Raw genomic sequence first — 57,671 nt, forward strand, 5'->3', positions numbered from 1 at the left:
TGACTTACACTTGGACAGTAGATATGGAAGCACCAGTAATCACAACAGATAATGAGAGTGGCGACTTGGGCTGTAACCCAGAAGTTATGGCACCGATGTTCGGAGCTACAGACAACTGTGGTGTAGGCGAGCCAATCGTAACTACCGAAGGTCCAACAAATGATGGTTGTGCTTATAGCCAGACTTGGACAGCGAATGTAACTGACAACTGTGGCAATCAAGCTGAAGCAGTGAGTATTACATACACATGGACAGTAGATATGGAAGCACCAATAATCACGTCTAATAGTGAGAGTGATGATTTAGGCTGTAATCCGGATGTAATTATACCGCCATTATTTAAGGCAGATGATAACTGTGCAGGCGAAGTAGAATTAGAAGCTTCAACTGAAGGTCCAACGAATGATGGTTGTACATACAGCCAGACATGGACAGCCAACTACACTGACCCATGTGGTAATCAAGCAGAGCCAGTATCTGTTACCTATACATGGACAGTTGATACAGAGGCACCAGTAATCACAACCAATGGTCAAAGCGGTTATTTAGGATGTAATCCTGAAATTGTTGTGCCAGAGTTTAAAGTAGATGATAACTGTCAAGATGGAGAAATGGAAATAGAACCAGTTACTAGTGGACCATCAAATGATGGGTGTTCTTATCGTCAAACTTGGACAGCAAATTATACTGACCCTTGTGGTAACGTAGCAGCTGAATTGAGTGTAACTTACACTTGGACTGTTGACACTGAAGCACCTGTTATTACAACTAATGGACAAAGTGGCGACTTGGGCTGTAACCCAGAAATTGTGCCACCATTGTTTAAAGCTGAAGATAATTGCGCAGGAATTGTAGATTTAGATCCAGAAACTGCTGGACCTTCAAATGACGGTTGTGCATATAGCCAAACATGGACAGCAACATATACTGATCCGTGTGGTAATCAAGCAGAGCCTGTAAGTGTAACTTATACATGGACAGTAGATTCTGAAGCACCAGTAATTGAAATTCCTGAAATAGACCCAATTTGTAATGGTATATTCCCTAAAAATGTTACAGTTAACTGGACAGATAATTGTTCAGATGGAGGGGAATTACATGCTGGCCCTACAAATATTGTAGTATCTGAATGCCAAGAGACTGCAGATTATGTGTTTACGGTTACTGATGATTGTGGAAACACAGCTACTGAGACATTAACATTGACTCGTGAATTTAATACTTCAGGAGGTAATTGTGAAACGGCATTTGGTAGATCGGTTGATAATAGTATATGCTTTATACCTGACTTTAGTCGTTGGGGATGGACTAATTATTTTGAGACTGAAGGCGTTTACACATTAGAAATGTATGCTGGAGCAGCTCATTGTGATATCACCAGAGGTGCTTATGCAGGAGATGTGATTGTAACCTATGAAAATGGTCAAGTAACTCTAGAGTTTAATTTAGATGAAGGTTACATAATGAATGAAGCACATGTTTACGTAGGATGCAATATGTACCCAACTGGAAACAATGGTAGTCCAACTGTAGCACCTGGACAGTATAACTTTAACCCGACTAATATGGGTAATATGGTATCCAATTATACGGTAGGTCCAATTGATGCAAGTGGTCCAATATATGTTATTGCTCATGCAGTTGTTTGTGAGGTGGCTTGTAGATGTTCTGAATCAGATAACGACGGAGGTCAATATATGCCATCTAATTACGATCCTGTCAACTGTGGAGCTGATTTAACAAATAATGAAGTTCCGGAAGAGATTACTTTTAAAGCACATCCAGTACCATTCGACAACGAGGTATTCATAAATTATGTTTATGATTTTGAAACTGATGTTGTAGTAGAGGTATTTGATGCTCGAGGTGTAGTTGTGAGAAAAGTTGCTAATAACAATTATGTTAGAGGAACTGAAGGATCAACAAGAATAGATTTATCAGATACCAATAATCAATTCTACTTTGTAAGATTAACAACAAGTAAAGGAACAGTTACCAAAAAGATTGTTTCTTCTAGTCCACAAAGAAGAGATTAAAGTTTAATCCATAAAATGAAAAAGGGAGCATGTAAATGCTCCCTTTTTTTTTCAAAAATAGAAAGGCTTATGATTCACATAAATCATTAGCCCATTTAATTGCTTCATCAAGATTATTATAAGTTTTAAAGGGCTTTGAAAGAAACACACTTTCCAGATCAGTATTGTCAATAACAATTTTCTTCCCAGAAACAACTGCAAAACCAACGAGATTTTCAATTTTTGAAGTTCTAAAGTATATATTGGGATCGACTGCATAGGAATTTAATCTATGGGTGATATAAACAAAATTCTTACCTGAAAAATAGTCATTGGAAATGTTCTCAAGTACATCATTCAATTCAGGTAAAATAGTCACCCCTTCATTCATAACAGCTATCAAATAATTGTCGTAAATGGTGATTTTTCCAAAGGGATATGTTAAGACTTTGCCCATATTATAAAGGTAATAATTTAAAATTTAAACAAAAAAAAACTCCGCGATTAGCGGAGCTTTAAAGCAAATAGACTTTAAATTTAAGATTCAGTTTTCTTTTTAGGAGACTCGATTTTTATTTTAAGTTCATTGGTTTTAGTGTCCAAATCCATTGAAATTTTATCGCCTTCAGAAATTTGAGAATTGATAATTTCTTCTGCCAAGGCATCCTCTATATACTTTTGAATAGCTCGTTTAAGAGGTCTTGCTCCATATTGTTTATCGAAACCTTTATCAGCAATAAAATCCTTGGCGGCTTTACTTAATTTTAATGTATACCCTAGATCTTTAATGCGCACAACCAATTTTTCAAGTTCAATATCAATAATTTTATTAATATCTTCTTTTTCGAGCGCATTAAACACAACTACATCATCAATTCTATTTAAAAATTCTGGTGCAAATGCTTTTTTTAGGGCATTTTCAATAACACTTCTGGCATTGGCATCTTCTTGAGCTTTTTGAGAGGCCGTACCAAAACCAACACCAGTTCCAAAATCTTTAAGTTTTCTTGACCCGATGTTTGAGGTCATAATGATGATCGTATTGCGAAAATCAATTTTTCGTCCTAAACTATCAGTTAAATATCCATCATCCAAAACTTGCAATAACATGTTGAAGACATCAGGATGTGCTTTTTCAATTTCATCTAAAAGAACTACGGCATAAGGTTTACGTCTAACTTTTTCGGTTAGTTGTCCACCTTCTTCATAACCCACATAGCCTGGAGGTGCGCCAATCAGACGAGATATTGCAAATTTTTCCATGTATTCACTCATGTCAATTCTAACAAGTGAATCCTCACTATCAAATAGTTCTTTTGATAGAACTTTAGCTAATTGTGTTTTACCAACTCCTGTTTGACCTAAAAATATAAAAGATCCAATCGGTTTGTTAGGGTCCTTTAGTCCAGCTCTATTTCTCTGAATAGCTTTAACGACTTTGGCAACGGCATCGTCTTGACCGATAACTTTTCCTTTAATTAATTCAGGTAATTTCGCTAATTTATTGCTTTCGGTTTGAGCCACTCTATTGACGGGAATACCGGTCATCATGGAGACTACATCAGCTACATTGTCTTCAGTAACTATTTCACGATGTTGTTTAGTTTCTTCTTCCCATTTTTCTTGAGCTATAGCCAATTCTTTTTCAATGCGTTTTTCGTCATCACGTAATTTTGCTGCCTCCTCGTATTTCTGTTTTTTTACCACAGAAGATTTGGTTTCCTTAACAGCTTCAAGTTGTTTTTCCAAATCAATTATTTGATCAGGAACATTAATATTGGTGATATGAACACGAGAACCAGCTTCATCTAAAGCATCAATAGCTTTGTCAGGAAGGAATCTATCCGTCATGTATCTATTCGTTAATTTCACACAAGCTTCGATAGCTTCTGGTGTATAATCTACATTATGGTGATTTTCGTATTTCTCCTTAATATTATTCAAAATCTCAATGGTTTCCTCTACAGAAGTCGGTTCAATGATAACCTTTTGAAAACGACGTTCTAAAGCACCATCTTTTTCTATATACTGTCTGTATTCATCTAGAGTTGTTGCGCCAACACATTGAATTTCACCCCTAGCCAAAGCTGGTTTAAACATATTGGACGCATCTAAACTTCCTGTTGCACCACCAGCACCTACTATGGTATGAATTTCGTCTATGAACAAGATGATATCGTCATTTTTTTCAAGCTCATTCATAACAGCTTTCATGCGTTCTTCAAACTGCCCACGATATTTGGTTCCAGCAACCAAACTGGCCAAATCTAAAGTTACCACGCGTTTATTGAATAGAATTCTAGACACTTTTCGCTTTACAATTCGGTTGGCTAACCCTTCGGCAATAGCCGATTTACCAACACCTGGCTCCCCGATAAGAAGCGGGTTGTTTTTCTTTCTACGACTTAAAATTTGTGAGACGCGCTCAATTTCTTTTTCTCTGCCCACAACAGGGTCAAGCTTCCCTTCTTCAGCTAAAGCCGTTAAATCGCGTCCAAAATTGTCTAAAACAGGTGTTTTAGACTTTTTATTAGTCTTCCCAGAAGGAGAATTGAATAAATTGTCTTTTGAAGTATCCTCATCAGCTGAATCATCATCTTGAAAAGATTCTGCTTTGGGTTCTATATAATTTTCATCGTTTGTAATCATAAATTTAAACTGCTCTTTTACATTGTCATAATCAACTTTTAATTTATTCAAAAGTTTTGTGGTTGGGTCATTCTCATTCCTTAAAATACATAGCAATAAATGTGCTGTGTTAATTGACGTGCTTTGGAAAAGTTTAGCTTCCAAAAACGTGGTCTTAAGGGCACGTTCTGCTTGTCTTGTAAGGTGTAAGTTCTTCTTTTCATTTGATGCAACCGCTACATTTGGATTTGCAGGACTTAAAATTTCTACTTTTCGTCTCAAATGATTTAAATCAATTTCTAAAGCATTCAAGATATTGATAGCCTTTCCGTTCCCATCTCTTAATAGTCCAAGCATTAAATGTTCGGTACCAATAAAATCATGACCCAAACGTAAAGCTTCCTCTTTACTGTAAGCTATAACATCTTTAACTCTTGGTGAAAAATTATCGTCCATAAATAAAATCCTTTCTGCATTAAATGTACTAAACATATTCTTAAGGTCAAAAACTGTACCTAAATTATGCTCTTTGCTAATAGACAAAAAAAAGTTTATAAAATCAAAATAATTAACAGCATACTTATTAACTATAATAACGGGTAAAATTGTTAATAAAAAATCCGAAAAAACAAACAGGCAAGTCTTGCTGTCACTACTGAAATGGTTATATTAGCACGTTTACAAAACCTACACAAAATCTAATAAATTTATATATGGCAGAAGGAGAAAAATTGATTCCAATTAACATTGAAGATGAAATGAAATCAGCCTACATTGATTATTCAATGTCGGTCATAGTGTCACGTGCTTTACCTGATGTTAGAGATGGTTTAAAGCCCGTTCACAGACGTGTGTTATATGGAATGCATGAACTTGGTGTTAGATCTAATTCGGCACATAAAAAATCAGCAAGAATTGTTGGTGAGGTATTGGGTAAGTATCACCCTCATGGTGATACTTCAGTATACGATACCATGGTGCGTATGGCGCAAGAATGGAGTTTACGCTACATGCTTGTTGATGGTCAAGGAAACTTTGGTTCAATTGATGGCGATAGTCCAGCAGCAATGCGTTATACCGAAGCACGTATGCGCAAGATATCTGAAGACATGTTGGCAGATATTGAAAAAGAAACCGTTGACCACAAACTTAATTTTGATGATACCTTACAAGAGCCAACTGTTTTACCAACACGTATTCCAGGTCTATTAGTTAATGGAGCCTCTGGTATTGCTGTTGGTATGGCTACCAATATGCCACCACATAATTTAAGTGAAGTAGTTGATGGTACAGTTGCCTATATAGAAAACAATGATATTGACGTAGATGAATTAATCTCACACGTTAAAGCTCCTGATTTTCCAACTGGAGGAACTATCTACGGCTATGATGGTGTTCGCGAAGCATTCAAAACTGGACGCGGACGAATTGTGATGCGTGGAAAGGCGAACATTGAAGAAGTTCAAGGTCGTGAATGTATCATTGTAACAGAGATTCCTTATCAAGTGAACAAGGCGGACATGATTAAAAAAACGGCCGATCTTGTTAATGAAAAAAAATTAGAAGGTATTTCTACTATTCGTGATGAATCAGATAGAAATGGTATGCGTATCGTTTATGTCTTAAAGCGCGATGCTATTCCAAATATTGTATTAAACAAACTTTTTAAATACACGGCTTTACAATCCTCATTTAGTGTGAATAATATTGCACTGGTAAATGGAAGACCGCAATTATTGAATCTGAAAGATTTAATTTATCATTTTGTGGAACACCGTCACGATGTTGTAGTTAGACGTACAACTTATGAATTACGGAAAGCAGAAGAGCGTGCTCATATTCTGGAAGGTTTAATCATTGCTTCAGATAATATTGATGAAGTGATTGCCTTGATTAGAGCTTCGTCAAATGCTGAAGAAGCCAGAGAAAAATTAATTGAACGATTTGAGCTTTCTGAAATTCAGGCGAAAGCAATCGTGGAAATGCGATTACGTCAACTAACCGGTCTAGAGCAGGATAAACTGCGTTCAGAGTATGAAGAATTGATGAAAACCATTGAGGATTTAAAAGATATTCTCGCAAAAAAGGAACGACGTATGGATATCATCAAAACAGAGCTTCTTGAGGTTAAGGAAAAGTATGGTGATGAAAGACGTTCTCAAATAGAATATGCTGGAGGTGATTTAAGTATAGAAGACATGATTCCTGATGAGCAAGTAGTGATTACTATTTCTCATGCAGGATATATTAAACGAACATCTTTAACCGAATATAAAACCCAAAATAGAGGAGGTGTTGGACAAAAAGCATCTACAACTCGAAATGAGGATTTCTTAGAGCACTTGTTTGTTGGAACGAATCATCAGTATATGTTGTTCTTTACTCAAAAAGGTAAGTGTTTCTGGATGCGTGTTTATGAAATTCCTGAAGGCAGTAAAACTTCAAAAGGACGTGCCATTCAGAATTTGATCAATATTGAGCAAGATGATAAAGTCATGGCTTTCATCTGTACCCAAGATTTGAAGGATGAAGATTATATCAATAGTCATTACGTTATTATGGCTACCAAAAATGGTCAGGTTAAAAAAACATCTTTGGAGCAATATTCAAGACCGAGAACAAATGGTATTAATGCTATAACCATCAAAGAAGATGATGAGTTGTTAGAAGCAAAACTAACAACTGGTAACAGCCAAGTAATGTTAGCATTGAAATCTGGTAAGGCTATCAGATTTGAGGAAGCCAAAACGAGACCAATGGGACGTAATGCGTCTGGTGTAAGAGGTATAACATTGGCCAATTCTCAAGATGAAGTCATCGGAATGATTGCTATTGAAAACCCACAAGAAGAGTCTGTTTTAGTTGTTTCAGAAAAAGGCTATGGTAAGCGAACATACATTGATGATCCTGAAGATGGCGAAGCTGTTTACAGAATTACAAACCGTGGTGGAAAAGGTGTCAAAACTATTTCTATAACCGAGAAGACAGGTCATTTAGTTGCTATCAAATCGGTTACAGATGATGATGATTTAATGATTATCAATAAATCGGGAATTGCCATTAGAATGCAGGTTAATGATTTGCGTGTTATGGGAAGGGCTACCCAAGGCGTTAAGTTGATTAATCTTAAAGGAGGTGACTCTATTGCCGCTGTTGCGAAAGTAATGAAAGATGAAAATGAAGAAGATATAGCAGATAGCTTATCAGACTTGAATAATGAGAATGGCACAGCTATTGATAATGATGGCGTAAATGAAACTAATAACGATAATTAAAAATTAAAAATTATGAACAAACCAATATTATTTGTTTTAGCAATTTTGGTTAGTACTTTATCATTTGCTCAAAAAAAGGAATTACGTGCAGCAGATAAAGCTATTAAAAGCAATAACTATGCAGAAGCGAAGGCAGCATTAGATCAAGCAAAATCAATGATGTCTCAAATGGATGATAAACAAATTTCACAATATCATCTTTTGATGGCCGAGTCTCTTTATGCAAAAGGGACAGCTAATAATGATGATTTAAATGCGTCTATTGGACATTTGAATGAGGTAGGAAGTGATTATAATTCTGAATCTGAAACTTTGCGTCAAACTATGGAAAATGATTTGTTGTCTAAAGCAAACTCATCTTATACAGGTGGTAATTATTCTGATGCAGCAAATAAATTTGAGCAATTGTATCAAGTTAAACCAAGTGACACAACTTATCTGTATTATTCAGCGGTAAGTTCAGTGAGTGCTCAAGACTATGAAAAAGCTTTAAACAACTATATAAAATTAGATGATTTAGGTTACACAGGTCAAGTGAAAGAGTATTTCGCAACCAATAAAGAAACTGGAGAAGAGGAAGTTATGGATAAGCAAACTCGCGATTTATACATGAAATCTGGTGATTATATCAAACCAGGTGAACGTATGTCTGAATCTAAATCAGGTGAGATAACCAAAAATATTGCACTCTTGTATGTACAATTAGATAAAAAAGATGAAGCTATTGCGGCAATAAAAAAAGCAAGAGCCAATGAGCCGGATAATTCTGATTTAATACTGACAGAGGCTAATTTGCAATATAAATTAGGTAATAATGAAGAGTATAAATCTTTAATTCAAGAAGCTGTTAAATTAGATCCGAATAATGTTGATCTTATTTATAATTTGGGAGTACTTTCTGCTGAAGCAAACGATATCGAGGCTGCTAAAGGTTACTATAAGCAAGTAATTGAAATGGATCCAACTTATGTTAATGCTTTAACTAATTTATCGGCATTGATTTTACAGGAAGAACAATCTATTATTGAAGAAATGAATGGTTTAGGCAATTCAGCTGCGGATAATAGACGTTATGATGAGTTAAAGGAAAAGCGTAAGGGTGTTTACCATCAAGCAATACCTTATTTGAAATCAGTACTAGATGTAGAGCCAGATAATGTGGATGTTGCAAGAACTCTGATGAATATTTATAGCGCTATTGGTGATACTGATAACCAAAAGAAAATGAAAGCTAAAGTTGAAGAGCTTGGCGGATAAGAGACATGATACAACAAACAAAAAAAGCACTACAATTGTAGTGCTTTTTTTATGGTATTATTTTTTTAATCACTCTTAATTTATGTGTATGAATGCCTTTTTCAACATTGTATATTCCTGAATGATCTAGCCTATCTATACGTACTTTTCCATGGGCATGAATTATAAAATTATCTTTCATAATAATACCTACATGTACAATTTGGCCTTCATTATTATCAAAAAAAGCTAAATCACCAGGATCGCTTTCTTCAATAAAACTTAAAGCTTCGCCTTGAGTAGCTTGTTGAGAAGCATCTCTAAAAATTTTATAACCATTGAGCTTATAGACCATCTGGGTAAATCCAGAGCAATCAATACCGAAAGGGGTTTTTCCTCCCCATAAATAAGGAGCATTTAGATATAAAAAAGCTGTCGAAATTAAATGGTCTTTTGAGAATTTTTTTTGAACAGCATTTCCGTCGTGGGAATGATTTAAAATGCTCAATCCATTCAAACATGATCCAAGTGGAATAGGATACAGTTGATTAGCTGAATCTTTCACAAATTCAACTAAATCAGTAGATATAAGGGGTTTTTCAGCATGTAAAAAATCGTATTGGTCTTTTGATATTTCAATATATTGCTTGTTGTCAATCCAACCTTCATATTTGTCAAAAGCCAATCGGATTTTACTCCAAGATTTTCGTTTTTCTAGTACTTTAAAAAAGTCGCCATACAATACTTGAGATACCATTTCACAAGTATCTGAAGATTCAATCCGAAGCGGAACTATGCTTAAATTGCAAATGCCGTATTGCATGAACTAACTGTGGTTAATTTCTTTTTATTACCATAGCAGAAGCACCACCACCACCATTACATATTGCTGCGGCACCAATTTTAGCATTATTCTGCTCTAAAACATTTAATAATGTAATCAAAATTCTAACACCAGAACAACCAAGAGGGTGTCCTAATGAAACGGCACCACCATTGACATTGACATTGGAATCATTGAGGCCTAAAATTTTCATATTGGCTAAACCAACCACGGAAAATGCTTCATTAAACTCAAAGTAATCAACATCATCAATTGTAATTCCAGCTTTGTCAAGCGCTTTAGGAAGTGCTTTGGCTGGAGCTGTTGTAAACCATTCTGGCTCATGTGCAGCATCGGCATAGCCTGCTATAGTTGCCAAAGGTTTTAATCCCAGTTCTTCGGCTTTTTCTCTACTCATTAATACCATAGCACCTGCGCCATCATTAATGGTTGAAGCGTTTGCGGCTGTTACTGTCCCTTCTTTTGTAAAAGCAGGACGTAGTGCAGGGATTTTTTCTATTTTGACATTAGTATACTCTTCATCTTTTGAAACAACCAATGCGTCCCCTCGTCTTTGAGGTACTTCAACAGGTACCACTTCATTGTCAAATTTTCCTGATTCCCATGCTGCTGCTGAACGCTCATAAGATTGAATCGCAAATGCATCTTGTTCTTCTCTGGAAAAATTGTACTCTACAGCACAGGCATCTGCGCAAACACCCATGGCGTTTTGGTCGTAAGCATCAACCAGACCATCTTTTTGCATACCATCAATCAATGTTGCTGGACCAAATTTGGTACCATTTCTGGCGTGCAAATAATGTGGAATTAAACTCATATTTTCCATACCTCCAGCAACAATTATATCAGCATCACCCAAAGCAATACTTTGAGCACCTTGCATAACGGCTTTCATTCCTGAAGAACATACTTTATTAACTGTAGTGCATGGCACAGTATTTGGGATACCTGCATAAATAGCTGCTTGTCTTGCTGGGGCTTGACCAGTTCCGGCCTGAACGACATTACCCATTAATACCTCCTGAACCAACTCGGGCTTCAAGTTTATTTTACTTAAAGCGCCTTTAATGGCAATAGCTCCTAACCGAGGAGCTGGAATTGTAGATAATGAACCTAAAAAACTACCGATTGGAGTTCGTGCAGCAGAGACAATAACAACTTCTTTACTCATTTTGTGTGGGTTTAATTTTTATAGGTGCAAAATTAATCATTTTTTCACAGAATCTAGAATGATTGATACATTATACTTGCACAATTAACGGTGATATTTTTATTACATTTGACATTATAAAGTTATAGAATGAAAGACTTCATTAATTTATTGTACAGAAACCATTCCTTGGGTTATAAGTTATTGTTGTTTTTAAGTACGACCTTCTTAATCGTTTATCTGTTTCCTAAAAGCGGTAAGTTTAAATATAATTTTGAAAGAGGTAAACCCTGGCAATCTGAAAGTTTGCAGGCTCCTTTTGATTTTGCTATTAAAAAAACAGATGCTGAAATCAATTCCGAAAAGCAAGCCATTAAGGATAATGCCACATTGTATTTTGATATAGATGATAAGGTATACGAAAGAGTGTTGGCCAATTACAAATCTGAATTTCAAAATGTGTTTCCTGATACATTAGATGTTGCCACAAGCGCATTATTCTTTGCACATGGTGAGCAAATAATTAATAGACTTTATTCCAAAGGCATTTTAGGTGATGATTATAATTTTTCAGGAGATAGAAATATTATTATCCTCAACAATAATATTATAAAGGAAAGAACCCAGTTTTCACAATTAATAAAGCAAAACCAGCTTACAAACATTATTGATAACAGTTTGTTAGATGATACTTTCAAGGCTTACAAGACAGATTTTGTGTCGTTGTTTTATGATGTTATTGAGCCCAACATTACTTTCAATAAGTTGTTTACAGATAGGGTTATTCAAAGTGAGCTTGACAAAGTGGCTTATACAAGAGGTAGCATTGAACGCGAAACCTTAATTATATCAAAAGGAGAAGTAGTTGAGGGCGATAAATTCCAAATTTTAAAATCGCTTGAAGCAGAATATGAATCTCAAGTTTGGACAGATTCCAATTACTATTGGGTCATTGGAGCCTACACGCTATTGGTTTCATTAGCACTTTTGATGCTTCTGCTTTTTATTAAAAAGTATAGACCCGAAGTTTTTGAAAATAACACTAAAGTCACTTTTATATTCTTCAATATTTTCTTGATGATATTCATTACAACTTTGGTGGTAAACTACAACTCAAAATATGTTTACGTAGTCCCGATATGTATTTTGCCTTTGGTCTTAAAAGCTTTCTTTGATGCCAGACTTGGTTTATTTGCCCATGTAATAACAGTCTTGCTTTTAGGCTTTATAGTGTCTAACAGTTACGAATATATGTTTTTGCAAATTATAGCAGGAATTGTCACCATTTTGACCGTCTCGGAGTTGTATAAAAGAGCTAATTTATTCATATCTGTTGGACAAATAACCCTGATTTACATTGTTGCATACTTCGCTTTTTTTGTTATTCATGAGGGTAGTGTAGATACCCTGAAATGGGAAACATTTGGTTTGTTTATCTTATGTGGTTTAGCTACACTTTTTGTTCAGCCTCTAATATATGCTTATGAAAAATTATTTGGATTGGTTTCAGATGTCTCGTTGTTGGAACTATCGGATACCAATACCAAACTCTTAAAGGAGCTTTCGAATAAAGCTCCGGGAACATTTCATCATTCATTGAATGTTGCAAATCTGGCTGAAGCTGCTGCCAACGAAATAGGCGCCAATGCCATGTTGGTTAGAGTAGGTGCTTTGTATCATGACATTGGTAAGATGAAAAACCCTACTTATTTTACTGAAAATCAATCGACAGGAATCAATCCGCATGATGAGTTATCCTCACGAGAGAGTGCTTCAATAATTATTAATCATGTAATCAATGGTATTGAAATTGCCCGTAAGAATAATTTACCAGATAGGATTATTGATTTTATACGGACGCATCATGGAACCAGTGTGGTCTATTATTTTTACAAAAAAGAAAAAGAAATTAATTCAGATTTAGACGTTTATGAATTTGAATATCCTGGACCAAAACCTTTTAGTAAAGAAACAGCGATCTTAATGATGTGTGATAGTGTTGAGGCGGCATCTAAAAGCTTAAAGGAGCCAACATCATCAAAAATAGATGTCTTTGTAGAAAACATTATCAATAAGCAAATGAATGATGGTCAGTTCTTAAACGCCAACATTACATTCAAAGAAATACAGTCTATAAAAAAAGTATTGAAGCATAAGCTCGCTAACATCTATCACCTTAGAATAGAATATCCAGAATAATTAAAAAATAAAAAAGCCATATCCTGAAAAGATATGGCTTTATAGTGATCGCGACAGGATTCGAACCTGTGACCGTCTGCTTAGAAGGCAGATGCTCTATCCAGCTGAGCTACGCGACCATTCAATCACGCTACAGCGCGATGAAAAAAAATAAGTCGGGGTGGCAGGATTCGAACCTGCGACCTCCGCGTCCCAAACGCGGCGCGATAACCGGGCTACGCTACACCCCGAAATAAGGTTATCATTAAAGTGCGGAGAGACGGGGATTCGAACCCCGGCGACACTTACGCGTCGACAGATTAGCAATCTGCTCCATTACCACTCTGGCACCTCTCCAATTAAAAAGAACGTTCTTTTAATGCGGATGCAAATGTAACTTTTCATTACAAAGAACGCAACTATTTTTTAAACTTTTTATGCTGTTTTTAGAATTAAGGTAGCTTCAGTAGAAACTTTTTTAGTAATGTGTTTACGTTTAGTACTATAAAATATTCTTTATCGTATCGTATCGTATTTCATTAAAGTTGGAAATGATTTTATCTGCTTTAGAATAATCCTGATTTTTTGAATGCGGACTTTTAAACCCAACACAGAATATGCCAGCAGAATTGGCTGCTTGAATACCGTTTGTTGAGTCTTCAATGACCATGCAGTTTTTAGTTTCAAAACCAGCTGTTTGGGCGGCTTTCAAAAAGATTTCAGGATGTGGTTTAGATGCTTTTAAATCAGCACCGCTCAATTTTCCTTTAAAATATTTATCCAAATCAAATCTATCAAACACATTATTGATGGTTTGCATTGATGCCGAAGATGCCAATACTAGTGTGAGTTCATTTTCATAGTAGTCTTTTATTAAGTCAAAAACGCCGTCTAGCATTTTTAGACTGGAATCACTTATAAAAAGTTCTTTAAAAATGTCACGCTTAATTTGTACGAGTTCTTCTGGATTTTTCTGAATGCTAAAATGATCGCATAAATGTTTACAGACATTAATTGTTGATTGACCTGTAAATGTCTGATAATGTTCTTCCGTGACATCAATTTTTACAGAGTCAAACATTCCAAAGTAAGCTTTGTGATGCAGTGGTTCAGTATCTACAATCACGCCATCCATATCAAATAATACAGCTTTTAACATAAATTCATCTTTGTTTTTTACAAATGATTATAATTCTTTCATTGCTTGGATTGGTCGTAAAAAAGAGATAAATATCACCACCATCCTGAATGCTTAATTTTTTTCGAATGTCTTTTACGGTTTCAGGAAAGTTTCGTGTAGTGATATTGGCTTTTTTGATATTCGTTTTTTTAAATTTTTTTTTATTGTAAGGTATGACATTTTCAACCTTAAATTTGCGGCCAGGAAATTCAAACAACGTGTCTGATGTGTATAAATGGGTATGTTTGTGGAGCTTACATAAATTGAATTGTGACGCTAAACTGTTAAAAGCACCTGCTTTTAAAATGGCAGCATTGGGCTCATATAAATAGGTTAGTGGATGACTGAAATTTACATCATAACTGGATTCTTTTGAAATGTCAAAACAGAATGTTTCTTCCTTGTCTTTTATCAAGTTGACTGCCGTAATCTTAATAGCGGCTTCATAATTCTTTTCTAAAACCCACAAAAGTTCCTTGACTTCATTGTTTACTGCCAAAACAAAAATGGATTTAACATGGTCCAGTTCATTAATACCCGCTGAAATATCCAGAAGTGGAGAAGTCTTAATAAGAATATGATCACTTTTTGAGAATAACAAATCAAAATGTTTAGGGACATTGGGTAGACAATCGTTTAAGAAAAACACCTTACCCTTAGCGTCATGCCGTCTGGAAGGATCAATGTAAATCCAATCAAAAGTAGTTTTTTGTTTTTTCAGGTATGCTATTCCATCAGAATGAACACAACTGATATTGTCGACTTGTAACTGTTTAAAATTGTGCGCAACGATTTCAGATAATTCCTGACTAATTTCGCAATGGGTTACTGAATCAAAATATTTTGAAAAATAGTAAGCGTCAACGGCAAAACCACCAGTAATATCAATAAGTGTCTTTCCTTGAGTTTTAATTAAATTAGCTTTGTAATGCGCGGTAAATTCTGATGATGTTTGTTCTATATTTAATTTATTTGGATATAGAATAAAAGGGGAATTAAACCACGTTGGTAACTTATTTTTACAGCGTTTTTTGGCTTCAATCTGCTCGGCTAACAGTTTAATATCTGTAGTTATATCTTTGTGTTTTGTTAATAAAAGGTCAGAAATATCCTCATTAAGATTTTTATTAATAAACTCTTGATTTTCAATATTTAATATTGATAGATTCAAGTCTTACTATAAATCTTTGGTTAGTTTTTGGACGATTTTATTTTCAGAAAGAAACTCTTTTAAAATTACTTTTAGGGCGGTATATGCTGGTACAGCCACAATCATGCCTACTACACCAAATAATAGACCTGCAATAACAATAGTCAAAAATATTTCCAAAGGATGTGATTTAACACTTTTTGAGAATATTAATGGTTGACTGATGAAGTTATCAATGAGTTGCCCAAAAGTTATCACACCAATTACTTTAAGAGTAATGGGGATAATCACGTCATTAAATCCTTCCCCTAAATTGCTCGTCATGGTCAGGAAAATCATGATGGCGCCACCAATCATTGGTCCCAAATAAGGTATTAAATTGATAAGTGCACATAGAAATGCTATGACTATAGTATTTTCAACACCAATTATTAAAAGTCCAATCGTGTATATTATAAAAAGCACAGAAATCTGCAATACCAGCCCAACAAAATATCGAGACAACAAATCCTTTATTTTGTCAATGGATTTTTTTAGTCGTGTTTCTTTGTTATCTGGGACTAACGTCATGAGACTATTTTCAAACAGTTTACTATCCTTTAGAAAGAAAAATGATATAAATAATACAGAAAACAGACCAATACTGAAATTACCCAGACCACTCATAAAAGTATTCAAGAAATTCGGAATAACAGAATAATCAATTCTTGAAAGAATATGACTGTCTTTCAAGGATTCTTCAACTTCTAAGGCATTGATTCCAAAATATTGAGTAGTCTCATTGTAAAGGTCTTTGACACTACTTTCTAATTGATTAATATCCAATAACGATAAATTATGACCTTGTTCTGCTAGCAAAGGAATAAACAACATAATTAACCCGACCATAACACCAATCAAAAGAAACATGGTTATGGCAACAGCAAGGGTATTATTAAACTTTAATTTATTGCGCAGAAACATTACTATAGGGCGACCAGTTAGTGATACAACTACGGATATCAATATATATACAATGACTGACTGGATAGCATAAATGAAGTATAATAAAGCACTTATACCAATTACAATTGCTAATGCCCTTAAAATTCCGTTGGCTATTTCTTTTGAATTCATTTAGTAAATATACAGATTGAAGCTCAATTCACCTTACTTATGAATCAATTAGTTGCTTGGTAATTTCATATAGGGCAATAGAAGTTGCTTGTACAACATTCATACTGCTGTTTTGTCCATACATGTTAATATGTAGTTTGTTATGACATTGGTCTAAAATCGATTCGGATACACCAAAGTTTTCGTCACCAATAATTAAAGCAATAGGGCTATTCGATTTTACTTTGAAATTGTTTAGAGGTATGCTATCCGTAGTAATTTCAAGTGCGATGATTTGATAATTAGATTCCTTGCAACTATTGATTGCGGTTTGAATATCACAATTTAATTCATAGGCAACTACTTTTTCTGCAGAACGTGAAGCTCTGGTGGATTTTCTGCTTAAAGCAAGATCATCACCACAGAATATTATTTTTTCAACCCCAAAAGCATCAGCAGCTCTTAAAAGGCTACCGATATTTGCGGCATTTGAAATATTGTCACAAATTATAACAATCGGGAATTGTTTTTGTGTAAATGTTGTATTGTAATGATTGCGTTGCAATTCTCTTAAGGTTGAAGTTTTTATATGTTCTAGAATCTCTTATTAATTCTCAAAAGCATATTTAACAATATTAGCTCCCATTTTCAAAGCCTTTTCTCGAACATCTTCAGGATCGTTATGAACGACTTGATCTTCCCAACCATCACCTAAATCACTTTCAAAAGTAAAGAGTAAAACTAATCGTGATTCATGAAATATTCCAAGTGCTTGAGGGCGTTTTCCATCATGTTCATGAATTTTCGGTAACCCTTCTGGAAAAGAGTAAGCAATATTGAATATAGGATGATTGGCAGGAATTTCAATCAAATCAGAATTAGGGAACACTTTTTTTAGCTCTTCAGTTATGTAAGGCTTCATGCCATAGTTATCATCAATATGCAAAAATCCACCAGAAATCAAATAGTTTCTTAAGTTGGTGGCATCATCTTCATTAAAAAACACATTGCCATGACCGGTCATGTGAATGAAAGGATATTGAAAAATATCGGTGCTTCCAACCTCAACTGTTTCTGGTTTGGAATTTATTTTAGTCTTAATATTGTTGTTACAAAATCTAATGAGATTGGGCAGGGCAGTCGGATTCCCATACCAATCACCACCACCTTTGTATTTAAGCACGGCAATATCTTGAGAAATAGCGGTGATAGGAAGGCAACAAATTAAAAGTAACCAAATGATTTTCATAGAGTTATTCATTTACAAATACTACGCTATGACAAGCTACTATGGCAGCTGTTTCTGTGCGTAATCTGGTTTCACCCAAAGTTACGGGAATAAATTTATTGTGTAAAGCCATTTCAATTTCTTTAACACTAAAATCGCCTTCAGGTCCAATGAGTATTGTAATATCTTGATCTTTATTAAGCTGCTCTTTTAAAAATAATTTATGATTGTCTTCACAATGGGCAATAAATCGTTGTCCGATTAATGCTACTTTCATAAAATCACTAAAGCTTATTTGCTCATTAAGTTTTGGCAAATAACATTGTAGCGATTGTTTCATAGCCGATTGGATAATCTTGTTATAACGTTCTGGTTTAATGGTTTTGCGCTCACTGTGATCACAGATAATAGGCGTTATTTCATCTATTCCTAATTCGGTACTTTTTTCTAAAAACCATTCATAGCGGTCATTGAGCTTTGTTGGTGCAACCGCAAGATGAATTCTGTAATTTTTTTTTGGTTTCTTTTCTTTTTCAATAATATTGGCGATACATTTTTTTATGTCAGCTTGTATTATGGAGGCTTTGAATAACCAACCCTTTCCATTGGTAATATCTAAAGAGTCACCAACAGCTTTCCGCAACACCTTAACAATGTGTCTGCTCTCTTCTTTGTCAAAAATGATTTCTTGGGAAGTTTCGGTTATATCAGGGTTGAAGAATAATTGCATTAGTTTTTCTTCTCAACAATTTTTAAGGCTTTAATCTCTTTTATGTACTTAATATCATGAGTCTTAAGAATGAGATAATGCATATGATTTTCTGGAATATCAAAAGTTGCTAAATCACCAATACTCATTGGACTTGTAATTATAAAATCTTCAATTTTAGGATGCAAAGCACCTTGTTTAAGCCAACCAGAATCGCCGCCTCGCCTTGCATTAGAGTCTTCGGAATACTGCATAGCCAACTTATTAAAGGGCATGCCGTTTTCAAATTTGGTCATTATTTGACTTCTTAAAGTGAATATTTCTGATTTACTCATATTTTCGCCGTTGAACATGATATAGCTAAATCTGTAATGCAAATTATTATTACTTTCAACAACTTTATAATGCGTGATTTTAAAATCGCTTTCAACAGTTGAACGTCCACGTTCAAATAATTCCTTGGCTAGCGTTGTTTTGTGCTTTTCCTCATTAAAACTAATCAGCTTACTACCTTTAGACGGATTATTGGCTAGATACATTTCAGCTTGATCAATGTTTAGAATGGAATCTAATTCACGGCTAATGCTTTCTTGGCTGTAAGACGCTATAGAAAGTAATAAGACTAGAAGGGAAATTTTGTGCATAGCTATAGTTTAGTTTCAACAAAAAAACAAAAATTCTACTTGTATTCAGAAATATCACAAAACATTATCAACAGAAGTTTTAACAATGCAAGGTGCCACTAAATATAATTAGATTTTCAACCTAGCTGAAGCAGTAATTTTATTTTCAGAAAAATCATTATTTAGATATTTCAGATAGCCTACTATGGCAATCATGGCAGCATTATCAGTTGTATATTCGAACTTTGGGACATAAGTGGTCCATCCAAATTTGTTTTCACCATCCTTTAATGCCTGTCTGATTCCAGAATTAGCTGAAACACCGCCACCAATAGCAATATGTTTAATGCCAGTTTGTTTTACTGCTATTTTTAACTTGTCAATTAAAATACCAATGATGGTATATTGAATCGAAGCACAGATATCGTTAATGTTGTCTTCAATAAAATTGGGATTGTTCTTCGTTTCATTCTGAACAAAATATAGAATGGCTGTTTTTAGTCCAGAAAAACTAAAATTAAGACCATCAACTTTAGGTTTCGTGAATTTAAATGCTTTTGGGTTGCCAAGTTTGGCAAGCTTGTCTATTTCAGGTCCAGCAGGATACCCTAAACCTAATATTTTTCCGCTTTTATCGTAAGCTTCACCAACGGCATCATCAATAGTTTCGCCAATAACATCCATGTCAAAATAATTGGAAACCTTGACTATTTGTGTATGACCTCCAGAAATCGTCATTGCCAAAAACGGAAAAGGTGGTTTGTTATAGCCTTCTTCTTCAATAAAATGAGCCAAAATATGGGCCTGCATATGGTTGACTTCAATGAGTGGGATTTGTAAGCCAAAGGCTAGTGATTTAGCAAACGAAGTGCCAACAAGTAGAGAACCTAAAAGGCCAGGACCTCTAGTAAAGGCAACAGCATGCAATTCATTTTTTGAGATATTAGCTTTTTTTAGAGCCTGATCTACAACAGGGACAATATTTTGCTGATGGGCTCGTGAGGCCAATTCAGGGACAACACCGCCGTAAGCTTCATGTATTTTTTGGTTGGCTACAACATTGCTTAAAACCTTACCGTTGCAAATGACTGAAGCAGCTGTATCATCACACGAAGATTCAATTCCCAAGATGTAAATATTTTCTGAACCCATTACTGAATATTAGGCATAATTATTGTTAATTTTGACTTCAAAGTTATAACTTTCAATACGTATCAAAAAATTTTTTAAAATACTGGGGCGGTTACTGGCAACATTGTTGTTGCTGTTTATTATTCTGGTATTGATACTATCCATTCCGGCAGTTCAAACAGGACTTGGGAATTATGCCACTAAACGTATTAACGAAGATTTTAAAACCAACATCAATATTGATAAAATTGGATTACAGTTTAATGGTGATGTGGAACTTAAAGGTGTCTTGATTCGTGATTATAAATTGGATACACTTATTAGTGCAACTGAAATCAACACATCTATTTTAAATTTCAAGAATCTCTATAACGGCAAATTAGTATTTGGAGACATAGACTTGGAAGGTTTGATTTTCAACATTGTAACCTATGAAGGTGAAACTGATACGAATCTGGATGTTTTTGTGGCCAGGTTCGATGAGGAAGAACCCAATACCGATCCGAGCGATTTTCTCATGTCGTCAAGTGATGTGACCATTTCAAAAGGAACTTTTAGACTTATTGATTATAATAAGGAAACTCCAAAAATATTGGAATTTACGGACGTTTTTACTAATTCCACCAATTTGGTAATCAATGGTCCTAATGTAAGTACGCGCATAAATACATTAGCGTTTAACGATAGTCGAGGATTAAAAATGAAAAATTTAGTAACCAATTTTTCTTACACACGAGAACAAATTTTTCTAGATGATCTAGATATTAGAACAACTAATTCTGAATTAAAAGGGGATGTGAAGTTTTTATATAAACGTGAGGACTTAAAGGACTTCACGGACAAAGTAAATGTTGAAGCCAACTTTACCGAGGCCAATATTGCTCTTAATGAACTAAATACCTTTTACGATGAATTTGGAATTAATCAACATGCAACTCTGACGGGTAATATCACAGGTACATTAAATGATATGCATGTCAACAATTTAAAGTTGAACACCAGTTCCAATAGTAAAATTTATGGTGATATACATTTTTTAAACCTATTTAATGCAGAAGAAGACAACTTTTATATGAACGGTCAGTTCACCAATTTATCCTCAAATTATCAGGATTTAACAGCACTTCTTCCAAATGTTTTAGGAGAGTCTATTCCAACGGCTTTTAATAAACTGGGTAACTTCACTATTGTTGGACGTTCTGAAATTACCACAACAAATGTGAGTGCGGATATTGGTATCAATACGGAATTAGGCTTTATCCACTCAAATTTGGAGCTCAAAACCATTAATGATATAGATAATGCGTCCTATAATGGTAATATTATTTTTGATGATTTTGATGTTGGTAAATTCATTGATAATCCCAAATGGGGAATTGCTTCTTTAAACCTTGATGTTAAAGGTAAAGGCTTTACTCTAGAAAGCTTAAATACCCAGTTGTTAGGGGATGTATATTCGGTGCTTTATAATGGTTATGAATATAATAATCTGGAATTGTCTGGTGATTTAGGAAATAATATTTATGATGGCAAGCTAGTGTCAAATGATCCAAATTTCCAAGTTACTTTTAATGGTTTAGCTGATTTTTCCAATACTGTCAATGAGTTTGATTTTGTTGCCGACGTAACTTACGCTAATTTGAAAGCCATGAATATTGTAAAGCGTGATGAAGAAGCCATATTCAAGGGTTTTGTTGATATGAAAATGACGGGTAAGTCACTCGACGATGCCATTGGAAGTATCAATTTTACGGATACTTATTATAAAAATGAGAATGATGAATATTTTTTCGAAGATTTTCAAATCACTTCATCATTCATTGATGATAAACGTATTATTGACGTCAATTCTCCCGATATTATTGAAGGGCAATTAAGTGGTGTATTTCTGTTTAAAGATATAGGATACTTATTTGAAAATGCTCTTGGGAGCATGTATACCAATTACAGACCCCATAAGGTCAAGGAAAACCAGTATATAGATTTCAACTTTAAAATTTTTAACAAGATTGTTGAAGTTTTTGTACCAGATATTGAGTTAGGTTCTAATACGTATTTCAAAGGGCGTGTTGAAAGTGATGAGAAAGAATTTAAACTAACTTTCAAATCACCTAGAATCAAGCTTTTTGATTATTTTGCTGATCAAATTTCGCTTCAGGTTGACAGTAAAAACCCCTTGTATAATACCTTTATTGAAGTTGATAGTATTAATACCAATTTCTACAATCTATCGAAATTCAATTTAATTAATGTTACGCTTAATGACACCTTGTATATGCGATCAGAGTTTAATGGTGGTCGTAATAATGCCGATTCTTATGATTTAAGTTTTTATCATACTATAAATGAAGATAATAAATCCGTAGTTGGATTTAAGAGGTCTGACGCTACCTTCAAGGGTAATAAATGGGTCATTAATGATAGGCGAGATAATAACAACAAAATTATTGTTAGTAAAGATTTATCAACCATCGATATCGACTCATTTAGAATGAATCATGGGCAAGAAGAGATCAAGCTATCTGGGGTTTTAAGGGATTCAACATACAAAGACATTAGATTGAACTTCAAGGATGTTGATTTAGCCAAGATTACGCCAACTATAGACAGTTTGGATTTACGAGGTAATGTTAACGGGAAGTTAGATATTTTACAAGAACATGGTCAATATGTGCCAAACTCTACAGTAACCATCGATGATCTGGAGGTTAACAATCTTGTTTTGGGTTCTTTTGATGCCAATATTGTTGGAGATGAGTCCTTGACCAATTATACCGTAGATGCTAAAATTAAAGATGATCTCTCGGAATCATTTTCCGCAAAAGGAAACATCAATGTAGCGTCAAACACATCCTCTATTGATGTCGATCTAAATTTTAAGGATTTTAATCTTGCACCCTTAAATCCATTTTTATCAGATATTTTAACCAATATACGTGGTGAGGTGACAGGTGTCGCTAAAGTAAATGGTAGTCTCAAGCTTCCACAAATCAATGGAGATTTGCAATTAAATAATTCTGGACTGACGGTACCATATTTAAATGTTGATTATGACTTTGCCAACAAATCTTCTATCACTTTAGAAAATCAGAGCTTTGTTTTCAACAACATCAATTTAACTGATACTAAATATAATTCGGTAGGCGTTTTGAATGGCTCCATAAATCATGTTAACTTTTCAGAATGGAGCCTAGATATTGATATTAATACGCCAAGGCTTCTCGTGTTGGATACCAAAGAGGAAACAGAGGAAGCTCCTTATTATGGAACTGGATACATAGGTGGAGTTGCCAGTATTCAAGGACCAACAGATCAATTAGTGATTAGTGTTGTAGGAGAAACCAAACCAGGCACCATTTTTGTCATCCCGTTGAGTGATTCAGAATCTTTTGGAGACAATTCATTCATTCATTTTTTAACTCCTGAAGAGAAGAAAGCTAAAAAAGAAGGAAAGGAGGTGCAGACGAAAGATATTTCTGGTTTGGAACTTGATTTTGAATTGGATATTACCCAAGACGCAGAGATTGAAATTGTCATTGATAAAGTATCTGGAAGTACTATTAAAGGCCGAGGCGCAGGAGGTATGCTGATTGATATCAACACTAATGGTAAGTTTAACATTTATGGCGATTTTATTGTATTTGAAGGCGTTTACAATTTCATGTATGGCGGCCTAGTTCAAAAAAAGTTTGAAGTAGAGCCTGGCGGTTCGCTGGTTTGGGAAGGTGATCCTTTTAGAGCACAGATAGAAATTAATGCCATATATAGAACACAGGCAAATCCATCACCATTGTTAGATAACCCTATAAATAGAAGTATTCCTGTAGAGGTTAGGACAACCTTGAGTGGTCCGTTGGAGAAACCTGAAATTGACTTTAATTTTGAGTTTCCAAATGTAAACTCAACCGTAAAGTCTGAATTGAATTACCGTTTAGATTCCAAGGAAGAACGAGACAACCAAGCTTTGTTTCTTTTAGCTACAGGAGCATTTTCAAATAGACAAAATGTGAATATTACGGGAACTGTTACAGAAAGACTTAATGGCATTATTAATGGCTTTTTCTCTAGTAGTGATAACAAAGTTAATATAGGCTTGAATTATGAGGCAGGTGAAAACACACCGGATTACCAAACGGATGATCGGTTGGGCGTTACTTTACAAACAAATATAAGTGATAGAATTCTTGTTAACGGTAAAGTAGGTGTCCCAGTTGGCGGAGTCAGTGAAACTGTTGTAGCTGGAGATGTTCAAATAGATTTCTTGTTGAATGAAGAAGGCACTCTAAGAGCTAAAGTTTTTAATCGTGAAAATAGTATTCGGAATTTAGGAGAAGAAATAGGTTACACGCAAGGAATTGGTATTGCATGGAATGTTGATTTTGATACTTTTGGTGAGTTAATAGATATTATTTTAAAAGGCAAAAAGAAAGTTGAAGAAGAAAAAGACCAAGAGGTTGAAGACGAAGAAAAAAATAATGAAAAGGAAATTCCTGACTATATAGGTTTTAAAAAGAAAAAGGATAAATAATCCGCATTTTACAGACTGATTTCTTGTTTCAGATAGTAAAAAATTAACATATTTATTAACGAAAACGTTTGAGTTTTTAAACTTCCCTTAAATTATTCCAAAACCTTGTTTTATATGGTTTTTCTTTAGTAGTTTTACTAAACCAAGTGGTTTTTTATGACTAAAAAAATTAAAAAAATTGGTGTTTTAACATCGGGAGGTGATGCCCCAGGAATGAATGCAGCTATTCGTTCTGTTGTTAGAACATGTGCCTTTCACAAAATTGAATGTGTTGGAGTTTACCGTGGTTATGAAGGTTTAATAGAGGGTGATTTTAAAATTTTAACGGCTCGTAGTGTAAACAATATTATACACACAGGAGGTACGATGTTAAAATCAGCACGTTCCAAAGAATTCAGAACCAAGGAAGGAAGGCAAAAGGCCTATCTGCAATTAAAAAGTGTAGGAATAGATGCCCTTGTTTTAATAGGAGGTGATGGAACGTTCACTGGCGGAATGATTTTTAATGAAGAATTTGGATTTCCTGTAATTGGCATTCCTGGTACTATTGACAATGATATCTTTGGAACCAACTTCACTTTAGGCTATGATACAGCTCTTAATACGGTTGTTGAAGCAATAGATAAAATTAGAGATACAGCAAGTTCTCACAAAAGATTATTTTTTGTTGAGGTTATGGGTCGCGATGTTGGTCATATAGCTCTCAATGCAGGTGTAGGTGCTGGTGCTGAAGAAATTTTAATCCCTGAAGAAGATTTAGGGTTGGATAGGCTCTTGGATTCTTTAAGAAGAAGTAAGCAATCTGGAAAATCTTCGAGCATTGTTGTTGTAGCTGAAGGTGATAAAATAGGCAAAAATGTATTCGAACTTAAAGATTATGTTGAAGAAAATTTGGAAGAATACGAAGTTAGAGTGTCTGTTTTAGGTCATATGCAACGTGGTGGTTCACCTAGCTGTTTTGATCGGGTTTTAGCCAGTAGAATGGGTGTGAAGGCTGTTGAATCACTTTTAGAAGGTAAATCTAACTACATGGTTGGAATTTTAGATAATAAGATAATTTTAACACCACTTGATAAAGCTGTTAAAGGAAAAACAGAGATTAACAAAGAACTGTTACGAGTCTCTGATATCATGACAACATAACATAAGAATTTAAAAAAAAGATAAAAGATATATGTCAAGTTTAAAATTAGGAATAAACGGATTTGGAAGAATAGGTAGAATAGTTTTTCGAGCAACAATTAATAGACCAGATGTTGATGTTGTTGCCATTAATGATTTGTTGGATGTAGAACATTTAGCATATTTATTGGAATATGATTCTGTTCATGGACGTTTTGATGGGACCATTCAAGTAAAAGATGGACATTTGATTGTCAATGGAAAAAAAGTGCGCGTAACTGCTGAAAGAGATCCTAAAAATTTAAAATGGGATGCGGTTGGAGTAGATGTTGTAGCAGATTGCACAGGAATCTTCACAACTCTGGAAACGGCTCAATATCATATTGATGCTGGTGCTAAAAAAGTGGTTATCTCGGCACCAAGTAAAGATGCACCAATGTTTGTTATGGGTGTTAATCATCATGATGTTAAATCATCTGATGTTATCGTATCAAACGCTTCTTGCACAACCAATTGTTTAGCACCAATGGCAAAGGTTTTAGATGATAACTTTGGAATAGCCGAAGCATTAATGACAACGGTTCATGCTACTACTGCTACACAACTTACGGTTGATGGTCCTTCAAGAAAAGATTTTAGAGGTGGAAGAAGTGCATTAATTAATATTATTCCTGCTTCTACTGGTGCAGCAAAGGCTGTTGGAAAAGTTATCCCTAAATTGGATGGTAAATTAACAGGTATGGCCTTTCGTGTGCCAACGGCTGATGTTTCAGTGGTAGATTTGACAGTTAGAACTGAAAAAGAAACGTCTTTGGAAGAAATAAAAGAGGTATTTAAAAAAGCTTCTGAAACAAGCATGAAAGGTGTATTAGGATATACTGATGAACTTGTTGTTTCCCAAGATTTTGTTAGTGATGCCCGAACATCTATTTTCGATGCAGATGCAGCCATAGAGTTAAACTCTCGTTTCTTTAAATTGGTTGCCTGGTATGATAATGAGTTTGGATATTCCAATAAATTGGTTGATTTAGCCATGCATGTAAATTCTATTTAAAAATTTAATATTTAAAATTTTAATCCGTAGTTTGCTAAATCTAAATAACTACGGATTTTTTATTGTATAAATTATGATTTTAATCGTTGATAGTGGATCTACAAAATGCGATTGGATTTCGATTGATAGTCAAGGAAATCAATTGCTAGAAAAAATAAGAACTAAAGGTCTAAATCCGGCCATTTTAAAAGAAAAAAAGCTTTACAAAATTATCAGTAAACAACCTGAACTCAAAGCTCATAAAAATGAAGTGACTCACATCTATTTTTATGGAGCGGGTTGTGGAACTGAAAAACCCAGATTGCAATTAAAATTGGTGTTGGAATCCATATTTACAAATGCCTTGGTAGAAGTTAAGGAAGACACTTTTGCAGCTGTTCGAGCTACCATTAACAGTCCAGATGAAGCTGCAGTAGTTTGTATTTTGGGAACTGGGTCCAACTGTAGCTATTTCGATGGTAAACAGTTACATCAACGCGTAAATTCATTGGGATATACGTTAATGGACGATGCCTCTGGTAATTATTTTGGAAAACAACTTATTAGAGATTATTATTTTAATCACATGCCGCAAGCATTAAAGGTTTCTTTTGCCGAACGTTACAATTTAGATTCAGATTTTATAAAATATAATTTATACAAGCAACCAAATCCCAATGCTTATTTGGCTTCGTTTGCGGAGTTTATGTTTTTGAACAAAGAATCTGACTATATCAAGAACCTAATAAAATCGGGTCTTCGATTATTTTCAAAAAATATGATTTTTCAATTTAAAGAAGAATTGAAAAGCGTGCCAGTACATTTTGCTGGATCCATTGCTTTTTTCTCAAAAGATGAAATTTTTGAAGTTGCTAAAGAATTAGGGTATAAAGTAGGGAATATTGTAAGAAGACCAATAGATGGTTTGGTTCAGTATCATACAGATTTATTATAATGGAAATAGCAATTATTGCGCATGATGGAAAAAAAGCCGAAATGGTTCAATTCTTAAATGAACATCGTGAGACTTTACATCAAAAAAATATTTCGCTTGTTTCTACAGGCACAACAGGGAAGAAAGTTAAAAAAGCAGGATTTGAAGTTATTCGATTATTATCTGGACCTTTAGGAGGTGATGCACAGATAGCAGCGAGAGTGGCGGAAGGTAAATGCCACATGGTATTGTTTTTTAGGGACCCATTAGAAAAACATCCTCACGAACCAGATGTTTTAATGCTTATGCGATTATGTGATGTTCATGATGTACCTTTAGCTACAAACCCAGCTACGGCTGAATTATTAATTAAGGGTATTTAAATTTTTTATTAATGGATAAGTTATCAAAAGCTCATTCTGAAAATCAATACGATACAATTGTCATTGGGTCGGGTGTTGGTGGCTTATCGTCAGCTATTTGTCTGGCCAGAGCTGGTCAACGCGTTTTAGTTTTAGAACAGCATGATGTTCCCGGAGGCTGGTGTCACAGCTTTTACTTAAACGGCTATCGATTTACACCAGGTGTACACTATGTAGGTTTACTTGGTGAAGGCCAATCAACTCGAGAACTATATGAGGGACTTGGTATTGCCAATGATGTTGCTTTTTTTAAAATGAATGCTAATGCCTTTGAACACTGTCGTATTGGAGATGAGCGTTTCGACTATCCTGCCGATTTCTCGGAATTTGAAAAGCGGTTAATCGAAAAATTTCCACATGAACGAAAAGGTATCATTAAATACCTGACGCTGGTTAAAAATGTTAGTACCCAATTACAGCTTATTCCAAAGATTAAAAATTTATGGCAGCAAATAACCATTCCATTCAGAACAAAACATATGGGAAAATATGCGCCTTTTACTTTAAAACGGGTTGTTAATTGGCACGTTAAAGATCCTTTATTACAACGAATTTTAAATATTCAATATGGTGATCATGGCTTGCCGCCAGCAAAGGCAAGTTTCTTAATGCATGCAGCAATCATGGATCATTATTCTGAAGGCGGTTATTATCCTGTTGGAGGAGGAGGTGCGTTGGTAAAGGCAATGACTAATAGGATAAAAGCGTATGGTGGATCCGTGAGAACAAGTACTGGTGTTTCTAAAATCATTGTTGAGAAAGGAAAAAAGAAAAATAATGCTATTGGTGTTGTTTTAGAAAATGGAGAAACACTGCTTTCCAAAAGAATTATATCAAATGCAGATCCAGAAACAACTTACATGGGATTAATCGGTGAAGAATATTTAAGTAAGCGATTAATAAAAAAACTGCAACGAACTAAATATTCTTGTACGTCTCTGATGCTTTTTTTAACCGTTGATATGGATCTTAAAAAAGCTGGTTTGGATTCTGGTAATATATGGATGATGCCTAATAAAGATATGGATGATTTGTATGAAGATATGCAGAAACCTAATATTCTAGAAGGGGATGAGTTTTCTGGCTTATTTATAAGTTGCACAACGCTTAAGGATCCCATGAGTTTTGATGGTCGCAACCATACACTTGAAGTTATCACTTATATTAATTATGATGCCTTTAAAGAATTTGAAAATGAAACCATTGAGCGTTCACAGAAATATTTAGACTTTAAAGCAAAAATCATTCAGAAATTTTTAAATAGTCTAGAGCGCGTCGTCCCTGGAATATCTGACCATATTGTTCACAAAGATTTGGGGACACCATTAACTAACGAATATTACTTGAATACAACTCGAGGCAATGTATATGGTACTGAAAAAAGTTTAAAGCATATTGGTCCTTTTGCTTATAAATCAAAAAGTGAAATTGAAAATTTATATATGTGTGGCGCCAGTATTGTTTCTCATGGTGTTGCTGGAGCTGGTTATTCGGGTGTACAAACAGCTGCCAAAATTTTAGGTTGTAGACAGGATGATCTTATAAAACCAGACTTAAATCAAAACCTTCAGGTTTTCGATGCTGAAGATAGTTCTAATTATCCTGATTGGATGTTAAAGAAAATAGAAGTTAAAAAGTCTAGGTTAGCAAGCAAGGATCAAGTCCTAACCAAATAACATTATTCGTTGGTGTAAACTTGATTTTCTTGTTCTGCTACGCGAATAAAAGTTGTACGTTTAGTTAATTCTTTTAATCGTTGAGCTCCAACGTAAGTACAAGTACTTCGGAGTCCTCCCAGGATATCTTGTAAGGTGATTTCCACTTTACCTTTGTAGGGTACTTTCACTGTTTTTCCTTCACTTGCGCGGTATTCGGCAACGCCTCCAACATGTTTTTCCATTGCAGTGGCGGAACTCATGCCATAAAATTGCTTGAAAACATTACCATCTTTTTCAATTATTTCACCACCACTTTCATCATGACCCGCTAACATGCCTCCTAACATAACAAAATCGGCTCCAGCACCAAAGGCTTTTGCTATATCTCCAGGTGTTACACAGCCACCATCACTAATAATTTGTCCACCAAGTCCATGAGCAGCATCAGCACATTCAATTATGGCAGATAATTGCGGATAGCCTACACCTGTTTTTACACGTGTGGTGCAAACTGAACCTGGGCCGATGCCAACTTTTATAATGTCGGCACCAGCCAATAATAATTCTTCAACCATCTCTCCTGTAACCACATTTCCAGCAATAATGGTCTTTTCAGGGTATTGTTTTCTTGTTTGCTTCACAAAATTCACAAAATGCTCCGAATAGCCGTTAGCCACATCTATGCAAATGTATTTAAGCTCTGGAAGCATTGAAAAGATAGTCTCTAATTTATGAGCATCATCTTTTCCAGTACCTGTGCTGATTGCTATGTAATTCTCGATATCTTTTGGAGCATTTTTCATAAACGCTTCCCACTCATATACCGTATAATGTTTGTGTATGGCGGTAAACAATTTACTTTTTGAAATTGATAGAGCCATTTCAAAAGTACCTACGGTATCCATATTAGCAGCCATAATTGGAATACCATTCCAAGAACCACGGCTGTTTAAAAATTTAAAATCCCGTTCTAAATTAACTTGAGACCTACTTTTAAGAGTGGATCTTTTAGGTCTTATCATAACATCTTTAAAACCAAGTTTGATGTCTTGCTCTATCCGCATGGCTTTTGTTTTAGGTATTTCATCAAATATACAAGTTCCATTATTATTTATAAAGATTTGTGATTTAGATTTAAATAAAAATAATTGATTTTTGGGATCATTATTTATTGTTAAAAATGATTAATTTGCATTATAAATTAGTCTGTATGAATTGTATGGGTTTTTTCAAAACTATTGGAAATCTTATTTTCATTTTTTCCTTTTTTAATATTTCATTAATTACTGCCCAAGACATCGAACCCAGAAGGTGGACACCATTACCACTTGGAACACACGTTGTTGGAGGCGGATATGTTCATACATTTGGCGATATTCTCTTTGATCCTATTTTGCAAGCTGAAGATGTTAGAATGAAAGTTGATGCCATGGCCTTATCTTATGTACAGCCTTTTAAGATTGGAAATAGATTGGCAAGAATTGATGTTCTTTTACCATATGCCACAGCTAATTGGGAAGGCTTATTGCGAGGAGCGCCAACAAGTATCACTAGAACAGGATTTTCAGACCCTAGAATTAGGTTTTCAATGAATTTGATTGGACCCAAAGCATTGAATGCTCAAGAAATGATGGCCTATTATGCTGAACATGCCACAAGTACGATGTTGGGAGCTTCTGTATCTGTCACATTTCCTTTAGGTCAATATGCAGGTGATAAGTTATTAAATTTAGGTCAAAATAGATTTGTAATTAGGCCGCAAGTTGGTTTTGTCCACAATTGGGGTTTGTGGTCTTATGAGTTTACTGCCTCGGTATTTCTATATACCAATAATACTGATTTTTTTAATGGTCAAGAGCGTAAGCAAGACCCCACGTTTGCAGCTCAAACGCATCTAATTCGTAGATTTAAGAACAGGATGTGGGTTTCAGTTAGCGCTGGCTACGGGTTGGGAGGTCAATCTATTGTTGATAGCCAACCTAATAATGATGAAAGAGGTGATTTTTTATCGTCTTTGGCATTAGGCGTCCCAATTACAAAAAAACAAAGTGTAAAAGTATTTTATTTGCACTCCGAATCTGTTAAATCTATTGGAGCTGATACGGATTCCCTTGGTTTTGGCTATTCCATTTTATTTTAAAGGAATAATTTGGTTATTTAATCGCAATCATACTTATTTCAACATTCACAAATTTGGGAAGGTTGGCAACTTCAACGGTTTCTCTTGCCGGAGCTGAATTTGAATCGAAGTATGTGGCATAAACCTCATTTATTTGTGCAAAGTTATTCATGTCACTTATAAATATGGATGATTTAACCACGTTATCAAATGTCATATTAGCTTCATTAAGGACAGCTTGCATATTTTCCATGACTTGTTGGGTCTCCGTTTTAATATCATCCAAAACCAATTCACCCGTAGCAGGATTAATGGCTATTTGCCCTGAAGTATAGAGTGTGTTCCCTACTAAAATAGCTTGATTGTAAGGTCCAATTGGAGCAGGAGCGTGTTTAGTGTTAATAATTTTCTTCATAATGTAATTATAATTGTTGGTCGGGTTGACGACGTTGGTCATACTTAATATCTTTAAGGATGTTCGATTTGATACCAATGAAGAAGTACCAGGAACTTCTTGAACTAAAAGGGACCCAACTAAAACTCATACGCCAACTCAATAAATCACGCTCAAAACGCAATTGGGTATAGGTAAATCCTTTATTTTTAAAATCATAACCAGAGGAAGCACCAACTGTCCATCGAGGCGATAATTCAACATCACCCGAAAACATTAGAGAGTGAGATGCTATTTCATTTTCACGTCTAGAATTGCTGTAATTCACCGCATAAGCCAGTTTTAAGTTCCAGGGTATTTTAGAAGTATATAAATCGCTTGGTTTTTCGTTTTCGTCATCATCGTCATCGTCATTAAATCTTTGATCAGAAAAATCTTGGGCACGACCAAATAGATCATCGTCTCGACCACCACTACGCAGGTTTTCCTGTTTGCTACGTTCATTCTGTGTTTCATCAAAATTACTACTGGATAACGAATAACTGACAGCCATATTTGCGCTAGTCAATCTAAATAAACTACCACCATTATCAATGTTGAATTTATCAATTTTGGTATTGTTATTATCCAGTGCATAAGGATCTAAAGTAGCACCAAAATTAACAGTCATCTTATTTTGTAAAAGCTGGGTACCGCCTGTCATTCTTAAAGGACTCCAATTCAGGGAGTCTCCGGCTAAATTATAAGCTGTTGAAAAATTTAGGTTGTCTAGTATTTTAATTTTTTTGGCTTCGGTAGCTGTAGAATCTTTATCACGAACCTTGGCTTCTATGTTATTTGATAATGAAATTCCAAGTGAACTGGAATAACGATTATTGGGAGCGCCATAAATACCGCCTTCAAAGCGCGTATATTCAACCTGGTCGGTTGTTGTGCCGTTCGCATCAATTACTTCATAAGTTTCATAATAGTTACTGAAGGATGGGTTTATATTGTAACTAATTGATGGACGCATAACATGACGAATGGCTTGTATTTTTGGATCTTTACCTTCTTTTTTGAAGTCAAACATACCGTATAAGGTTGTTCCTAAATTTGTACTAAAATTATAGGTTCTGTAAGCATCAAATCCTTTCACAGGTTCTGTAATGACCGTGTTTTCATCAATATCATAGTATTTTCTAACAGTTTCAAATACCCAAGTTTCATCATAAGATGTACTGGCACTTAAGCTGAAATATTTAAGCACCTTAAAATTTGTTGTTAACGGGATGCTATGTCGAATGCCATTTTCGGCGCTGTCCCACATTTCTTTTTTGAAGAATAGAGAATCCGTTGTCTGGATGCGGTTTTCAGCACGAATGTTATATTGAAAGTTTATGTTTTGTATAATCCCCTTTTTAACACCAGTCTTGGGTGCGAACGGGAAAATCCTGCTAACACTAGCCTGAATGGTGGGTAAGGTCATGTTAATGACTTCGGTATTGGTGTTTTGAGAATGCGTTGCAGTTACACTCATGTTGACTTGTGGTTCACCTTCAAAAGTTTTGGAATATGAAATAGATGATGCTAATGTATTGTTTAAAAAACTTGGCGTATTAACTTGGTTGATGGATGTTTGATAATATCGACTACTCCCTAGGTTAACCGATGCTGAAAAACGACTACTAGGATTGGCTTTGGCATCTTGATTGTGAGACCAACGTATGTTGTATATAGATGATTTATTGTAATCTGGAAATCCACGTTCACTACTAATTAAGTTTTCATATCTAAAACTGACATTGCCATTATAGCGGTATCTGTTTGCGTAGGCACTTTCAAAACGGAGACCATAACTACCATTGGTATAATAATCACCCAAAACAGCTAAATCAACAAAATCGCTAATAGCAAAATAATAACCACCATTTTGAAGAAAATAACCTCGGTCGTTTTGTTCACCAAAACTAGGGATAATCACTCCAGAAGTTTGTTTATCCGTAAGCGGAAAAAAACCAAAAGGTAAGCCAATAATTGTTGGCACATCAGCTATAACCATATTGGTTGGTCCAACGACAATCTTTTTCTGGGGAACAATCTTTATTTTATTGGCCTGAAAATAATACTCTGGATTTTCAATATCTTTTGCTGTCGTAAAACGGCCTTTGCGCAAAAAAATAACCGAATCATTCACTTTTTTTGTGATAGGAGCAAAAATGTTCATGCCACCTTGTTCAGTTTTTGAATTGTAGATGAGTGCCTTTTCAGTTTTAGTATTGAATTTGATGGAATCTGGCTCAACAACATTATTAGCCTGCTTAAAAACGGGAGCTTGGTTGTAGTTTCCTAACGAGTCAACAATCCCAGCAGCAAATACCTCATTGGTATTATAGTCAATTATAATTAAACCAGCTTTTAGTTCCATGTCTTCATAGTAAACTTCGGCTTCGTTATATAAATAAAGTTTTTGTTCTTTATTATTAAACGAGGTGTAATCCAAAGCTTTGTAAGTCACTGGTCCTGTGAGGAGTTCTGGTTTTGGTTTTACGGAATCCTGTAAAATGGAGTCTTGTCCCTTTTCCGATGCAACTGGTTTTAAAGCATCTCCAATAGAAAGATTGAGTGTATCATTTTCTTGAGTTGGACTTACTTTTCCACCTTCCTTTGGGATATCTTGAGCAAAGCCAAAAGTGTTGATAAACACTGTAAAACTTAAGGCAAAAAGTATGTGGAAGATGTTTGTACGCAATGCTTTTAAATGTATTTTTGTAAAAGTATGGCTCGGTTTTTGAATTGCCAAAATTACATATATTTTTTGTGATTACTTTAATATACCTTAAAATTCAAAAATTAAAATAAACCAGCTTTAAAGTTGTTATACTTACTATGAATACAATCATAAAATTGCGTTTCTTACTTCTGGTCATTTTGACTATGTTTTATAATGTCAATAACCTGAACGCACAAGCATCATCTGATAAGTTTGTCGTGGTTTTGGATGCAGGACATGGAGGCCATGATCCTGGTAAAAACTCCAAATATGGTTATAAGGAGAAAGATATTGCTTTAAAAATAGTTTTAGAGGTTGGTAAGGAATTAGAAAAAAACAAGAATATTAAAGTTATATATACCAGAAAAACGGATGTCTTTATTGAGTTAAGAGAAAGGGCTGCTATTGCAAACAGAGCGAATGCCGACTTGTTTGTTTCCATTCACTGTAATGCTCATCATACAGAAGCATATGGTACCGAAACGTATGTTTTGGATGTAGGCAATACTAATAGGAACTTTGAAGTAGCTAAAGCAGAAAATGAGGTAATTTTTTTAGAGGAAGATTATGAGAAACACTATGAAGGTTTTGATCCCAGTTCGCCAGAATCTATGATTGGAATTACGCTGACTCAAGAAGAATATACCGAGCAGAGCATTCTTTTGGCCAGTTTGATTGAAACCAACTTTTCCAAAAAATTAAAACGAAAGAGTAGAGGTGTAAAGCAAGCATCTCTATGGGTAATTCACCGAACAGCTATGCCAAGTGTTTTGATTGAAACAGGTTTTGTGACCAACAAAAACGAGGGATCCTATTTGAATTCTAAAAAAGGGCAAACGGAAATTTCAAATGCTATCAAAGATGCGATTTTAGATTATAAGCACAGCTTGGATATGAATGTTGGAGGGAATGTTGTTCCTATTGAAACTAACAATTCAATAGTTTCCATTGATGAGCCTAAACAAATTTATGAAGATGTTATTTTTAAGGTTCAAATAGCCGCCAGTTCTAGAAAGCTAGAACCGAAATCTTATAATTTTAATGGTTTAGATGATATATCAAGAGAAGATTTGGGTGAGTTGTACAAATATTATTATGGAAATACTTCTGATTATAATGAGGTTAAACGACTTCAAGATGAGGCCAAAGCAAAAGGTTATAAATCCTGTTTTATTGTCGCCTACAAAAATAGTAAGCAGGTTTCGGTGGCAGATGTCTTAAATTCATCAGCTAATTAGAGCCATTCTTTATAAATTTATCTTTAATTTTGTTTAATAACCAAATAACTTGACTTTGAAAATAACTAAAGAAGTTAAAACTGCCATACTTGTTATTTTAGGAATCGCTTTTTTGATTTTTGGAATAAACTATTTGAAGGGACGAAACCTGTTGGATGCCTCAAACACGTACTACACAGAGTTTGAATACAATGCGCTTACCGAGTCTTCACCTGTAACTATTAAGGGAAACAATGTTGGTAAAATCAAAAAGATTAAATACGATTTTGAAACAGGAAAAACCAGGGTTTCATTTACCGTTGATGAAGGATTGAAATTTTCTAAAAATAGTAAAATACGCTTGTATGAAATGGGCTTGATGGGAGGTAATGGCATGGCTATTATTCCTGCTGAAGATAATCAGTTTGCACAAGATGGTGATGTTATTCAATCTGAAGTAGAACGTGGTTTACTAGATGGTTTAGCAGGTAATTTTTCGGATTTAAGTACGGGACTTGATACGACTTTAAAATCAGCCGATTCGTTGCTTATTGGATTAAACGCCATAGTTGAAGACGATTCGGATAAAGGGTTAAAAAACGCCATAGCCGAATTGAATGCTACTATTAAATCATTTCGAAATTTGTCGTATTCGTTTAATTCGCTCATCGCTAAAAACGAGAAAAACCTAACATCTGTAATTAGTAATTTTGATTCAATCAGTCAAGATTTAGCCAGTTTATCAAATGATTTAAAAAAGGCTGAAATATCAAAAACCATAGATGATTTAGATACGGCACTCTTAAATTTCAACACATTGCTTACAAATTTGGATAATGGTGAAGGGACCGTTGGTAAATTATTGAAAGATGATGAGTTGTATAATAACTTAGAAGGTGCAACCAAGGAATTGGAGGAACTATTACGAGATATTAAATTACACCCAAAACGATATTTCCGAATACTTTCAAAAAAAGAGATTCCTTATGAAGATGATTCAACTGACCAATAAATTAACTTAAAATGGATTATATTAAGATTGCACAAATTATAGCATTTACTATCGCTTTAATATGTGGTGTTGGCTTTTTTATTGGGAATGTAAAAAAACTCATGCGCAATATAAAATTAGGTCATGATGTGGATGTTAGTGATAATAAATCAGAGCGCTGGCGTAATATGACTATGATTGCCCTGGGACAAAGTAAAATGGTGAAAAGACCTATTGCTGGTTTTTTGCATATTGTAGTATATGTTGGTTTTATTATTATCAACATTGAAGTATTGGAAATCATTATCGATGGGTTGTTTGGAACGCATCGTATTTTTTCTTCAATCGGCAGTCTTTATGGTGTTTTAATAGGTTCGTTTGAAATATTAGCTGTATTGGTATTGGTTTCTGTTATAGTTTTTTGGATTCGACGAAACATCATTAAAATTAAACGTTTTTGGAAGTCGGAAATGACTGCTTGGCCAAAAAATGATGCAAATTACATTCTATACTTTGAAATGGTTTTAATGACCTTATTTTTGGTTATGAACGCTACAGATATCCCGTTTCAAAATATGGATTCAGGCAATGTCATTAGTCAGTTTATAGCACCTTGGTTCAGTAGTTTGCCAGAGTCAACATTGCATATTATTGAACGCTCTGCTTGGTGGTTACATATTTTGGGCATACTGGTATTCTTAAATTATTTATACTATTCCAAGCATTTACATATTCTGTTGGCTTTTCCGAATACGTATTACGGTAGCGTGAAGCCCAAAGGGCAATTTAACAATCTGGAAGCAGTCACCAATGAAGTAAAAATGATGATGGATCCAAACGTAGATCCATTTGCTGCACCTCCCGAAGGAGCTGAAAATGTGGCTCCAGCTAAATTTGGTGCCAGCGATGTGCAAGACCTGAATTGGGTACAATTGTTAAATGCTTACACCTGTACCGAATGTGGACGATGTACCAGTGAGTGTCCAGCTAATTTGACAGGCAAAAAGTTATCACCACGAAAAATCATGATGGATACGCGTGATCGGTTGGAAGAAGTGGGTAAAAATATCGATGCCAATAATGGTGAATTTAAAGATGATGGCAAGCAATTGTTAGATGATTATATATCCAGAGAAGAACTTTGGGCATGTACGTCATGCAATGCTTGTGTTGAGGCTTGTCCAGTAAGTATTGACCCATTGTCCATTATATTGGATATGCGTCGTTATTTAGTAATGGAACAAAGTGCGGCACCAGTAGAATTAAATAATATGATGACCAATATTGAAAACAATGGTGCACCATGGCCTTATAATCAAATGGATAGATTAAACTGGAAAAACGAATAGCATGAGTAACTTTTATGAAAAACCCAAGAAATTGGTTTTTTTGGGACTCTTATTTCTAGTTGTAGGTTTTTTGTTAGTCATTTTGTTTGATTACGAGTCTACACTATTTACTGGTGCTATGACATTTGGCATAGGCTTGTCTCACTTAATGATAGGATTGAATAAGTTATATGTAAAGTAAAGGAGTGTTGAGAATAAGCTTAATCATTTTGTTGTTTTATTTAGGAACTTTAGCGAGTTTCCCTCAAGGATATGCTAAAGACTCATTACAAATAAAAGTATATACTGAAATTGATTATGAAAATAGAGAGGCAAAAGACATCACATTAAAAAAGGTTTTTTGTGATTATTGTTCTGATGCCCAAATAAGTAAAATAGGTTATGCGGCTTTGCTGCGAGCTCATGATGAGCGTTATTTACCCGAGAATATTTTGGTGAATGGTACAAAGAAATTGGCTATCATCATACGAATATCTAAAGAAGATTTTGCAGCAATTACTGATGATGCTGTTAATAATAAAGAGGAAGAATAAGTAGAAAAATAGTTTATGAAAAGAGAGGACGCTGACAAATTATTGCATGAAAAAGTTGAAGCAGGTGAAAAGGTAAGCCCCATTTTACCAAAAGGAGTTAAAAATTATCTAATTGACATTGATGGTACCATTACAGAAGATGTGCCTAATGAAGAACCGGAACGGATGGCAACCTGTGCGCCTTATCCGGATGCTTTGGCCACCTGTAACAAATGGTATGATGAAGGGCATTTGATTTGTTTCTTTACATCACGAACTGAAGATCACAGAGAAGTGACCGAAAATTGGCTCAATAAGCATGGGTTTAAATTTCATAGTTTATTAATGGGAAAACCAAGAGGTGGTAATTATCACTGGATAGATAACCATTTGGTTAAAGCGACTCGTTATAAAGGAAAGTTTACAGATTTAGTTGATAAAAAAGTGACCATTCAAGTTTTTGACGATGGTCAACATGAATAAATATTATGAGTGAACAATTAAAAGTGCCCACAATGGCAGAGTTTATGGCCGAAGGAAAAAAACCGGAAGTCTTATTTTGGGTAGGTTGTGCAGGAAGTTTTGATGATAGAGCAAAAAAAATCACCAAAGCCTTTGTTAATTTATTAAGTAAGGCTAACGTAGAATTTGCAGTTTTAGGAACCGAGGAAAGTTGTACTGGAGATCCCGCCAAACGTGCCGGGAATGAATTTCTATTTCAAATGCAGGCCGTTACAAACATTGAGGTTTTAAACGCTTATGAGGTCACAAAAATTGTAACAACCTGTCCACACTGTTTTAATACGCTTAAGAATGAATATCCTGAATTAGGAGGAAATTACGAAGTATTACACCATACACAATTTTTAAAATCACTTTTAAACGATGGCCGATTAACTATTGAAGGTGGTCAGTTTAAGGGTAAACGTATAACCTTTCATGATCCTTGCTATCTGGGTCGCGCTAATAATGTTTATGAGGCGCCACGGGATTTAATTAAAAAGTTGGATGCCGAATTGGTTGAAATGAAAAGTTGTAAAAGCCGTGGTTTATGTTGCGGGGCAGGTGGCGCACAAATGTTCAAGGAACCAGAAAAAGGGAATCAGGATATTAATGTTGAACGAACAGAGCAAGCTCTTGTAACCAAACCCGAGATTATTGCGGCTGGATGCCCGTTTTGTAACACTATGATGACCGATGGTATCAAGGCAAAAGAAAAAGAGGCTAGTGTTCAGGTTATGGATATAGCTGAATTGATTGCCAATGCCGAGGATTTGTAAATGAAAAAGGAAAAACTGCCATTGAAAACAAGAATTCTATTTAGCTCGCTTACTTTTTTGTGTGTCTTCCTTGGTTTAATGCTTTGGAATTATTTTAAAGAAAGACCTTTTAATTTTCCAGTTTATGCATTTATTGCAGCCGGATCTAGTTTGATGGATTTTTTTTTATTCCGTTATAAAATTACCGATAAGAAATAATGCTAGTTGATTTTAAAAATTTACCCGAAGAATCTCGTGTTTGGATTTACCAAGCCAATCGCTCTTTCACTGAAAGTGAGATTGCTGAAATAGAAAACAAGCTAAATGTTTTTATTGAAAACTGGACAGCTCATGGTAGTGATTTACAATCAGGTTATTTAATTAAATATAAACGGTTTATAGTAATTGGTTTAAATCAAAACTTGAATAAAGCAACAGGTTGTTCTATTGATGCTTCAGTGCATTTTATTCAGCAATTGGAAAAAGAATATCAGGTGGATTTAATGGATAAAATGAATGTATCCTATAAGCAAGGAGATTTTATAGCCTACAAGTCGCTGGCTGATTTTAAACAAATGGCCAAAGACAAAGCCGTATCCAAGAATACCATTGTTTTTAATAATTTAGTTAATAATATTGCTGAATTTAATGAGTATTGGGAGGTTCCTGCAAGTGAGAGTTGGCACGCTCGCTTCATTAAATAAGTCCATTTCCTTCAATCTTTCTTGGATAGTTTTAATCAGTGAAATTGTTAATTACCTTCTTTATAAGTCTATCTTAAAGTTTTGTTGACTCTCTTCAAAATACTGTAATTTGGTATCGTTATTGATAATTATGTAAAAAGCCCTTGATTGTATGCATAGAGTCACATTTCTAGCAATATTTTTTTTAGTATTTAATACGACATTTTCTCAAAATAAAAATCCATTGGAAGCTAAAAACCCTGTTTTACAGCAAAAATGGGTGGATAGTGTTTACAATAGCCTCGATATTGATCAAAAAATTGGTCAGCTCTTTATGGTTAGAGCATTTTCTAATCAAGGCTTGAAGCATGAGAATATTGTCAGTCAGTTGATAATGGACCAATACATAGGTGGTATCATTTATTCTACAGGAGGTCCAGTTGCCCAAGCAAAACTAAACAATAGATTGCAGGCATTATCTAAAACACCATTATTGATTGGAATGGATGCTGAATGGGGATTGAGTATGCGTTTGGATTCTACGTTTGCTTTTCCTTGGAATATGACTTTAGGGGCTATTAAGGATAATAAAATTGTTGAGCAGGTTGGTTATCAAATTGGTGAACATTGTAATCGCATAGGAGTTCATTTTAATTTTGCTCCTGTTGTTGATATCAATACCAATCCTAAAAACCCTATCATAGGTAATCGTTCATTTGGTGAAGACAGAGATAATGTTACTGAAAAAGCTCTGGCTTTTATGAAAGGTATGCAAGATGCTGGTGTTCTGGCAAATGCCAAGCATTTTCCGGGACATGGTGATACCGATAGTGATTCGCATAAAACATTACCTACAATCAATTTTGATGAAAAACGGATTGATTCCATTGAAATTTACCCTTATAAAAAACTCATTGAAAAAGGATTATCCAGTGTCATGGTGGCTCACCTGAATGTGCCAGCGCTTGAATCAGAATCTGGCGTTCCATCATCTTTATCAAAACATATTGTGACTGATATCCTGAAGGATTCACTTGGATTTAAAGGATTAATATATACAGATGCTTTAGAGATGAAAGGTGTAGCAGATTTCAGCGAACCTGGAGATATTGATTTAGCAGCTTTTCTCGCTGGTAATGATGTGATGTTGATTTCTGAAGATGTTCCTAAAGCTATATCAAAAATGCGAGAGGCTTATGACTCTGGTGTGATTACCGAAGAGCGATTGGCACATTCGGTTAAAAAAATTCTTCAAGCAAAGTATAAGGTTGGATTGAATAATTTCAAACCTATTGAAGTTGAAAACCTAGTTAATGAATTAAACAGGCCAAAAGATGTCATTTTGAATGAAGTGGCTTTTGAAAATGCCATAACGGTTGTTAAAAATAAGTCCAATTTATTACCAATCAGGAATTTAAAAGAAAAGAAGGTAGCTTATGTGCAATTGGGTGATGACTCCGGTTCTACATTTTTCAATGAACTTAAAAAATACACTAAAGTCCATGAGGTTAAAGCCGATAATTTGGATGAACTCATTGAAAAACTTAAAGCTTATAATACAGTAGTTGTGGGATTCCATCGGTCTAATGACCACCCTTGGAAAGATTATAAATTCACTGATCAGGAGTTAGTTTGGCTCTATGAAATTGCTAGAACCAATACCGTAATTTTAGATGTGTTTGTCAAGCCTTATGCCTTATTGGATATAGCCACTTTTGAAAATATTGAAGGATTGGTGGTGAGCTATCAAAATAGTGAAACGGCCCAACAAAAATCGGCGCAAATAATTTTTGGTGCCGCTGAAGCTAAAGGTCAATTGCCAGTTTCCATAGGAACTTTTTATAATGAAGGTCATGGAATTGATTATAATTCTATGGCTCTATTGAGTTATTCGATTCCTGAACGTGTCGGTATGAGTTCTGAAAAATTAGCTAAAATAGATTCGGTGGCGCAATTGGCTGTAGATAAAGAAATGACACCTGGTATTCAGTTGTTGGTTGCCAGAAAAGGAAAAGTGATTTATAATAAGAATTTTGGGCATCATACATATGATAAAGATTCTGAATCGGTTACCTTTAGTGATATTTATGATGTGGCTTCGCTAACTAAAATTATTGCAACACTTCCTTTACTCATGGAAATGGAAGAGCAAGGTATTGTGACTTTAGATTCCAAATTATCTGAATTACTGCCGGAATATGCCAATTCTAACAAGAAGGATGTCACGCTCAAAAGGATGCTATCGCATTATGCACGTTTAAAGCCATGGATTCCGTTCTATTACGCCACTTTGGATTCTGTCACAAAACGACCAGATTCGAAATACTATAGCAATGAATTTAGCAGTAATTTCAGTGTTAAGGTTGCGAACAATTTATACATGCGTAAAGATTATCAAGATACCATACAAGGAATTATAAAAGATTCTGATTTGTTAAGTAAGTTGCGTTATCGTTATAGTGATTTGCCATATTACATTCTAAAGAAATTTATTGAGAAGCATTACGACAAACCTTTGGATGAATTGGTTCAAGAGCATTTTTATCAATCTTTGGGAGCAAATTATACAACATACAATCCTTACAACAAGTTTAGTAATAAATCCATTGTACCTACGGAAATAGATGATTATTATCGCTATCAAGAAATAAAAGGATATGTTCATGATATGGGAGCGGCAATGCAGGGAGGTGTAGGAGGTCATGCTGGCATTTTTAGTAATGCCAATGATGTTGCCAAAATCATGCAATTGTTTTTACAAAAGGGATATTATGGCGGTAAGCGCTATTTTAAACCAGAAACACTCGATAAGTTTAACACCTGTTATTTTTGTGAAGACGATAATAGACGAGGAGTTGGGTTTGACAAACCCCAATTGGGTGAATCGGGTCCTACCTGTGGCTGTATTTCCATGACAAGCTTTGGTCATTCTGGTTTCACAGGTACTTACGCTTGGGCAGATCCTGAAGAGGAAATTGTATATGTTTTTTTAGCGAATAGAACATATCCAGTTGCAGGATCTAATACATTATTAAAAGAAAACATCAGAACAGAGATTCAGCGTTTGATCTATGAATCAATAGAAGACTAATTATGAAAATAGGAATTGTTTGTTATCCAACGTTTGGAGGAAGTGGAGTTGTAGCAACAGAATTGGGTATTGAATTATCAAATAGAGGACATGAGGTTCACTTCATAACCTACAAGCAACCCGTTAGGTTGGAATTATTGGGTAGCCATGTTCATTTTCATGAAGTCAATGTTCCGGAATATCCACTGTTTCACTATCAGCCCTATGAATTGGCATTGTCCAGTAAGTTGGTAGACATGGTGAAGTTGCATAAAATAGAAATACTTCATGTGCATTATGCTATACCTCATGCTTATGCTGCCTACATGGCGAAGAAAATGCTACAAGAATCGGGAATTTACATACCAATTGTTACCACGTTACATGGAACCGATATAACACTTGTGGGAAGCCATCCTTTTTATAAAACAGCCGTTGAGTTCAGTATTAATAAATCTGATGCGGTAACATCTGTTTCTGAAAGCTTGAAGCAGGACACCTTGCGTTTATTCGATATTAAAAACACGATTCATGTAGTCACTAATTTTATTGATTTATCAAAACATCAAAACGGGTTTACAGATTGTCAACGAACCATGATGGCAAATGATAATGAGCGTATTGTTACTCATATCAGTAATTTTAGACCTGTTAAGCGCGTTCAAGATGTAATCAAAGTATTTTACAACATTCAAAAGGGAATCCCAGCTAGATTGATGATGGTTGGTGAAGGACCTGAAAAAGAATCAGCTGAACAACTATGTCATGATTTAGGTATTGAAGACCAGGTTGTATTTTTAGGCAATAGCAATGAGATTGATCGTATTCTGCGCTTTTCCGATTTATTTATTTTACCGTCTGAAACGGAAAGTTTTGGTCTAGCGGCTTTGGAGGCCATGGCTTCAGGTGTCCCTGTGATTTCAAGTGACACTGGAGGAATACCAGAAGTGAACATTCATGGTGTTTCAGGATTTTTAAGCCATGTTGGTGATATTGAAGACATGAGTAAAAATGCCATATCCATTTTGAAAGATGCCCCAACTTTGATGAATTTTAAAAAACAAGCTCAAATTCAAGCACAAAAATTTGATATTCATAAAATTGTGCCGCAATATGAGGTTATTTATGAGAATACCCTTTCTAATTGTATGGAGTTAAGATAGAAAAGTATCTCTCTTTATTTCAAAGACTACATTGTTCGGGTTGTGTTTATCTAACTTATCAATATTCTGATTATAGCTGTTCTTTTTCAAAAGATTGATAGAACTTATGTTTTCTTTGTGTGTGTAGGCCTCAATAATTAAAAACTGCAATACATTAAAACCAAATTCCATGACCATATTAACTGCCTCATTCATAAATCCTTGATTTTGAAAATCAGGATGTAATTCATAACCAATTTCAGCCGTTTTTTTGTCTTTTGAAAAATTCCATAGGCAAATGGTACCAATTATTTTTTTGTAATTCTTTTCTTGAATACACCAATAGTAAGCCTTATCGCTTTTAATATTTGTTCTGATTGCGTCGATAAAGGGTATAATGTCCTCTTTTGCCTTTGGTTTTTCTCTTTGAATGAATTTATTAACCAAATGGTTAGACCTTATTAAAAATAAGTCTTCAGTATATAACCGTGAAGGCTTAATTAAATTTAATCTACTGCTATATAGTTCTTGGTATCTCATTCTAGGTAAATCTAATAAAAAAACCACCTAAAATAGGTGGTTTTAAATTTTCAATTTGTTTTTCTAAAATTGGTATCTAACACCCAGACCAACATCAATATCTAAATCATTATTGTCGTAAATATCATCTCCAAATCCAAGTTCTGGTCTTAAATCCAATGATAATAATAATGGAAAATCAAAACTGTATTCAATTCCAACCGTTCCTGTTAGAATCGGAAAGGCATCTCGTTTATCCTCATAGTAGTAGGCGTTTTGACCGGGAACATATCTTTCATATTCATGCTTAAATGCAGCAAAACCAACTCCTGGTCCGGCATACCAATTAAACCCACCATCAATGTTCCACACCCATTGATAGAGTCCAATAAGTTTTATACCATCATAATTCTTTCCATCACGCCATCCAAAGTCAAATTCTAATCGATTATTTTCAAAAATAGCTCTTTGATAAGAAACTTCTGCTCCAAAGCCTCTACTATCACCCAATCGGAGACCTATAGCGTTTTTTGAAATTTCTTGTGCGTTACTGAATGTAACCGTTGCCATACATGTTAATGCGAATAAAATGAGTTTTTTCATAAATGTTTAAGTTTTTTAGTTTCAGTTTTATATACGTTAAAAATATGATGATGGATTAAATCCTCGAATTATGATTCAAAAATAACGCCAAAAATAACGTTGTGTTGAATTTCTTTTTAGTTTTATATCATATCAAAGTTTCCTATGGTAGGTAATAGTGAATTAGCAAGATTAAAGTCACAATTAAATGGTGATTTGTTTTATGATGATTTGATGAAATCGTTATATGCTACGGATGCATCTGTATACAGAATGCTTCCAACAGCTGTTGCCTTACCAAAAAATGAGGATGATATTAAAGCTTTAATAACATTTGCCAAGAATAATCAAACCTCACTTATACCACGAACAGCAGGAACGTCATTGGCTGGACAATGTGTTGGTAATGGTATTGTTGTGGATGTCTCAAAGTATTTCAACAAGATTTTAAAACTCAATCAAAAAGAACGTACAATAATTGTGCAACCGGGTGTTATCAGAGACGAACTAAACAATTATCTGAAGCCTTATGGTTTGTTCTTTGGACCCAACACCTCAACTTCTAACCGCTGCATGATTGGTGGGATGGTTGGTAACAATTCATCAGGAACAACTTCCATTAAGTTCGGTGTTACACGTGATAAAGTTTTGGCTTTAAAAACGTTATTGAGTGATGGTAGTGAGGTTGTGTTTTCTGAAATCAACAAAACTACTTTTTTTGAAAAATGCCAATTGGATTCTTTGGAAGGTAAAATATATCAGGGAATTTATGAAGAGTTTTCCTCTGATGGTGTTGCTGAAGAAATAATCAATCAATTCCCGAAACCAGAAATTCATAGGAGGAATACTGGTTACGCTATTGATACTTTGCTGGACGCACATATTTTTAGTGAATCATTAAAGCCCTTTAATATGGGCAAACTATTATCCGGAAGTGAAGGTACTTTGGCATTTACAACCGAGATTACGCTTAAACTTGATGTATTGCCTCCAAGTGAAACGATCATGTTGGTGGCTCATTTTAGTAGCATAAAAAGTTGTCTAGAAGCTGTTGAAACGGTTATGAAGCATGATCTCTACAGCTGTGAAATGCTCGATAAAACCATTTTGGATTTAACCAAACACAACAAAAAGCAAGAAGAAAATAGGCAGTTCATTAAAGGTGATCCTGAAGCTATCCTGATGTGTGAAATTAGGGCAACTACTTTAGAGAAAGCTAAAAATCAAGTGGCCAATTTAGTTTCGTCATTATTAGCTTCACAGTTAAGTTATCATAATGGTATTTTGTTGGGTGAGGATATCGATAAGGCGATAGAATTGCGAAAAGCTGGTTTAGGCTTGTTAGGCAATTTGATTGGAGATAATAAAACGGCAGCCTGTATTGAGGATACTGCTGTTGCTTTATCAGACTTATCCAGTTACATTAGTGAGTTCACCCAATTAATGGATCGTTATAATCAAAAAGCGGTTTACTATGCTCATGCTGGAGCAGGAGAGTTGCACCTGCGTCCAATTCTAAACCTGAAAAAGGCGCATGATGTGGCGTTGTTCAGAGAAATCACAACGGATGTAGCACATTTGGTTAAAAAATTTCAAGGTTCTATGAGTGGTGAGCATGGTGATGGAATTGTTCGTTCAGAATTTATTCCAATGATGATCGGTGAACGCAACTATCAAATATTAGCACGAATAAAGAACATTTTTGATCCTGATAATATATTCAATCCCGGAAAGATAGTTAATGCCTTGCCTATGGATAAATCGTTGCGATATGAGCCAGAAAGGAATGAACCAGAAATAGAGACTTTAATGGATTTTTCGGAGTCGTTGGGCATATTACGGCATGCGGAAAAGTGTAATGGTTCTGGTGATTGCAGGAAACTACCAGAGTTTGGTGGCACAATGTGTCCCAGTTATCGTGCTACACGCAATGAGAAAGATACCACTAGAGCAAGGGCTAATGCTTTACGGGAGTTTTTAACACAATCTGAAAAATCCAATAGATTTAATCACACAGAGTTGAAAGAGGTGTTCGATTTGTGTTTGAGTTGTAAGGCCTGTTCTAGTGAATGCCCAAGTAGTGTGGATGTGGCTAGCTTGAAAGCCGAATTTCAGTATCAATTTCAAAAAGTAAATGGTATTCCATTCCGAACAAAATTATTTGCTTATAACAATAAGTTAAATGGTATTGGAAGTAAGTTTCCAAACGCTGTAAATTTTATATTTTCAAATAATTTTACTGCATCTATTTTAAAGAAAGTTTCAGGGATTCATGAGAAAAGAAGTCTGCCATTGATTTCATATAAAAGTTTAGATAAACTACACAAAGATGTTGAATATCATATAAATAAAAAATATACAAAAGAAATATTTTTATTTAATGACGAGTTTACCAATTATTTGGATACCTCAATCGGAATCAAGGTTGTTAAGCTACTGAAAACTTTAAATTATAAAGTCAATATTGTTAATAATCAAGAATCTGGCAGGGCATTTATATCTAAAGGATTATTGGAACAAGCAAACAAATGTGCCAACCTCAATGTGGAAATTTTTAAGGATAGAATATCAAAAGAGAGCCCTCTAATTGGTGTTGAGCCTTCTGCTGTTTTGACATTCAAGGACGAATATTTAAGATTGGCTGACGATAAAGAATCTGCCAAGCAAATAGCGAGAAATACATTTTTAATTGAGGAATTTATACAACAGGAAATTGTACTTGGCAATATTTCTTCGGAACAATTTACTTTGGAACATAAGACCATAAAGTTTCATGGTCATTGTCATCAAAAAGCCTTGAGCAATCAATTTTCGAGCTTTTCGGTGCTAAATCTTCCTAAAAACTATAAGGTAACCATCATTCCCAGTGGGTGCTGTGGAATGGCCGGAAGTTTCGGTTATGAAAAAGAACATTACGACATTAGTATGCAAATAGGGGAACAGACGTTGTTTCCAGCAGTTAGAAATGCTCCTTTAGATACCATAATAGCGGCTAATGGCACAAGCTGTAGGCATCAAATAAAAGATGGGACGCAACGCCAAGCATTACATCCCATCGAAATTCTTTATGATGCGTTGTTAAAATAACTATTCGATAGTTACCATATAATCGGTCAACTCCTGAACATTTGTTGCCGATCCTGAAGTAGGAAACGGAATCTCAACGCCAATTGTATTTAACAAGTCAATGGTTGATTGGTTTATTTGATAAGTTATTGTGGTTTCAGATTTCACCAAACCAACATTTTCAACAAAATAATTTGTTGAAACAGAAACATCTTGACTGCTTATTATGGGAAGATTAATGTTTTGCGTGCCAAAAGTAACAATTGTTGATATGTCTAAATTAATTTTGAAATTAGCTTTTGAAACTGATGAGTAACTTTCACCATTTACAGTTATTGAACTATCATTGTTTTCTTGATTACTGGAAATAATATAATTTATTGTTATTGGTACAATATCGCCTCCTAAATCTACATCTTGAACGATAGTGCCAGAGTTACTTGATAACAGGCTATTATTTGATGCATTTAAGTCGTAAAGTATAATATCAGTGAAATCAATATTAGAGGTTTCAAATCCAGGAAATGGTATGGCTATTGAACCATCTAATAAGAGCGTTGATTCTGTACGCTCCAAAGTTCCATTCACCAAAATGGCATTCATGGTTCCATTGGCAATATCATTGGTGTTAACACCTAGATCGTAAGTAGATCCTAGTTGTGTGTCAACAAAAAGAAAATCTGCGGAATCTGAATTGTTATTAGAGTCGTTGTTGTCTCTATAGGCTACATCATAGTTCCAATAATCATCTTCGGTTAATGGAAAATAGTTGCCAGTATTATCTGAAGGTGGATTAGTTATTATGGGAATTGTTCCTCCATCATCAGATGAACAAGATAGAGCAAAAGTTAAAATTGCCAATATTGGAACAAATTGTTTTATTTTTTTCATTGCTGTTTTAAGTTTTAGTTCTATCAAAAATAATAATTTTTGATAGAGACAAAACAAATAACGATAAAACATTATTAATTATATCACTTTCTTATCAACAATGGTAATAGCTGCAATCAAATCGGTCATTTCCATTTCCTTGATATCTTCATCGGCGTAAAATGGTGATAATTTATCATGCTGATAGTTGTAGATTTTCCAGCGTTTAAATTGATATTCTAAAGCTGTAAAATTTTCAACCCAATCGCCAGAATTTAGGTAGGTTGTCTCTCCTTGTTTACTTTTCTTAAGAAGCATTTTGGGTTGATGGATATGGCCACAAACTACATAGTCATAACCGTTTTGAATAGCTAAATCAGAAGCCACTTCTTCAAAATCACTAATATACTTGATGGCCCCTTTAACACTGTTTTTGATGCGTTTAGATAAAGAGTATTTTTCACGTCCGAAGCGCTCCAAGCACCAGTTAACCATGCGATTGATTACAATTAATAAATCATAGCCATATCCACCAAGTTTGGCCAGCCATTTGGCATTTTGAATGGATGCATCAAATACATCGCCATGAAAAAACCAGGCTTTTTTTCCATCAAGGTTTAAAACCAATTTGTCCACAATAGAAATATTTCCCATAGCTGTGCCACTGAACTTACGAAGCGTATCGTCGTGGTTGCCTGTTATGTAGATAACCTCAACACCATCAGAAGCCATATCAATAATCTTTTTGATGACTTTTAGGTGTGATTTAGGGAAATACCGTTTGCTAAACTGCCAAATATCAATTATATCGCCGTTTAAAATGAGTTTTTTTGGACTGATACTGTTTAGATAGGTTAGGAGCTGTTTGGCTTGACATCCGTAAGTGCCCAAATGGACATCGGAAATAACTGAAATTTCAATTTTTCTTTTATGCTTCAATACAATACAATTATATATTGCAAATAACTAGCTTTAAGATTATGTAAATATTATCTCATAATTAATTGTTTGTGAGTTATTTGTTACTAAATTGTTAGGTAAGGTGAAAATCAATTTTTGTTTCTGTAATAATACATTTACATTAGCAAGACTAATAAAAGCTTTTAATATTGATACTATGGCTGGTAATAGCTTTGGCAAAATTTTTAAACTGACGACCTTCGGTGAATCCCATGGACAGGCTATAGGCGGTATTATTGATGGCTGTCCTTCTGGTTTGGAGTTAGATCTAAAAGCTATTCAGAGTGAGCTGGATAGGAGAAAACCAGGTCAATCTAAAATTGTAACCCAACGAAAAGAGTCCGATTCTGTTGAATTTCTGTCTGGACTATTTGAAGGTAAGACAACGGGTACTCCCATTGGGTTTTTGATTATGAACACCAATCAAAATTCAAAGGACTATTCACATATTAAAGATGTTTATCGACCCAGTCATGCCGACTATACATATGAGAAAAAGTATGGTGTCAGAGACTACAGAGGAGGTGGTCGAAGTTCGGCTCGGGAAACAGCCTGTCGCGTGGTTGCAGGAGCTATAGCCAAACAATTAATCAATTCGATAGAAATTCATGCGTTCACATCTTCAGTGGGTGATATCTTTTTGGAAAAGCCCTATCAATCTTTGGATTTTTCTAAAACAGAAACTAACGCTGTTCGCTGTCCAGATCCAGAGGTTGCCAATAAGATGATAGAAAAAATCCAGTCTATTAAAAAAGATGGCAATACCATTGGGGGAACGGTTACCTGTATATTAAAGAATGTGCCTGTTGGTTTAGGCGAACCGGTTTTTGATAAACTACATGCCGATTTGGGCAAGGCCATGTTATCCATTAATGCCGTCAAAGGATTTGAATATGGTAGTGGTTTTTGTGGAGCTAGAATGACAGGAAAAGAGCATAATGACCTTTTTAATGAGGATGGTAGTACGAAGACCAATTTATCAGGCGGTATTCAAGGCGGTATTAGTAATGGCATGGATATTTATTTTAGAGTGGCATTTAAGCCTGTGGCGACTATTATTCAAAAACAGGAAACTTTAGATAAAGCAGGCAACATTGTCGAAATGCAAGGTAAGGGTCGACATGATCCATGCGTTGTACCTAGAGCCGTACCTATTGTAGAAGCTATGGCCGCTTTAGTTTTAGCCGATTTTTACCTAATTAATAAAATTTATAATTAATTCTGAAAACAGAATAACGTCTATGAAAAAATTAGCATTACATTGGAAAATAATTATAGGAATGGTTTTGGGTGTCATCTTTGGATTCTTAATGAATTCCATTGACGGAGGTAAAGGCTTTGTATCTGATTGGATTGCACCATTTGGCACCATATTCATTAATTTGCTGAAACTCATTGCGGTACCATTAATTCTGGCTTCATTGATAAAGGGTATTTCAGATTTGAAGGATATTTCTAAAATTAAATCCATGGGATTGCGGACCATCATTATATATGTATGTACAACTTTGGTGGCAATTGTCATTGGTCTATCTATTGTCAATCTGGTAAAACCTGGAGCAGGTATGTCTCAAGACACCATTGAGAAAATTAAAATGCGTTATGAAAACGATGCTGGTGTGGCTGATAAGTTAGCGAAAGCCAACGCTCAAAATGATGCTGGACCTTTGCAGGCCTTGGTTGATATTTTTCCGAGTAACGTCTTTACAGCTTTGGGAGAAGCCCAAATGCTTCAAGTCATATTTTTTGCCTTATTTGTAGGGATCTGCTTGTTGTTGATTTCTGAAAAGGATGCTAAGCCATTAGTGAAATTCTTTAACTCATTGAATGAAGTCGTTATGAAAATGGTGGATTTAATCATGCTTTTCGCGCCTTATGCTGTTTTTGCCCTTATGGCCAACGTCATTATTGCTTTTGATGATACTGAAATTTTATTAAAGCTTGTTAACTATGCACTGTGTGTTATTGTCGGTTTGGCTATCATGATTGGATTTTACATGCTTTTAATTAGTTTATATGTAAAAAAATCGCCGTTTTGGTTTTTGAAGGAAATATCACCAGCACAATTATTGGCATTTTCTACTAGTTCCAGTGCCGCAACTTTACCAGTTACCATGGAACGTGTTGAAGAGCATATTGGCGTAGATAAGGAAGTGTCTGGATTTGTATTGCCAGTAGGAGCGACTGTCAATATGGATGGTACGAGTTTGTATCAAGGCATAGCTGCTGTCTTTATTATGCAGGTAATCTGGCCAGAGGGTTTAACATTTACAAATCAATTAGTCATTATAGCAACGGCATTATTAGCATCCATTGGTAGTGCTGCTGTTCCAAGCGCAGGAATGGTCATGCTAGTGATTGTTTTGGAATCTATTGGGTTTCCTGCAGAATTGTTGCCCATTGGGTTAGCATTAATATTTGCAGTAGATAGACCTTTAGATATGTGTCGAACAGTGGTAAATGTTACGGGTGATGCAACAGTTTCAACAATGGTTGCGAAATCTTTGGATAAACTACATGATCCTAAACCAAAAAATTGGGATGACAATTATGATAAAGTTAAATAAATACTTAATTTAAACTTTATTAAACAACCCGAAAAACTGAACCAATGAATGTATGTTTTTTAATGTATCCTTGGGAGAAAATAGACCCTGAAAACGATACGAGTTTAGCTTTGATAAAGGAATGTGTAAAACGTAAACATGGTGTTGCTATTTGCTCACCAGCTAATTTAACGATTAGGAATAGTGTTACCAATGCTTTCTGTACTGTTATTGGTAGAATGGAAAAAGTTCCTAATTCATTGCGAGTTTTCTACAAAAGGGCCGAACTTCGAGAAGAAATGCTGCCACTAGCAGGATTCGATGCTATTTTCTTCAGAGCTAACCCACCTTTGGATCCATTAATGTTGAATTTCCTGGATTCGGTTAAAGACGATGTGTTTATCATAAATTCCTTGGAAGGCATGCGTGAGGCTAACAATAAACTGTATACGGCTGCTTTTGGAGATGCGCATAGTAATATCATTCCAAATACCCATGTGTCTAAAAACAAGAATTACCTGATAAGGCAAATAAAAGAATCTAAAGCAGATAAAATGATACTCAAGCCACTTAATGGTTTTGGTGGATCAGGAGTTATCTTAATAGAGAAATCTGCTATGAGTAATATTAATTCGCTATTGGATTTTTATATCAATACTAGTGATGGTCAATCCAATTATGTTATTCTTCAGGATTATATAGAAGGTGCTGATCAAGGTGACGTTAGAATTCTCATGCTAAATGGTGAGCCTGTTGGCGCCATGAGGCGTGTTCCGGGTTCTGATGATCATCGTTCCAATGTTTCAGCTGGAGGATCGGTTCAAAAGCATACTTTGACTAAAGCGGAAAAAGCCTTATGTAAACAGATTGGTCCTAAATTGGTAAAAGACGGTTTGTATTTCGTGGGTATAGATGTTATTGGAGGTAAATTAGTAGAGGTCAATGTGATGTCTCCAGGAGGTATAACTTACATCAATAAAGTTTATAAGAATAAGTTTAAGGTTGAAGAAAAAGTTATTGACTTTTTAGAAAGCAAGGTATTGGACAACCTTGAAGCCTTTAATAGACGTTCACGCTTGAGAAAAACAGTGGAAGAAGCTTAAATACTTGGTTTAATATGGTTATAACAAAGTTCCATAAGCCTATAGTTTCTGTCGAATGGCTCCATAATAATATTCAAGCTACTAATCTTATAATATTAGATGCCAGTATTCCAAAAGTGACTGCTGATAATGATGCTGGAAATACATTTTGTATCCCTAATGCTCGATTTTTTGATTTAAAAAATAAATTTAGTGATACCAATGCACCCTTTCCAAATACCTTCCCATTGGAATCTCAATTTGAGAAAGAAGCGCAAAACCTAGGGATTAATAAGGATAGTTTTATTGTTGTGTATGATGACAAGGGGATATATTCCAGTCCTAGAGCATGGTGGATGTTTAAAGCCTTTGGATTCTCCAATGTAGCTGTATTGGATGGTGGGCTGCCTTTGTGGATTGAGGCTTATTATCCACTAGAGCGGAAAACGAGTTACAATGGTCCTAAAGGCAATTTTGAAGCCCAGTTGCAGTCGGGTTTTATGAAGTTTTTTGATGATGTGGCATTAATTTCAGAATCGGGCTCTCATATCATTATAGATGCTCGTTCTGAAGTTCGATTTAAGGGCCTTGAGTCAGAGCCTAGAAAGGGTTTGCGTAGTGGAAACATTCCAAATTCAATTAACATTCCCTATACTGAATTGCTGAATGGCCACAAATTCAAGTCAACTTCTGAAATTGAGGAGTTATTTAAAGAAAAAATCACGGATTCAAAGCCTATCACATTTTCATGTGGTTCAGGGATTACAGCCTGTGTTCTGGCAATTGGAGCCGAATTGGTAAATTATAAAAATCTTTCTGTTTATGACGGTTCATGGACAGAATGGGGTTCACTAACTGACAGTTAAAATGGTTATGGAAAAATTATCTTTAGAATCCATTATTGAAAATATTCAAAATGAGAAATGTTTTCATGCTGTAGTGAATGATTATTCTTTTACTATTAAAATTGATAGTTATGTGCATTATGTATGTGGTGCTGTGCACGATGGGCATCAGTTTAGAAAGGAACTATGGGAAAATTGTTTGCATACAGAACATGACCGATGGTATGAAGAAGATCCTGAAACCAAAAACATGATCCAATCTCACCCAATTGTTATTGCAGGTTGTGACTCCAGATTTGAATATGATTTAAATCGAATACCCGAAGAGGCTGTTTTTGAAACAGCTTGGGGAAAACAACTATGGAAAAAACCATTGGAAGAAAATATGAAATTAAAGAGTATTCAAAAACACTCGAATTTCTATGAGGTTGTTTATGCTTTAATTTCAAAGATTGAAGAAAAGTTTGGTGGTTGTATTGTTTATGATATCCATAGTTATAATTGGCAACGATGGGAACGGGAAGTGCCAACTTGGAATTTAGGTACCAGTAACATAGATAATGATCGTTTTGGCGCGACGGTGGAGGCCTGGCGGCAATCATTATCAGAAATCGTTTTTCCCAATGGTATTGTTTCTAAATCTAAAGTTAATGACACGTTTCAGGGCAATGGTTATTTCTTGAAATATATTACGAATAACTTTAAAAATACATTAGTTTTGGCAACTGAAATCGCAAAAGTTTACTGCGATGAGTATAACCAAATCATATATCCTGAAGTTGTTTCAGCAGTTGAAAAGGAACTCCGAATACGATTGCCAGAACATGCTTCTTTATTTTATAACAATCATATTGCTAAATGATTTCTGATAAGCTTATTGAAAAACATCAACATCTTTTTGATATAGACGCTAACCTTAATAGGTTGGTAAAAAAAATTGAACTATTAAACTATATCAACCCTTTAAATATTGAAAGCGAGAAAAAGCAATTCTTTGCTTCAAAGTATCAGTACGAACCGCAATTCAAATATCCAAAGATTAAGTTCAATGGCTACAAGCTTCATAGATTATTCTTTTCCCAACGTTTGGAGCGTATAGAAAATGATATAATCAGAAAGCTATATGAAGATGTTATTTATGAATATTCTGGTTTAATTGAATGTATAGAGACTATCAATCTGGGTAGAAAATTCTATTTCAACAGTCTTAAAAGCTTTGGAACACCCACTGAACGGGATATTGAAAATGCCAAATTTATCTTACGATTTGATGATGGTGATTTTGATGAAGACATGCTGCCTATGTATACTGTTGAAGAAGCAAAAGCATTCTTTGAGGATTATTCCAAACGGTATGATTTTGAATACAATCTGAAATTTTCAACTAATATTTCAGCGGCAGCTATGGTCCAAAATAATTCACAGACTTTATTGCTGCGCAAAAATCATAAGTTTAGCTTAAACCAACTTAAAGTTTTGACCAATCATGAAATAGGCGTTCATATGGTGACAACTTTTAATGCTATCAATCAACCATTGAAAATCTTTTCAAATGGATTTCCAAATAATGTTGA

The 57,671-nt window shown here is 34.8% G+C and carries 47 protein-coding genes and 3 tRNA genes (1 of these 50 running past the window's edge); 28 read left to right on the forward strand and 22 right to left on the reverse strand.

The features are described from left to right. Positions 1-2,036 (forward strand): T9SS type A sorting domain-containing protein (locus tag C1T31_RS08140; protein WP_133158362.1); only part of this gene is annotated, 2,036 nt, incomplete at its 5' end. A 67-nt stretch (positions 2,037-2,103) separates the two neighbouring features. Here C1T31_RS08140 and C1T31_RS08145 read toward each other — a convergent pair. Together C1T31_RS08145 and C1T31_RS08150 are read right to left on the reverse strand one after the other, a co-directional pair. After that, entirely contained in the window at positions 2,104-2,472 is a 369-nt protein-coding gene (locus C1T31_RS08145) for a hypothetical protein (RefSeq protein WP_103052004.1), read from the reverse strand. 80 nt (positions 2,473-2,552) lie between these two features. Next, positions 2,553-5,099, reverse strand: coding sequence for an ATP-dependent Clp protease ATP-binding subunit (locus C1T31_RS08150; RefSeq protein WP_103052197.1), 2,547 nt, complete (start codon positions 5,097-5,099; stop codon positions 2,553-2,555). 257 nt (positions 5,100-5,356) lie between these two features. On the opposite strand from C1T31_RS08150, the gene gyrA reads away from it, so the two are divergent. Together gyrA and C1T31_RS08160 are read left to right on the forward strand one after the other, a co-directional pair. Then, positions 5,357-7,918: a DNA gyrase subunit A gene (gene gyrA / locus C1T31_RS08155; RefSeq protein ID WP_103052005.1), complete on the forward strand. Its 2,562-nt coding sequence runs from the start codon at positions 5,357-5,359 to the stop codon at positions 7,916-7,918. A 12-nt stretch (positions 7,919-7,930) separates the two neighbouring features. Beyond that, entirely contained in the window at positions 7,931-9,175 is a 1,245-nt protein-coding gene (locus tag C1T31_RS08160; RefSeq protein WP_103052006.1) for a tetratricopeptide repeat protein, read from the forward strand. Positions 9,176-9,224: 49 nt separating this feature from the next. Here C1T31_RS08160 and C1T31_RS08165 read toward each other — a convergent pair whose 3' ends face one another. Both C1T31_RS08165 and C1T31_RS08170 read right to left on the reverse strand, forming a co-directional pair. Then, entirely contained in the window at positions 9,225-9,977 is a 753-nt protein-coding gene (locus tag C1T31_RS08165) for a C40 family peptidase (protein WP_103052007.1), read from the reverse strand. 13 nt (positions 9,978-9,990) lie between these two features. Further along, positions 9,991-11,169, reverse strand: a complete 1,179-nt coding sequence (locus C1T31_RS08170; RefSeq protein ID WP_103052008.1) for an acetyl-CoA C-acyltransferase — start codon at positions 11,167-11,169, stop codon at positions 9,991-9,993. Positions 11,170-11,298: 129 nt separating this feature from the next. Here C1T31_RS08170 and C1T31_RS08175 point away from each other — a divergent pair, with 129 nt between their 5' ends. Then, positions 11,299-13,347, forward strand: coding sequence for an HD family phosphohydrolase (locus C1T31_RS08175; RefSeq protein WP_103052009.1), 2,049 nt, complete (start codon positions 11,299-11,301; stop codon positions 13,345-13,347). Between the two features lie 45 nt (positions 13,348-13,392). Here the strand turns inward: C1T31_RS08175 and C1T31_RS08180 are convergent. The 11 genes from C1T31_RS08180 to tsaD form a co-directional block, all read right to left on the reverse strand. After that, positions 13,393-13,466 (reverse strand) — tRNA-Arg (locus tag C1T31_RS08180). A 36-nt stretch (positions 13,467-13,502) separates the two neighbouring features. Next, a tRNA-Pro gene (locus C1T31_RS08185) sits at positions 13,503-13,577 on the reverse strand. A 22-nt stretch (positions 13,578-13,599) separates the two neighbouring features. Next, a tRNA-Ser gene (locus tag C1T31_RS08190) sits at positions 13,600-13,683 on the reverse strand. Positions 13,684-13,828: 145 nt separating this feature from the next. Beyond that, positions 13,829-14,485, reverse strand: coding sequence for an HAD family hydrolase (locus tag C1T31_RS08195; RefSeq protein ID WP_103052010.1), 657 nt, complete (start codon positions 14,483-14,485; stop codon positions 13,829-13,831). A 4-nt stretch (positions 14,486-14,489) separates the two neighbouring features. After that, on the reverse strand, positions 14,490-15,677 hold the full coding sequence (locus C1T31_RS08200) for a THUMP-like domain-containing protein (protein ID WP_103052011.1): 1,188 nt from the start codon (positions 15,675-15,677) through the stop codon (positions 14,490-14,492). A 6-nt stretch (positions 15,678-15,683) separates the two neighbouring features. After that, positions 15,684-16,772 (reverse strand): AI-2E family transporter, encoded by a 1,089-nt coding sequence (locus tag C1T31_RS08205; RefSeq protein WP_103052012.1) that lies wholly within the window; start codon positions 16,770-16,772, stop codon positions 15,684-15,686. Between the two features lie 37 nt (positions 16,773-16,809). Continuing rightward, the gene (locus C1T31_RS08210; RefSeq protein ID WP_103052013.1) at positions 16,810-17,316 is read right to left on the reverse strand and encodes a TrmH family RNA methyltransferase; all 507 of its coding nucleotides are present in this window, start codon (positions 17,314-17,316) and stop codon (positions 16,810-16,812) included. A 42-nt stretch (positions 17,317-17,358) separates the two neighbouring features. Beyond that, entirely contained in the window at positions 17,359-18,000 is a 642-nt protein-coding gene (locus C1T31_RS08215) for a DUF4159 domain-containing protein (protein ID WP_103052198.1), read from the reverse strand. Positions 18,001-18,004: 4 nt separating this feature from the next. Further along, positions 18,005-18,709, reverse strand: coding sequence for a 16S rRNA (uracil(1498)-N(3))-methyltransferase (locus tag C1T31_RS08220; RefSeq protein ID WP_103052014.1), 705 nt, complete (start codon positions 18,707-18,709; stop codon positions 18,005-18,007). Beyond that, positions 18,709-19,332: a peptidylprolyl isomerase gene (locus C1T31_RS08225; RefSeq protein WP_103052015.1), complete on the reverse strand. Its 624-nt coding sequence runs from the start codon at positions 19,330-19,332 to the stop codon at positions 18,709-18,711. The genes C1T31_RS08220 and C1T31_RS08225 overlap by 1 nt, the downstream gene beginning before the upstream one ends. Before the next feature lie 108 nt (positions 19,333-19,440). Next, entirely contained in the window at positions 19,441-20,463 is a 1,023-nt protein-coding gene (tsaD, locus tag C1T31_RS08230; RefSeq protein WP_103052016.1) for a tRNA (adenosine(37)-N6)-threonylcarbamoyltransferase complex transferase subunit TsaD, read from the reverse strand. 109 nt (positions 20,464-20,572) lie between these two features. On the opposite strand from tsaD, the gene C1T31_RS08235 reads away from it, so the two are divergent. The 6 genes from C1T31_RS08235 to C1T31_RS08260 all read left to right on the forward strand — a co-directional run bounded on the left by C1T31_RS08235 (position 20,573) and on the right by C1T31_RS08260 (position 30,157). Continuing rightward, positions 20,573-24,970 (forward strand): translocation/assembly module TamB domain-containing protein, encoded by a 4,398-nt coding sequence (locus C1T31_RS08235; RefSeq protein ID WP_103052199.1) that lies wholly within the window; start codon positions 20,573-20,575, stop codon positions 24,968-24,970. Between the two features lie 156 nt (positions 24,971-25,126). Then, positions 25,127-26,113, forward strand: coding sequence for a 6-phosphofructokinase (gene pfkA / locus C1T31_RS08240; RefSeq protein WP_103052017.1), 987 nt, complete (start codon positions 25,127-25,129; stop codon positions 26,111-26,113). A 31-nt stretch (positions 26,114-26,144) separates the two neighbouring features. Continuing rightward, a complete protein-coding gene (gene gap, locus C1T31_RS08245) occupies positions 26,145-27,146 on the forward strand; it encodes a type I glyceraldehyde-3-phosphate dehydrogenase (protein WP_103052018.1) in 1,002 nt (333 codons plus the stop codon). A 73-nt stretch (positions 27,147-27,219) separates the two neighbouring features. Beyond that, complete coding sequence (locus tag C1T31_RS08250) at positions 27,220-28,080, forward strand: N-acetylglucosamine kinase (protein ID WP_103052019.1); 861 nt, start codon at positions 27,220-27,222, stop codon at positions 28,078-28,080. After that, entirely contained in the window at positions 28,080-28,442 is a 363-nt protein-coding gene (locus C1T31_RS08255; protein WP_103052020.1) for a methylglyoxal synthase, read from the forward strand. The genes C1T31_RS08250 and C1T31_RS08255 overlap by 1 nt, the downstream gene beginning before the upstream one ends. Before the next feature lie 11 nt (positions 28,443-28,453). Continuing rightward, positions 28,454-30,157, forward strand: a complete 1,704-nt coding sequence (locus C1T31_RS08260) for a phytoene desaturase family protein (RefSeq protein WP_103052021.1) — start codon at positions 28,454-28,456, stop codon at positions 30,155-30,157. Positions 30,158-30,159: 2 nt separating this feature from the next. Here C1T31_RS08260 and C1T31_RS08265 read toward each other — a convergent pair whose 3' ends face one another. Then, the gene (locus C1T31_RS08265) at positions 30,160-31,203 is read right to left on the reverse strand and encodes a GMP reductase (protein ID WP_103052022.1); all 1,044 of its coding nucleotides are present in this window, start codon (positions 31,201-31,203) and stop codon (positions 30,160-30,162) included. Between the two features lie 116 nt (positions 31,204-31,319). Here C1T31_RS08265 and C1T31_RS08270 point away from each other — a divergent pair, with 116 nt between their 5' ends. Beyond that, on the forward strand, positions 31,320-32,279 hold the full coding sequence (locus C1T31_RS08270; RefSeq protein WP_243398911.1) for a transporter: 960 nt from the start codon (positions 31,320-31,322) through the stop codon (positions 32,277-32,279). 13 nt (positions 32,280-32,292) lie between these two features. Here the strand turns inward: C1T31_RS08270 and C1T31_RS08275 are convergent, their stop codons facing one another. Both C1T31_RS08275 and C1T31_RS08280 read right to left on the reverse strand, forming a co-directional pair. Then, entirely contained in the window at positions 32,293-32,673 is a 381-nt protein-coding gene (locus C1T31_RS08275) for a RidA family protein (RefSeq protein ID WP_103052024.1), read from the reverse strand. A 7-nt stretch (positions 32,674-32,680) separates the two neighbouring features. After that, positions 32,681-35,434 carry a putative LPS assembly protein LptD gene (locus tag C1T31_RS08280; protein WP_103052025.1) on the reverse strand — a complete coding sequence of 918 codons (2,754 nt, stop codon included), beginning with the start codon at positions 35,432-35,434 and terminating at the stop codon, positions 32,681-32,683. An 86-nt stretch (positions 35,435-35,520) separates the two neighbouring features. Here C1T31_RS08280 and C1T31_RS08285 point away from each other — a divergent pair, with 86 nt between their 5' ends. The 10 genes from C1T31_RS08285 (at position 35,521) to bshA (ending at position 45,648) form a co-directional block, all read left to right on the forward strand. Beyond that, positions 35,521-36,642, forward strand: a complete 1,122-nt coding sequence (locus C1T31_RS08285) for an N-acetylmuramoyl-L-alanine amidase family protein (RefSeq protein WP_103052026.1) — start codon at positions 35,521-35,523, stop codon at positions 36,640-36,642. Between the two features lie 55 nt (positions 36,643-36,697). Further along, complete coding sequence (locus tag C1T31_RS08290) at positions 36,698-37,633, forward strand: MlaD family protein (RefSeq protein WP_103052027.1); 936 nt, start codon at positions 36,698-36,700, stop codon at positions 37,631-37,633. A gap of 11 nt (positions 37,634-37,644) precedes the next feature. Then, positions 37,645-38,961, forward strand: coding sequence for a (Fe-S)-binding protein (locus tag C1T31_RS08295; RefSeq protein ID WP_103052028.1), 1,317 nt, complete (start codon positions 37,645-37,647; stop codon positions 38,959-38,961). Between the two features lies 1 nt (position 38,962). Further along, a complete protein-coding gene (locus tag C1T31_RS13995; RefSeq protein ID WP_123912645.1) occupies positions 38,963-39,142 on the forward strand; it encodes a hypothetical protein in 180 nt (59 codons plus the stop codon). Between the two features lie 7 nt (positions 39,143-39,149). Further along, positions 39,150-39,494: a hypothetical protein gene (locus C1T31_RS08300; protein WP_243398912.1), complete on the forward strand. Its 345-nt coding sequence runs from the start codon at positions 39,150-39,152 to the stop codon at positions 39,492-39,494. A 15-nt stretch (positions 39,495-39,509) separates the two neighbouring features. Continuing rightward, the gene (locus tag C1T31_RS08305) at positions 39,510-39,956 is read left to right on the forward strand and encodes an LNS2 domain-containing protein (protein ID WP_103052029.1); all 447 of its coding nucleotides are present in this window, start codon (positions 39,510-39,512) and stop codon (positions 39,954-39,956) included. A gap of 5 nt (positions 39,957-39,961) precedes the next feature. Further along, positions 39,962-40,753, forward strand: coding sequence for a (Fe-S)-binding protein (locus tag C1T31_RS08310; RefSeq protein ID WP_103052030.1), 792 nt, complete (start codon positions 39,962-39,964; stop codon positions 40,751-40,753). A gap of 197 nt (positions 40,754-40,950) precedes the next feature. After that, entirely contained in the window at positions 40,951-41,436 is a 486-nt protein-coding gene (locus tag C1T31_RS08320) for an ABC transporter ATPase (protein WP_103052032.1), read from the forward strand. Between the two features lie 151 nt (positions 41,437-41,587). Further along, positions 41,588-44,506 (forward strand): glycoside hydrolase family 3 N-terminal domain-containing protein, encoded by a 2,919-nt coding sequence (locus C1T31_RS08325; RefSeq protein WP_103052033.1) that lies wholly within the window; start codon positions 41,588-41,590, stop codon positions 44,504-44,506. A gap of 2 nt (positions 44,507-44,508) precedes the next feature. Continuing rightward, entirely contained in the window at positions 44,509-45,648 is a 1,140-nt protein-coding gene (gene bshA, locus C1T31_RS08330) for an N-acetyl-alpha-D-glucosaminyl L-malate synthase BshA (protein WP_103052034.1), read from the forward strand. Here the strand turns inward: bshA and C1T31_RS08335 are convergent. Together C1T31_RS08335 and C1T31_RS08340 are read right to left on the reverse strand one after the other, a co-directional pair. Further along, positions 45,640-46,167 (reverse strand): GNAT family N-acetyltransferase, encoded by a 528-nt coding sequence (locus C1T31_RS08335; RefSeq protein ID WP_103052035.1) that lies wholly within the window; start codon positions 46,165-46,167, stop codon positions 45,640-45,642. The genes bshA and C1T31_RS08335 overlap by 9 nt on opposite strands. A 63-nt stretch (positions 46,168-46,230) precedes the next feature. After that, a complete protein-coding gene (locus C1T31_RS08340) occupies positions 46,231-46,749 on the reverse strand; it encodes a hypothetical protein (protein ID WP_103052036.1) in 519 nt (172 codons plus the stop codon). Between the two features lie 144 nt (positions 46,750-46,893). On the opposite strand from C1T31_RS08340, the gene C1T31_RS08345 reads away from it, so the two are divergent. Next, the gene (locus C1T31_RS08345) at positions 46,894-49,815 is read left to right on the forward strand and encodes an FAD-binding and (Fe-S)-binding domain-containing protein (RefSeq protein WP_103052037.1); all 2,922 of its coding nucleotides are present in this window, start codon (positions 46,894-46,896) and stop codon (positions 49,813-49,815) included. On the opposite strand, the gene C1T31_RS08350 is transcribed toward C1T31_RS08345, so the two are convergent. Both C1T31_RS08350 and C1T31_RS08355 read right to left on the reverse strand, forming a co-directional pair. Then, a complete protein-coding gene (locus C1T31_RS08350) occupies positions 49,816-50,685 on the reverse strand; it encodes a hypothetical protein (RefSeq protein ID WP_103052038.1) in 870 nt (289 codons plus the stop codon). Positions 50,686-50,763: 78 nt separating this feature from the next. Then, entirely contained in the window at positions 50,764-51,603 is an 840-nt protein-coding gene (locus tag C1T31_RS08355; protein ID WP_103052039.1) for a UDP-2,3-diacylglucosamine diphosphatase, read from the reverse strand. A gap of 178 nt (positions 51,604-51,781) precedes the next feature. Here C1T31_RS08355 and aroC point away from each other — a divergent pair, with 178 nt between their 5' ends. The 6 genes in view from aroC to C1T31_RS08385 are tightly spaced (at most 44 nt apart) and all read left to right on the forward strand, a layout consistent with a single transcriptional unit that may run on beyond the window. Next, positions 51,782-52,843, forward strand: a complete 1,062-nt coding sequence (gene aroC, locus C1T31_RS08360; protein WP_103052201.1) for a chorismate synthase — start codon at positions 51,782-51,784, stop codon at positions 52,841-52,843. Positions 52,844-52,865: 22 nt separating this feature from the next. Beyond that, on the forward strand, positions 52,866-54,191 hold the full coding sequence (locus C1T31_RS08365) for a dicarboxylate/amino acid:cation symporter (RefSeq protein WP_103052040.1): 1,326 nt from the start codon (positions 52,866-52,868) through the stop codon (positions 54,189-54,191). A 44-nt stretch (positions 54,192-54,235) separates the two neighbouring features. Next, a complete protein-coding gene (gene gshB, locus C1T31_RS08370) occupies positions 54,236-55,273 on the forward strand; it encodes a glutathione synthase (RefSeq protein WP_103052041.1) in 1,038 nt (345 codons plus the stop codon). 14 nt (positions 55,274-55,287) lie between these two features. After that, the gene (locus C1T31_RS08375) at positions 55,288-56,118 is read left to right on the forward strand and encodes a sulfurtransferase (RefSeq protein ID WP_103052042.1); all 831 of its coding nucleotides are present in this window, start codon (positions 55,288-55,290) and stop codon (positions 56,116-56,118) included. A 7-nt stretch (positions 56,119-56,125) separates the two neighbouring features. Then, complete coding sequence (locus C1T31_RS08380; protein WP_103052202.1) at positions 56,126-56,959, forward strand: N-formylglutamate amidohydrolase; 834 nt, start codon at positions 56,126-56,128, stop codon at positions 56,957-56,959. Next, a protein-coding gene (locus C1T31_RS08385) for a flavohemoglobin expression-modulating QEGLA motif protein (RefSeq protein ID WP_103052043.1) crosses the window boundary here: on the forward strand, positions 56,956-57,671 show its 5' portion. It continues 445 nt past the right edge of the window; only the first 716 of its 1,161 coding nucleotides appear in the window; its start codon is at positions 56,956-56,958; its stop codon lies beyond the right edge, outside the window. Before C1T31_RS08380 ends, C1T31_RS08385 begins: the two co-directional genes overlap by 4 nt.

This window comes from Hanstruepera neustonica, from assembly GCF_002895005.1.
In the GTDB taxonomy this organism is placed as follows: Bacteria; Bacteroidota; Bacteroidia; order Flavobacteriales; family Flavobacteriaceae; genus Hanstruepera; species Hanstruepera neustonica.

Coding starts and splice junctions, on each gene's coding strand:
- C1T31_RS08375 (WP_103052042.1), top strand. CDS start 55,288: ATGGTTATAACAAAGTTCCATAAGCCTATAGTTTCTGTCGAATGGCTC.
- C1T31_RS08345 (WP_103052037.1), top strand. CDS start 46,894: ATGGTAGGTAATAGTGAATTAGCAAGATTAAAGTCACAATTAAATGGT.
- gshB (WP_103052041.1), top strand. CDS start 54,236: ATGAATGTATGTTTTTTAATGTATCCTTGGGAGAAAATAGACCCTGAA.
- C1T31_RS08205 (WP_103052012.1), bottom strand. CDS start 16,772: ATGAATTCAAAAGAAATAGCCAACGGAATTTTAAGGGCATTAGCAATT.
- C1T31_RS08165 (WP_103052007.1), bottom strand. CDS start 9,977: ATGCAATACGGCATTTGCAATTTAAGCATAGTTCCGCTTCGGATTGAA.
- C1T31_RS08215 (WP_103052198.1), bottom strand. CDS start 18,000: ATGAAAATCATTTGGTTACTTTTAATTTGTTGCCTTCCTATCACCGCT.
- C1T31_RS08285 (WP_103052026.1), top strand. CDS start 35,521: ATGAATACAATCATAAAATTGCGTTTCTTACTTCTGGTCATTTTGACT.
- C1T31_RS08175 (WP_103052009.1), top strand. CDS start 11,299: ATGAAAGACTTCATTAATTTATTGTACAGAAACCATTCCTTGGGTTAT.
- C1T31_RS08270 (WP_243398911.1), top strand. CDS start 31,320: ATGATTAATTTGCATTATAAATTAGTCTGTATGAATTGTATGGGTTTT.
- C1T31_RS08145 (WP_103052004.1), bottom strand. CDS start 2,472: ATGGGCAAAGTCTTAACATATCCCTTTGGAAAAATCACCATTTACGAC.
- aroC (WP_103052201.1), top strand. CDS start 51,782: ATGGCTGGTAATAGCTTTGGCAAAATTTTTAAACTGACGACCTTCGGT.
- C1T31_RS08365 (WP_103052040.1), top strand. CDS start 52,866: ATGAAAAAATTAGCATTACATTGGAAAATAATTATAGGAATGGTTTTG.
- C1T31_RS08335 (WP_103052035.1), bottom strand. CDS start 46,167: ATGAGATACCAAGAACTATATAGCAGTAGATTAAATTTAATTAAGCCT.
- C1T31_RS08160 (WP_103052006.1), top strand. CDS start 7,931: ATGAACAAACCAATATTATTTGTTTTAGCAATTTTGGTTAGTACTTTA.
- tsaD (WP_103052016.1), bottom strand. CDS start 20,463: ATGGGTTCAGAAAATATTTACATCTTGGGAATTGAATCTTCGTGTGAT.
- gap (WP_103052018.1), top strand. CDS start 26,145: ATGTCAAGTTTAAAATTAGGAATAAACGGATTTGGAAGAATAGGTAGA.
- C1T31_RS08195 (WP_103052010.1), bottom strand. CDS start 14,485: ATGTTAAAAGCTGTATTATTTGATATGGATGGCGTGATTGTAGATACT.
- C1T31_RS08225 (WP_103052015.1), bottom strand. CDS start 19,332: ATGCACAAAATTTCCCTTCTAGTCTTATTACTTTCTATAGCGTCTTAC.
- C1T31_RS08150 (WP_103052197.1), bottom strand. CDS start 5,099: ATGGACGATAATTTTTCACCAAGAGTTAAAGATGTTATAGCTTACAGT.
- C1T31_RS08260 (WP_103052021.1), top strand. CDS start 28,454: ATGGATAAGTTATCAAAAGCTCATTCTGAAAATCAATACGATACAATT.
- C1T31_RS08255 (WP_103052020.1), top strand. CDS start 28,080: ATGGAAATAGCAATTATTGCGCATGATGGAAAAAAAGCCGAAATGGTT.
- C1T31_RS08250 (WP_103052019.1), top strand. CDS start 27,220: ATGATTTTAATCGTTGATAGTGGATCTACAAAATGCGATTGGATTTCG.
- C1T31_RS08380 (WP_103052202.1), top strand. CDS start 56,126: ATGGAAAAATTATCTTTAGAATCCATTATTGAAAATATTCAAAATGAG.
- bshA (WP_103052034.1), top strand. CDS start 44,509: ATGAAAATAGGAATTGTTTGTTATCCAACGTTTGGAGGAAGTGGAGTT.
- gyrA (WP_103052005.1), top strand. CDS start 5,357: ATGGCAGAAGGAGAAAAATTGATTCCAATTAACATTGAAGATGAAATG.
- C1T31_RS08320 (WP_103052032.1), top strand. CDS start 40,951: ATGCTAGTTGATTTTAAAAATTTACCCGAAGAATCTCGTGTTTGGATT.
- C1T31_RS08305 (WP_103052029.1), top strand. CDS start 39,510: ATGAAAAGAGAGGACGCTGACAAATTATTGCATGAAAAAGTTGAAGCA.
- C1T31_RS08275 (WP_103052024.1), bottom strand. CDS start 32,673: ATGAAGAAAATTATTAACACTAAACACGCTCCTGCTCCAATTGGACCT.
- C1T31_RS08350 (WP_103052038.1), bottom strand. CDS start 50,685: ATGAAAAAAATAAAACAATTTGTTCCAATATTGGCAATTTTAACTTTT.
- C1T31_RS13995 (WP_123912645.1), top strand. CDS start 38,963: ATGAGTAACTTTTATGAAAAACCCAAGAAATTGGTTTTTTTGGGACTC.
- C1T31_RS08170 (WP_103052008.1), bottom strand. CDS start 11,169: ATGAGTAAAGAAGTTGTTATTGTCTCTGCTGCACGAACTCCAATCGGT.
- C1T31_RS08340 (WP_103052036.1), bottom strand. CDS start 46,749: ATGAAAAAACTCATTTTATTCGCATTAACATGTATGGCAACGGTTACA.
- pfkA (WP_103052017.1), top strand. CDS start 25,127: ATGACTAAAAAAATTAAAAAAATTGGTGTTTTAACATCGGGAGGTGAT.
- C1T31_RS08265 (WP_103052022.1), bottom strand. CDS start 31,203: ATGCGGATAGAGCAAGACATCAAACTTGGTTTTAAAGATGTTATGATA.
- C1T31_RS08295 (WP_103052028.1), top strand. CDS start 37,645: ATGGATTATATTAAGATTGCACAAATTATAGCATTTACTATCGCTTTA.
- C1T31_RS08325 (WP_103052033.1), top strand. CDS start 41,588: ATGCATAGAGTCACATTTCTAGCAATATTTTTTTTAGTATTTAATACG.
- C1T31_RS08310 (WP_103052030.1), top strand. CDS start 39,962: ATGAGTGAACAATTAAAAGTGCCCACAATGGCAGAGTTTATGGCCGAA.
- C1T31_RS08220 (WP_103052014.1), bottom strand. CDS start 18,709: ATGCAATTATTCTTCAACCCTGATATAACCGAAACTTCCCAAGAAATC.